This is a genomic window from Microvirga flavescens (assembly GCF_003290125.1).
Taxonomy (GTDB): Bacteria; Pseudomonadota; Alphaproteobacteria; order Rhizobiales; family Beijerinckiaceae; genus Microvirga; species Microvirga flavescens.
Genome location: NZ_QMKH01000003.1, coordinates 228,638 through 284,742, shown reverse-complemented (window position 1 = coordinate 284,742; position 56,105 = coordinate 228,638). Strand labels below are relative to the sequence as shown.

53 protein-coding genes and 2 tRNA genes (2 of these 55 running past the window's edge) are annotated in these 56,105 nt (G+C 61.7%); 27 read left to right on the top strand and 28 right to left on the bottom strand.

The window, feature by feature from the left end; translation table 11 throughout:
- Together ribB and DQW91_RS08660 are read left to right on the top strand one after the other, a co-directional pair.
- A protein-coding gene (gene ribB, locus DQW91_RS08665) for a 3,4-dihydroxy-2-butanone-4-phosphate synthase (RefSeq protein ID WP_112663335.1) crosses the window boundary here: on the top strand, positions 1 to 854 show its 3' portion. It extends 229 nt beyond the left edge of the window; only the last 854 of its 1,083 coding nucleotides appear in the window; the start codon falls outside the window, past its left edge; it ends in the stop codon at positions 852 to 854.
- Between the two features lie 51 nt (positions 855 to 905).
- On the top strand, positions 906 to 2,321 hold the full coding sequence (locus tag DQW91_RS08660) for a lipopolysaccharide biosynthesis protein (protein ID WP_112663194.1): 1,416 nt from the start codon (positions 906 to 908) through the stop codon (positions 2,319 to 2,321).
- Positions 2,322 to 2,365: 44 nt separating this feature from the next.
- Here the strand turns inward: DQW91_RS08660 and DQW91_RS08655 are convergent, their stop codons facing one another.
- Positions 2,366 to 3,295, bottom strand: a complete 930-nt coding sequence (locus DQW91_RS08655; RefSeq protein WP_112663193.1) for a histone deacetylase family protein — start codon at positions 3,293 to 3,295, stop codon at positions 2,366 to 2,368.
- A 192-nt stretch (positions 3,296 to 3,487) separates the two neighbouring features.
- Here DQW91_RS08655 and DQW91_RS08650 point away from each other — a divergent pair, with 192 nt between their 5' ends.
- Positions 3,488 to 4,075 (top strand): L,D-transpeptidase, encoded by a 588-nt coding sequence (locus DQW91_RS08650; RefSeq protein ID WP_112663192.1) that lies wholly within the window; start codon positions 3,488 to 3,490, stop codon positions 4,073 to 4,075.
- A 45-nt stretch (positions 4,076 to 4,120) separates the two neighbouring features.
- Here DQW91_RS08650 and DQW91_RS08645 read toward each other — a convergent pair whose 3' ends face one another.
- The 3 genes from DQW91_RS08645 to DQW91_RS08635 form a co-directional block, all read right to left on the bottom strand.
- Positions 4,121 to 4,315, bottom strand: coding sequence for a hypothetical protein (locus DQW91_RS08645; protein ID WP_112663191.1), 195 nt, complete (start codon positions 4,313 to 4,315; stop codon positions 4,121 to 4,123).
- 179 nt (positions 4,316 to 4,494) lie between these two features.
- On the bottom strand, positions 4,495 to 4,908 hold the full coding sequence (locus DQW91_RS08640; RefSeq protein ID WP_112663190.1) for a DoxX family protein: 414 nt from the start codon (positions 4,906 to 4,908) through the stop codon (positions 4,495 to 4,497).
- Positions 4,909 to 5,082: 174 nt separating this feature from the next.
- A complete protein-coding gene (locus tag DQW91_RS08635; RefSeq protein ID WP_112663189.1) occupies positions 5,083 to 5,565 on the bottom strand; it encodes a MarR family winged helix-turn-helix transcriptional regulator in 483 nt (160 codons plus the stop codon).
- Between the two features lie 151 nt (positions 5,566 to 5,716).
- On the opposite strand from DQW91_RS08635, the gene DQW91_RS08630 reads away from it, so the two are divergent.
- Entirely contained in the window at positions 5,717 to 6,496 is a 780-nt protein-coding gene (locus DQW91_RS08630) for a DUF1499 domain-containing protein (protein ID WP_112663188.1), read from the top strand.
- Positions 6,497 to 6,504: 8 nt separating this feature from the next.
- Here the strand turns inward: DQW91_RS08630 and DQW91_RS08625 are convergent, their stop codons facing one another.
- On the bottom strand, positions 6,505 to 7,416 hold the full coding sequence (locus DQW91_RS08625) for an MBL fold metallo-hydrolase (protein WP_245410957.1): 912 nt from the start codon (positions 7,414 to 7,416) through the stop codon (positions 6,505 to 6,507).
- 147 nt (positions 7,417 to 7,563) lie between these two features.
- Between DQW91_RS08625 and DQW91_RS08620 the strand changes: the two genes are divergently transcribed.
- Entirely contained in the window at positions 7,564 to 8,175 is a 612-nt protein-coding gene (locus DQW91_RS08620) for a biotin transporter BioY (RefSeq protein WP_112663186.1), read from the top strand.
- A 90-nt stretch (positions 8,176 to 8,265) separates the two neighbouring features.
- On the opposite strand, the gene DQW91_RS08615 is transcribed toward DQW91_RS08620, so the two are convergent.
- A complete protein-coding gene (locus DQW91_RS08615; protein ID WP_198411818.1) occupies positions 8,266 to 8,709 on the bottom strand; it encodes a hypothetical protein in 444 nt (147 codons plus the stop codon).
- 491 nt (positions 8,710 to 9,200) lie between these two features.
- A tRNA-Pro gene (locus DQW91_RS08610) sits at positions 9,201 to 9,277 on the bottom strand.
- A gap of 153 nt (positions 9,278 to 9,430) precedes the next feature.
- On the opposite strand from DQW91_RS08610, the gene DQW91_RS08605 reads away from it, so the two are divergent.
- Positions 9,431 to 9,505 (top strand) — tRNA-Gln (locus tag DQW91_RS08605).
- 147 nt (positions 9,506 to 9,652) lie between these two features.
- Here the strand turns inward: DQW91_RS08605 and DQW91_RS08600 are convergent.
- Positions 9,653 to 10,060, bottom strand: coding sequence for a protein tyrosine phosphatase family protein (locus DQW91_RS08600; protein WP_112663334.1), 408 nt, complete (start codon positions 10,058 to 10,060; stop codon positions 9,653 to 9,655).
- A gap of 32 nt (positions 10,061 to 10,092) precedes the next feature.
- Positions 10,093 to 10,407 (bottom strand): ArsR/SmtB family transcription factor, encoded by a 315-nt coding sequence (locus DQW91_RS08595; protein ID WP_112663185.1) that lies wholly within the window; start codon positions 10,405 to 10,407, stop codon positions 10,093 to 10,095.
- Positions 10,408 to 10,572: 165 nt separating this feature from the next.
- Here DQW91_RS08595 and DQW91_RS08590 point away from each other — a divergent pair, with 165 nt between their 5' ends.
- From DQW91_RS08590 to DQW91_RS08580, 3 genes are read left to right on the top strand one after another with little or no spacing between them, the layout of a single operon-like run.
- The gene (locus tag DQW91_RS08590; RefSeq protein WP_112663184.1) at positions 10,573 to 10,776 is read left to right on the top strand and encodes a YgaP family membrane protein; all 204 of its coding nucleotides are present in this window, start codon (positions 10,573 to 10,575) and stop codon (positions 10,774 to 10,776) included.
- Between the two features lie 44 nt (positions 10,777 to 10,820).
- Positions 10,821 to 11,834, top strand: a complete 1,014-nt coding sequence (locus DQW91_RS08585) for an efflux RND transporter periplasmic adaptor subunit (RefSeq protein WP_112663183.1) — start codon at positions 10,821 to 10,823, stop codon at positions 11,832 to 11,834.
- Positions 11,831 to 15,031, top strand: coding sequence for an efflux RND transporter permease subunit (locus DQW91_RS08580; RefSeq protein ID WP_112663182.1), 3,201 nt, complete (start codon positions 11,831 to 11,833; stop codon positions 15,029 to 15,031). Before DQW91_RS08585 ends, DQW91_RS08580 begins: the two co-directional genes overlap by 4 nt.
- Before the next feature lie 2 nt (positions 15,032 to 15,033).
- Here the strand turns inward: DQW91_RS08580 and DQW91_RS08575 are convergent, their stop codons facing one another.
- On the bottom strand, positions 15,034 to 16,149 hold the full coding sequence (locus DQW91_RS08575; protein ID WP_112663333.1) for a PLP-dependent cysteine synthase family protein: 1,116 nt from the start codon (positions 16,147 to 16,149) through the stop codon (positions 15,034 to 15,036).
- A 251-nt stretch (positions 16,150 to 16,400) separates the two neighbouring features.
- Here DQW91_RS08575 and DQW91_RS08570 point away from each other — a divergent pair, with 251 nt between their 5' ends.
- Together DQW91_RS08570 and DQW91_RS08565 are read left to right on the top strand one after the other, a co-directional pair.
- Positions 16,401 to 16,871 (top strand): Lrp/AsnC family transcriptional regulator, encoded by a 471-nt coding sequence (locus tag DQW91_RS08570; RefSeq protein WP_198411825.1) that lies wholly within the window; start codon positions 16,401 to 16,403, stop codon positions 16,869 to 16,871.
- Between the two features lie 58 nt (positions 16,872 to 16,929).
- On the top strand, positions 16,930 to 18,231 hold the full coding sequence (locus DQW91_RS08565) for an amidase (protein ID WP_112663180.1): 1,302 nt from the start codon (positions 16,930 to 16,932) through the stop codon (positions 18,229 to 18,231).
- Here DQW91_RS08565 and DQW91_RS08560 read toward each other — a convergent pair.
- A complete protein-coding gene (locus DQW91_RS08560) occupies positions 18,228 to 20,615 on the bottom strand; it encodes a PIG-L family deacetylase (protein ID WP_112663179.1) in 2,388 nt (795 codons plus the stop codon). The genes DQW91_RS08565 and DQW91_RS08560 overlap by 4 nt on opposite strands.
- Positions 20,616 to 20,634: 19 nt before the next feature.
- The gene (locus tag DQW91_RS08555; protein ID WP_112663332.1) at positions 20,635 to 21,867 is read right to left on the bottom strand and encodes an ROK family protein; all 1,233 of its coding nucleotides are present in this window, start codon (positions 21,865 to 21,867) and stop codon (positions 20,635 to 20,637) included.
- 185 nt (positions 21,868 to 22,052) lie between these two features.
- Here DQW91_RS08555 and DQW91_RS08550 point away from each other — a divergent pair, with 185 nt between their 5' ends.
- Genes DQW91_RS08550 through DQW91_RS08525 form a run of 6 tightly spaced genes read left to right on the top strand, consistent with a single transcriptional unit; the run spans position 22,053 to position 28,605 of the window.
- Positions 22,053 to 23,303 carry a sugar ABC transporter substrate-binding protein gene (locus DQW91_RS08550; RefSeq protein WP_112663178.1) on the top strand — a complete coding sequence of 417 codons (1,251 nt, stop codon included), beginning with the start codon at positions 22,053 to 22,055 and terminating at the stop codon, positions 23,301 to 23,303.
- A gap of 7 nt (positions 23,304 to 23,310) precedes the next feature.
- On the top strand, positions 23,311 to 24,231 hold the full coding sequence (locus tag DQW91_RS08545) for a carbohydrate ABC transporter permease (protein ID WP_112663177.1): 921 nt from the start codon (positions 23,311 to 23,313) through the stop codon (positions 24,229 to 24,231).
- A 3-nt stretch (positions 24,232 to 24,234) separates the two neighbouring features.
- Complete coding sequence (locus DQW91_RS08540) at positions 24,235 to 25,092, top strand: carbohydrate ABC transporter permease (RefSeq protein ID WP_112663176.1); 858 nt, start codon at positions 24,235 to 24,237, stop codon at positions 25,090 to 25,092.
- Between the two features lie 2 nt (positions 25,093 to 25,094).
- Entirely contained in the window at positions 25,095 to 26,612 is a 1,518-nt protein-coding gene (argH, locus tag DQW91_RS08535; RefSeq protein ID WP_112663175.1) for an argininosuccinate lyase, read from the top strand.
- Positions 26,612 to 27,709 carry an ABC transporter ATP-binding protein gene (locus tag DQW91_RS08530; RefSeq protein ID WP_112663174.1) on the top strand — a complete coding sequence of 366 codons (1,098 nt, stop codon included), beginning with the start codon at positions 26,612 to 26,614 and terminating at the stop codon, positions 27,707 to 27,709. The genes argH and DQW91_RS08530 overlap by 1 nt, the downstream gene beginning before the upstream one ends.
- Complete coding sequence (locus DQW91_RS08525; protein WP_112663173.1) at positions 27,697 to 28,605, top strand: carbohydrate kinase family protein; 909 nt, start codon at positions 27,697 to 27,699, stop codon at positions 28,603 to 28,605. Before DQW91_RS08530 ends, DQW91_RS08525 begins: the two co-directional genes overlap by 13 nt.
- A gap of 5 nt (positions 28,606 to 28,610) precedes the next feature.
- On the opposite strand, the gene DQW91_RS08520 is transcribed toward DQW91_RS08525, so the two are convergent.
- On the bottom strand, positions 28,611 to 29,630 hold the full coding sequence (locus DQW91_RS08520; RefSeq protein ID WP_112663172.1) for an alpha/beta hydrolase: 1,020 nt from the start codon (positions 29,628 to 29,630) through the stop codon (positions 28,611 to 28,613).
- A gap of 161 nt (positions 29,631 to 29,791) precedes the next feature.
- Here DQW91_RS08520 and DQW91_RS08515 point away from each other — a divergent pair, with 161 nt between their 5' ends.
- Complete coding sequence (locus tag DQW91_RS08515; protein WP_112663171.1) at positions 29,792 to 31,117, top strand: solute carrier family 23 protein; 1,326 nt, start codon at positions 29,792 to 29,794, stop codon at positions 31,115 to 31,117.
- A 108-nt stretch (positions 31,118 to 31,225) separates the two neighbouring features.
- Here DQW91_RS08515 and DQW91_RS08510 read toward each other — a convergent pair whose 3' ends face one another.
- The gene (locus tag DQW91_RS08510; RefSeq protein ID WP_112663170.1) at positions 31,226 to 31,429 is read right to left on the bottom strand and encodes a hypothetical protein; all 204 of its coding nucleotides are present in this window, start codon (positions 31,427 to 31,429) and stop codon (positions 31,226 to 31,228) included.
- Positions 31,430 to 31,622: 193 nt separating this feature from the next.
- Between DQW91_RS08510 and DQW91_RS08505 the strand changes: the two genes are divergently transcribed.
- Positions 31,623 to 31,796 carry a DUF1328 domain-containing protein gene (locus DQW91_RS08505; protein WP_109596226.1) on the top strand — a complete coding sequence of 58 codons (174 nt, stop codon included), beginning with the start codon at positions 31,623 to 31,625 and terminating at the stop codon, positions 31,794 to 31,796.
- Positions 31,797 to 31,881: 85 nt separating this feature from the next.
- Here DQW91_RS08505 and DQW91_RS08500 read toward each other — a convergent pair whose 3' ends face one another.
- Together DQW91_RS08500 and DQW91_RS08495 are read right to left on the bottom strand one after the other, a co-directional pair.
- Positions 31,882 to 32,427 (bottom strand): sigma-70 family RNA polymerase sigma factor, encoded by a 546-nt coding sequence (locus DQW91_RS08500; RefSeq protein WP_112663331.1) that lies wholly within the window; start codon positions 32,425 to 32,427, stop codon positions 31,882 to 31,884.
- Entirely contained in the window at positions 32,427 to 32,654 is a 228-nt protein-coding gene (locus DQW91_RS08495; protein ID WP_112663169.1) for a NepR family anti-sigma factor, read from the bottom strand. Before DQW91_RS08495 ends, DQW91_RS08500 begins: the two co-directional genes overlap by 1 nt.
- Before the next feature lie 173 nt (positions 32,655 to 32,827).
- On the opposite strand from DQW91_RS08495, the gene DQW91_RS08490 reads away from it, so the two are divergent.
- The 4 genes from DQW91_RS08490 (at position 32,828) to DQW91_RS08470 (ending at position 37,210) form a co-directional block, all read left to right on the top strand.
- Complete coding sequence (locus DQW91_RS08490; RefSeq protein WP_112663168.1) at positions 32,828 to 33,631, top strand: response regulator; 804 nt, start codon at positions 32,828 to 32,830, stop codon at positions 33,629 to 33,631.
- 286 nt (positions 33,632 to 33,917) lie between these two features.
- Positions 33,918 to 34,442, top strand: coding sequence for a hypothetical protein (locus tag DQW91_RS16560; protein ID WP_157961382.1), 525 nt, complete (start codon positions 33,918 to 33,920; stop codon positions 34,440 to 34,442).
- A gap of 106 nt (positions 34,443 to 34,548) precedes the next feature.
- Positions 34,549 to 36,318, top strand: a complete 1,770-nt coding sequence (locus tag DQW91_RS08480; protein WP_198411816.1) for an ABC transporter ATP-binding protein/permease — start codon at positions 34,549 to 34,551, stop codon at positions 36,316 to 36,318.
- Positions 36,319 to 36,679: 361 nt separating this feature from the next.
- Positions 36,680 to 37,210 carry a hypothetical protein gene (locus tag DQW91_RS08470; RefSeq protein ID WP_157961381.1) on the top strand — a complete coding sequence of 177 codons (531 nt, stop codon included), beginning with the start codon at positions 36,680 to 36,682 and terminating at the stop codon, positions 37,208 to 37,210.
- Positions 37,211 to 37,276: 66 nt separating this feature from the next.
- On the opposite strand, the gene DQW91_RS08465 is transcribed toward DQW91_RS08470, so the two are convergent.
- Positions 37,277 to 37,468, bottom strand: coding sequence for a con-10 family general stress protein (locus DQW91_RS08465; protein WP_112663163.1), 192 nt, complete (start codon positions 37,466 to 37,468; stop codon positions 37,277 to 37,279).
- Between the two features lie 260 nt (positions 37,469 to 37,728).
- Between DQW91_RS08465 and DQW91_RS08460 the strand changes: the two genes are divergently transcribed.
- Positions 37,729 to 38,160 carry an HIT family protein gene (locus tag DQW91_RS08460; RefSeq protein ID WP_112663162.1) on the top strand — a complete coding sequence of 144 codons (432 nt, stop codon included), beginning with the start codon at positions 37,729 to 37,731 and terminating at the stop codon, positions 38,158 to 38,160.
- Between the two features lie 43 nt (positions 38,161 to 38,203).
- Here DQW91_RS08460 and DQW91_RS08455 read toward each other — a convergent pair whose 3' ends face one another.
- Complete coding sequence (locus DQW91_RS08455; protein ID WP_112663161.1) at positions 38,204 to 39,718, bottom strand: glycerol-3-phosphate dehydrogenase; 1,515 nt, start codon at positions 39,716 to 39,718, stop codon at positions 38,204 to 38,206.
- Positions 39,719 to 39,799: 81 nt separating this feature from the next.
- Complete coding sequence (locus DQW91_RS08450; protein ID WP_112663160.1) at positions 39,800 to 41,017, bottom strand: MFS transporter; 1,218 nt, start codon at positions 41,015 to 41,017, stop codon at positions 39,800 to 39,802.
- A gap of 260 nt (positions 41,018 to 41,277) precedes the next feature.
- On the opposite strand from DQW91_RS08450, the gene DQW91_RS08445 reads away from it, so the two are divergent.
- A complete protein-coding gene (locus tag DQW91_RS08445; RefSeq protein WP_157961380.1) occupies positions 41,278 to 41,445 on the top strand; it encodes a hypothetical protein in 168 nt (55 codons plus the stop codon).
- 279 nt (positions 41,446 to 41,724) lie between these two features.
- Positions 41,725 to 43,161 carry a DEAD/DEAH box helicase gene (locus DQW91_RS08440; protein WP_112663158.1) on the top strand — a complete coding sequence of 479 codons (1,437 nt, stop codon included), beginning with the start codon at positions 41,725 to 41,727 and terminating at the stop codon, positions 43,159 to 43,161.
- 184 nt (positions 43,162 to 43,345) lie between these two features.
- Here DQW91_RS08440 and DQW91_RS08435 read toward each other — a convergent pair whose 3' ends face one another.
- The 9 genes from DQW91_RS08435 to DQW91_RS08395 form a co-directional block, all read right to left on the bottom strand.
- Positions 43,346 to 43,792 carry a GNAT family N-acetyltransferase gene (locus tag DQW91_RS08435; RefSeq protein WP_112663157.1) on the bottom strand — a complete coding sequence of 149 codons (447 nt, stop codon included), beginning with the start codon at positions 43,790 to 43,792 and terminating at the stop codon, positions 43,346 to 43,348.
- Between the two features lie 13 nt (positions 43,793 to 43,805).
- Positions 43,806 to 44,969 carry an ABC transporter permease gene (locus DQW91_RS08430; RefSeq protein WP_112663156.1) on the bottom strand — a complete coding sequence of 388 codons (1,164 nt, stop codon included), beginning with the start codon at positions 44,967 to 44,969 and terminating at the stop codon, positions 43,806 to 43,808.
- Positions 44,966 to 45,985, bottom strand: a complete 1,020-nt coding sequence (locus DQW91_RS08425; RefSeq protein ID WP_112663155.1) for an ABC transporter permease — start codon at positions 45,983 to 45,985, stop codon at positions 44,966 to 44,968. Before DQW91_RS08425 ends, DQW91_RS08430 begins: the two co-directional genes overlap by 4 nt.
- Positions 45,982 to 47,919, bottom strand: a complete 1,938-nt coding sequence (locus tag DQW91_RS08420) for an ABC transporter substrate-binding protein (RefSeq protein ID WP_198411824.1) — start codon at positions 47,917 to 47,919, stop codon at positions 45,982 to 45,984. Before DQW91_RS08420 ends, DQW91_RS08425 begins: the two co-directional genes overlap by 4 nt.
- On the bottom strand, positions 47,919 to 49,784 hold the full coding sequence (locus tag DQW91_RS08415; protein ID WP_112663330.1) for an ABC transporter ATP-binding protein: 1,866 nt from the start codon (positions 49,782 to 49,784) through the stop codon (positions 47,919 to 47,921). The genes DQW91_RS08420 and DQW91_RS08415 overlap by 1 nt, the downstream gene beginning before the upstream one ends.
- 32 nt (positions 49,785 to 49,816) lie before the next feature.
- Complete coding sequence (locus DQW91_RS08410) at positions 49,817 to 51,751, bottom strand: glycosyltransferase (RefSeq protein ID WP_112663153.1); 1,935 nt, start codon at positions 51,749 to 51,751, stop codon at positions 49,817 to 49,819.
- The gene (locus DQW91_RS08405) at positions 51,739 to 52,806 is read right to left on the bottom strand and encodes a glycosyltransferase family 4 protein (RefSeq protein ID WP_112663152.1); all 1,068 of its coding nucleotides are present in this window, start codon (positions 52,804 to 52,806) and stop codon (positions 51,739 to 51,741) included. The genes DQW91_RS08410 and DQW91_RS08405 overlap by 13 nt, the downstream gene beginning before the upstream one ends.
- Before the next feature lie 71 nt (positions 52,807 to 52,877).
- Positions 52,878 to 54,146: a glycosyltransferase family 4 protein gene (locus DQW91_RS08400; RefSeq protein WP_112663151.1), complete on the bottom strand. Its 1,269-nt coding sequence runs from the start codon at positions 54,144 to 54,146 to the stop codon at positions 52,878 to 52,880.
- Between the two features lie 8 nt (positions 54,147 to 54,154).
- Complete coding sequence (locus DQW91_RS08395) at positions 54,155 to 55,414, bottom strand: glycosyltransferase family protein (protein ID WP_112663150.1); 1,260 nt, start codon at positions 55,412 to 55,414, stop codon at positions 54,155 to 54,157.
- A 170-nt stretch (positions 55,415 to 55,584) separates the two neighbouring features.
- Here DQW91_RS08395 and DQW91_RS08390 point away from each other — a divergent pair, with 170 nt between their 5' ends.
- Positions 55,585 to 56,105, top strand: the beginning of a protein-coding gene (locus DQW91_RS08390) for an ABC transporter transmembrane domain-containing protein (RefSeq protein WP_245410955.1). The gene runs 2,170 nt beyond the window's last position; the window shows 521 of its 2,691 coding nt (coding positions 1–521); its start codon is at positions 55,585 to 55,587; its stop codon lies off the right edge, out of view.

The window sequence follows — 56,105 nt, the reverse complement described above, 5'->3', positions numbered from 1 at the left end:
ATGCGCCGCTCGGCACGGCCTTCACGGTCACTGTCGATGTGCGCCACGGCCTCACCACGGGCATTTCCGCCGAGCAGCGCACCAACACGGTCCGGGCGCTCGCCAACCACAACATGGGCGCGACGGATTTCGTCCGCCCTGGCCACGTCTTCCCCTTGATCGCCAAGGACGGCGGCGTGCTCATGCGCTCCGGCCACACCGAAGCCGCCGTGGATCTCTGCAAGCTCGCTGGCCTTCCCCCGGTCGGTGTCATCTGCGAGCTCGCCAACGACGACGGCACGGTGATGAAGGGCGAGCAGATCGCCGCCTTCGCCAAGAAACACGATCTCAAGCGCATTTCGGTGGCCGACCTGATTGCTTATCGACAGGCACGCGAAAAGCTTGTCGAGCGCATCGCGACCTTCCCGGTTTCGACCGAGTGGGGCGACTTCACGGGCTATGCCTATTCGACGCCCTTCGATCCGGTTCAGCATGTGGCGCTTGTTCACGGACGCATCGGCGATGGAACGGATGTTCCAGCGCGCCTGCACCGCGCCAATGCCGTCGCCGACGTCTTCGGGGGCGGCAAGGCCATCGCGGCCGCGATGCAGCGGTTTGCGAAGGAGGGCCGGGGCGTGCTGGTCTACCTGCGCGATGGAACGGCCGGCGTTCCGACGACCCATTTCAACGAGGCCGACACGACGGGCTCTGAAGACGCCCGCATGAACCAGTGGCGGGAAATCGGCGTCGGCGCGCAGATCCTGAAGGATCTCGGTGTGGTTTCCATCCGCAATCTCGCCACATCTTCGCGGTCTTACGTGGGATTGAGCGGATTCGGAATCTCCCTTGTCGGCGAGGAGACGCTGGAGTGCTGAGTTCCGCGCCGCAACGATCCCACGCAATCGAATGATGAAGCAGTCGCCTCTTTGAACCAGATCCCTTTGAAGCCGAACGACGGCACGCCCCTGGGGGCAGCGTCCGAGACCACGGCCTCATCGACGACATCGGCCGATATGTCATCGCAGGGCGGGACCCGGTTCCGTCGCCTGGGAGAGCGCTTGCGCGGGTTTACGGCAGGGCTCATCACCGGCGAACCTGGCCGCGCGGCTGCATCGCTCGCCTTCCGCCTCTTCGGCGCAAGAGCGATGTCGATCGTCACGCTGATCGTCGCGGCGTGGTTCGTCAGCATCGAGGCTTTCGCGGAGTTCGGCGTCTACCAATCCGCCGCCACCCTGATCTGGATTGCCGTCTTCCTCCGGTACGACACGGCCATTGTCGCTTCCGCGACCGATCAGGAAGCGGCCAAGGCCCTCCGTTTGTGCATCGTGGTCGGCGGGGTTCTCTGGGGCGTGACGTCGCTTCTCGCTCTCGGCGCCGGCGAGATCGGCCTGATGCGCTTCAAGCTGATCGTGTTCCTGCCCCTGGCCATTCTCGCGCGCGCACTGCTGCGGCTCGCTTTCTCCGTGACCACGCGGGAAGGGGATTTCCAGGCCCTCGGGCGGGCCTCGATGGTGCAGTCGATCTTTCAGCCTGTGGCGCTCGTTCTCTTCGTCGCCTCACCACTCGACGATGATGCGCTCTGTTTCGTTCTCGCTGACATCGTCGGCCACACGAGCGGGGTGATTTATCTGCTGTGGCGCAACAGGCGGCACCTGCCCGCATTGCGTTATGGCTGGTCCATCAACGATCTCTTCACGACCGCCGCGCGCTGGAGAGGGCTGCCGCTTTACAACCTTCCCGGCGCGTTCCTGTCGCTCGCCTTCGTCATCTCGCCGCTCATGATAACGCCGATGGCGGGTGACGCGTTGATCGCCGGTCTCGTAGCCTTCGCCTACCGCATCTTCGATGTGCCGACGCAGATCATCACCGCGGCTTCGACACCGATCTTCCTGCATCGCCTGCGTCCGTCTGCGGACAGGGCAGGGGCCGTGTTCGGACGGCACATGATGCTCGCCCTCGTTGCTTTCATCGGTCTGGCCTATGCCTGCGTCGCGGGCCTGATCGTCGCCGTCGATCCCTGGCTCAATTCGACGGAGCTTGCCGACTTGCCGAAGGTTGTTCCGGTCGTCGCGTTCTTCCAGCTGTTCGTCGCTCTGGCGGCCCCCTTGAGCGAGTCCTGTGCCATGTATCCGCAGCAGAAGCGGCTCGTCTCGATTCATGGTGCCGCGCTTCTTGCGAGCGTTCTCGCGGTGTTTCTTGCAAACAAGGGGGGCGCCGAAGCGGCTTTGCTCGTGCTGGCTGCAATCTCCGCGTTCCGTGCACTGGCGCTCGGCGAGCTTCTGCGTCAGCTCTCGACGCTCAGCAATCTCGCTTTCCGCCCACGCCCTGTCGCGGAAGCATAGAGCCTGATCCGATAAATTCAGATCTTGCGTGCTTTGCTCGTGTGCTAATGCCCGAGCAAAGCGTCGACATGCAGCGCCGTCGACTTGGCGAGCCCCTCGAGGTCGTATCCTCCTTCGAGCACTGAAACGATCCGCTTGTTGCAATGGGTGGCCGCGAGGCTCATCAGCATTTTCGTGGCCCAGGCAAAATCGCCCTCAGTCAATTGCAGGCCTCCCAGCGGGTCGCGCCAATGAGCATCGAACCCTGCCGAGATGACAATGAGGTCGGGCTTGAAGGTGTCGATGCGTGGGAGAATGCGCCCTTCAAGCGCTTCACGAAAAACCTGGCTGCCATCGCCGGCATGAAGAGGCACGTTGACGATGTTGTCGTAGGCCCCCACCTCGTCGGCCGCGCCCGTGCCAGGATAGAGAGGAAACTCGTGCGTCGAGCAATAGAGAACGCTCGCGTCGTTCCAGAAGATGTCCTGCGTCCCGTTGCCGTGGTGGACGTCCCAATCGAGGATCGCGACGCGCTTCGCGCCGTGTCGATGCTGCGCGTGGCGTGCGGCGATAGCGGCGTTGTTGAAGAAACAGAATCCCATTGCGCGCGCTCGCTCGGCATGGTGGCCGGGCGGCCGCATGGCGACGAAGGCGTTTCTCATCTGGCCGGTCATCACCTCGTCGACAGCGCGCACCGCGCCGCCCGCGCTCCGCAGGGCCGCCTCGAACGTGCCGGGTGACATCACGGTATCGTCGTCGAGTCTTACGAGTCCTTCGCGAGGGCAGATGTCGCGAAGTCCCTCCACATAATGCGCAGGGTGGACCAGCGCGATGGTGTCGAGTTCGGCCATCGGCGCCTGCTCGCGCACGAGAGCAGAAAACCGCTCCTGCTCCAGGGCGGCTTCGATGGCGCGAATCCGGTCCGCTCGTTCGGGGTGCCCGAGCGGGGTCTGGTGGTCCAGGGCGGCGGGGTGGCTGAGATAAAGGGTGCTCATGACGCCTCGAAAGGGAACATCTAGTTTCGCAATGCTTTGTGCGTCTGTCCATGTTGTTGCAAAGCAACACTATTGGACGCTATTTCGTGTCAAGGTACTGTTGATTCGGCCAGGGCTTCCCTGCCGGGATCTCCATCTTCCGCATGTTCTTAAAACAATGCTGCTTTTTGCAGTGTAGCGAGGCTTTGTCTCATGAGGTTTTCGGGCCTGTCACTTCTCCTGGCTACGTCGGTTGCCGTTGCCGGGTGTACCTTCAAGGGGGTTCCCGAGCCCGAGTTGTCGGCCCGCGACGCGGAATTCATGGCGCTCGTTCCCAAGGCGCAGGACGATCTGCGGTACGGACGCTATCTGATGGACGATTCGACCGGCGAAGCGCCCGGCACCATCGTCGTCGATACGAAGGAGCGTTTCCTCTACTATGTGCTGCCCGGCAAGAAGGTGATCCGTTACGGCGTCGCTGTCGGCGATGAGGCCTATGGCTGGACGGGCACGGCTCGTGTCGCCCGCAAGGCGGAATGGCCGGATTGGAACCCGCCGGCGGAAATGAAGGTGCGCTGGCCGCATGTGCGCTTCACCAAGGGCGGACCGGAAAATCCGCTCGGCGCGCGCGCTCTCTACCTTTACGAGGGCGACAAGGACACTCTCTATCGCATTCACGGCACCAACGAGCCGGAGAAGATCGGCCTTGCCGTGTCGTCAGGCTGCATCCGCATGAAGAACATCGACGTGGTGGATCTCTACAACCGCGTCGGCGCGAACGCGAAAGTCATTGTGCGATAACGAAAAAGGGCGCCTTCGCGGCGCCCTTTTCATAGTCTATCCGGATCAATCGGTCAGAGCTTCCTGGCGTAAAATCGCGGGAAGCTCTTTTCGTTCGGCAGCCACCGTCTGAGGCTTCGCCACTTGCATCGCTGCCACGAGGGCCGGCAGCGCGACGGGCTTGAAGGCCTTTGCCAGCTCACCCGAAGCCGAAGTCTTCTGATGGCCAGGTTGCTTCGGCGGGGTGCTTTTCAAAAGCATTACGCTCATCCTTGACGTTTAGCGAAGTCGTTCCTCAGAACAACGGGCCTTCATGATCCCGATGGTCGTGACAACTTCGAGGCAAGACCACGATCAATGCGGGTTTGATCGTTATTGTCTTGCGGATGCTTAACCGTGGATTAACGGTCAAGCTTGCGCGAAGGAACGCGCCCTTTGCATCATGACTTCTTCTTGGAACGCTCGGAATAGATCGCGACCAGCATCAGTGCGCCAATCACGGAGAGGTGCTCCGTGGCGGTATGCAGCGCCACGACGCCCGCTTGGCCTTCCAGGGCCCAGAAGCGATGGACGATGAGAATGGTGAGGAACGTGAAGACGCCCAAAGCGCCCGCAGCGAGCCACGTCACCTTGTCGAGGATGATCAGCACCGCGCCAACCAGGAGGACTAAGGCCGTCAGCACGTTGAAGAAAACTGCCGGCTCAAGGTTGAAATGGCGCATTTCTGCGAGGCCGCCTTGAAAATCCAGAACCTTCGAGAGGCCGCCGGCAAGAAAAACGAACATGAATAAGACGCGCGCGAAAATCTCGAAGCCCTTGTTCGACAAGATGGTCTGGACCCAACGTGGTGTCATGGAAAATTCTTTCTAAGATCTACTTGGATTGCGGAGGCGATATATCATGCCGCTTCCGCTGTGGAAGTTGTGCGAAAACTTGCGGGGAAAGAGTGTGCTTGATCGCACATCCCGGACGGAAGGCCTTGCAGAGAGGGAAAATTTCTTAGTGAGGATGCTGCGGCATCCGCCGCTCTAAGCTTTCTTCTTCGCGGATTTCTTGCCTTCGAAATCGCGAGCCCTCTCGCGCCAAGTCAGCACGATTCGCTCCAATTCCGTGAGATCGCTACTTTCGAGCGTTCCGAGAGTGTCGAACACGTAAGCGCGCTGCGCGGCGATTCCTTTCTCCGCGAGCTCACGCCCCTTTGCGGTCAGGTAAAGCGCGTTCGAGCGGCGATCCCCGGGGATCGAGCGGCGCTCGACGAGCCCGGCTTCCACCATTCTGTCGAGAAGGCCGGAGACGTTGCCTTTTGTGACATACAGCTTTTCCGCGAGTTCCTGCTGGCTCAAACCTTCCTGCTCGGTGAGCGTCGACAGAAGGTCGAATTGCGGGATCGAAAGGCCGATTTCCTTGAGCCGCATCGAGACGGTGTTGAGGGCGCGCCGGTGCAGGCGCACGAAGCGGAACCAGATACGAAGCGGATCGGCCTGCTGATCCGTTGCGGCAAGTGAACTCAAAGCGGGAAATCCTCGAAAGCGGCAACAGTTTATATCGGAACGTTCAAACGGCCAAACGACGACGATGCCGGGGGCGAGGTGCGGTGCCGGGGCGCTGAGGGTGTGGGCGCAACATCCACTTTTCCGAAAAGCGCTCTAGGTTCTGAGCGTCATGCGTCATCTCATCATCGAGGAACCGGTTACCCGTCCCGCGAAATGGTCGCCCATGATCGCGTGGTTCGCCATTGCGGTCGCGGCTCTCGCGGCTTTGTTGATCCGGTTCGAGCGGATCGATTATGAGGCCGGATTCATCGCGCTGGGGGCGGGGGGCGTTCTCGCACTTCTTGCCATCCTCCTCTCGGGCATCGCGTTCGTGCGCATCTGGCAAGAAGGGAGGCAAGGGTTCGGCAGCGCGGTATTCGGGATCTTCCTCGCGGCTTTGCTGCTCGCCTATCCGGCGTGGCTCGCTCTTCAGGGCGTCCGGTTGCCGCCGGTGAACGACATCAGCACGGATATCGAATCCCCGCCCGGATTCTCCCGCTCCCGCGCCGTTCTTGCCGCACGGGGCGGCTGGGTTCCGCCGGAGGTGCCTTTGGAGAAGCGCGAGGCGCAGCGCGCGGCCTATCGGGAGGTCGCTCCGCTCTCCCTCGACATGGGGCCGGTGGAGGCTTTCGCGCTGGTGCGCAAGGCCGCCGCCAATCTCGGCTGGCAGGTGATCGAGACGCGGCCTCCCGGCGGGCGCACGGGAAGCGGCTATCTGGAGGCTGTCGACAGAACTCTGCTTCTCAGGCTGCCCGGCGATGTGACCGTGCGTGTGCGTCCCCGCGCGGATGGCGCGCGCATCGACATCCGCTCCGCATCGCGCTTCGGTACGCGCGATTTCGGCACGAACGCCAAGCGCATCCGCGCTTTTCTCGACGAGGTTTCCAACCTCGCGATTGCCGCCAAATAAGGCTGTGCTCAGGCCAGGCGATATTCGCTCGTCAGCGTCGGCTCGCCGTCTGTCCGCACGATTCCGCGCGCCACGAGATCTTCCAGATGGGCGAAAACGGAAAGGCCCGCCGCTCCAATCAGAGCAGGCTTCAGGCCCTGATAGATCGCAGCGACAATCGCCGGAATCGCGCGGTCGCCCTCTCTCAGACGGTTGAGAATGGATGCTTCCCGCTGGCGGCGGTGAAGGGCGAGGGCGCGCAGGAAACGTTGCGGCTCGCGCACCGGCCCGCCGTGACCGGGCCAGTAGATCTCATCCTCCCGCGCGCGCAGCTTCTCGAGGGATGCCATGTAGTCGCTCATCGCCCCGTCCGGCGGCGCGACGACGGTGGTGGACCAGGCCATGACATGGTCCGCGGAAAACAGCGTGCGCTCTTCGGGCAGGGCGAAAGCCAGGTGATTGGCCATATGCCCCGGCGTCGCGACAGCCGAGAGCCGCCAGCCCGGCCCCTCGACCGTATCGCCCTCGAAAAGCTCCTGCTCGGGCGCGTAATCCTTGTCCGAGCTCGCCTCCAGCATGTTGGCCTCGCCAAGGGCGAGGGGGCGCGCGCTGCGGTGGGCGCTGCATCCGACGATGAGCGCACCCGTCGCCTCCTTGATGGCGCGGGCGGCGGGGGAGTGGTCCCTATGGGTGTGCGATACGAGAATATGCGTGACCGTCTCGCCTCGCACTGCGTTCAGCAGCGCCTCGACATGGTCGGCCAAGTCCGGGCCGGGATCGATGATCGCGACGCGTCCGTTGCCGACGATGTAGCTGCAGGTGCCGGTGAAGGTGATCGGCCCCGGATTGCCGGCGACGATCCGGCGAACGAGGGGGCTGAGGCGGGCGCATTCGCCCGAAGGGGTCGTAAAGCCCGTATCGAAGACAAGGTCGTCGGACATCGGCCTATCCTGCATGAATGGAGCGCTGCCGCTCTATCGGTTCGTTTCCGGTGGGTCGCCAGAGGCCATCGCCTTGAGACATCCGCCCGACCCTCCTATAAGGCGTTGTGAGCCGCCGTCGAAGCGGCGTAAGTTCTGGAGACTGAAATGTCGATTGGCGCATCGTCGCTGGCTTCGCCCACCCTTGCCGGCCTGTTCTGGCCCTCCAAGGATGATGTCCGTTTCGCCGCCCTGCGCGCCGTCGTTCTGGCGGTTGTCGGCTCGGCGCTGTTGACCCTGTCCGCCAAGGTGCAGGTTCCCTTCTATCCCGTCCCCATGACGATGCAGACGCTCGTCGTCCTCGTCATCGGCGCAACCTATGGCTCGCGGCTCGGCGTGGCGACCGTCGCGCTTTATCTGGCGCAGGGCGCTGCGGGCCTGCCGGTTTTCGCCAACACCCCCCCGCTGCCGGCTGGCCTCGGCTACTTTGCAGGTCCGACGGGCGGCTTCCTTCTGGGCTTCCTCGCCTCGGCTCTCGTCATGGGCGTCATGGCAGAGAAGGGCTGGGATCGCTCGCTCGCCCGCGTCATCGTCATGATGACGATCGGGCATGCCGTCATCTTCGCCTTCGGCCTTGGCTGGCTGTCCATGTGGATGCCCGTCCTCAAGGCTTGGGCAGTCGGTGCCGCCCCGTTCATCGCCGCGACTGTCGTCAAGACGGCTCTTGCCGTCGCCCTGATGCAGGCCGGTTGGACCGTTGCCCGCCGCAGCGCGCGATAATCCGCCTCTCAATCCCATAAACGAGAAAAGCCGCCTGAAAGGGCGGCTTTTTTCATGTTCGCATCGGGAAGCGTGAACCGCTGTTGCTGCTCAGGCCTTGGAAGCCTGATCATTCTCTGCCGATTCGTGATCCGCGGCGACCCGCAGAAGCTCGGGAAGAGGAACCCAGCCGACATTCTCGCGGCGATTGAGAACGAGATAGGCCTCACCCTCACGCACGGCGTCGACCGTGCAGGAGTAGGCGCGGCGATCTGCCGGGGGGCGGTAGACGACGGTATCGCCGACCGCGATGCTGTCATCCGCGCGGGGGGAGGCAGGCGACTTCGCCTGTGGAGCGGCGCTCGAGGGATCATCGCTGGGGGTGCCGTTCTGCGCCCGATAACGATCCAGAGCCGCAATCGCGGCCCGGGCCCGGTCGCGGTACCGGTCCGAGATCACGCGGAGGATGCTGCTGCTCTCCCGGCCGGGATACCAGGATGTCCCGCCGATCTTGGCAAGTTCTTCCGCTACGATCTCAACTTCTTCATCCGTCATATCAAATCCTCCCGCCGATCCGAACGCTATATACTTCATGAGGCGAACTTAACCGGGCGGTCTGTGCTCTACGCCAAGAGCCAGAATGCTACGCCCGCGACTCAGACTTTGAAAGAGTGAAGGGGTAAAAGAAGGGGTGCCTCAGGATTGCTTTGTTGTTGCATTTCTTCCTTTAGGGAATGCGTGCAGGCGCACGCAATAGGACTTTTTGGCTCTCATGACAAATGAGAAGCGACAACCCGCGAGAAAAGTTTCCAATGTCGGATGAATTTTTTTGCCTTGGGACAGGGAAGGCGACAGCACGCGCAAGACAGACGCGCTCTGTCTCACTCGGTGACCATGTGGGATTTAGGCGGTCCCGTTCAAAACTCTGAGTTAAAAGGTCGGTGTGCCGACGGCCGGCATGCTCATTCGGTACATGAAGCGGTACACGATCCCGCTAAGCGGGAAGTTTCTTCTTTTGAAAGACGTTGTGATTTCAGCGGAAATAATGGTCGGAGTGGCAGGATTTGAACCTGCGACCCCTACGTCCCGAACGTAGTGCGCTACCAGACTGCGCTACACTCCGCCGCCGAAATCGTCGGGAGGCCGCCTTATAGCGGCGGGATGGGGGTCCTGCAAGCGCCAAGGCGACAAAAAATTCATCTCTTTCCAACTGCGACAAACACGGTTGCCAGCGACGCTCATGCCGACTATGTAAACCGCGCTTCACGAAGCGCATTGGGGCGTCGCCAAGCGGTAAGGCAGCGGTTTTTGGTACCGCCATTCCCAGGTTCGAATCCTGGCGCCCCAGCCAAATCCAACGAACATCGTCGTTTATCGAGAGCCATGAGACGGTTGGCGCTTTCATGCGCGCTGAGGTGGCACAAGTTGTCGGCCAAGCGGAGCGGCGACCGCCCCGCCCGTCGTTGCGTTCTCGTGGTGACGTGGCGCCGTTCAGCTCTCAGAGCTGCGACCGCAAATGCTCGAGATTGTATCCGGCAGCAGCGGCGGCACGAAGGATATCCTCCGGCTCCTGTTGGCCCGCTGAGGCGAGGGCCCAGAGCGTGGCCGAGCGCGTTCCCGAGCGACAGAAGGCGAGGATGGGATGCTTCATCTCGCCAAGGGCAGCTTTGAAGGCTGCGACATGGGCGGCGGTCAACTGGCCGGGAACGAGCGGAATGTGCCGGTAGTCGAGACCGAGTTGCGCCGCGAGGGCAGCGAGTGTGGTGTTCAAAGGCTGGTCTGGGCTCTCTCCATCGGGGCGATTGTTGATGACGGATTTGAAGCCCTGCGTTGCGGCCTGCTTCAGATCGTCTTCCGTCAGCTGAGGAGAGACGGAGATGTCTTGTGAGAGTTTGGCGGCTTGCATGAGAGCTCCTTTCATTTCGTGGAATGCACCGCTCACGGGCGGCAATAAAGCTTGTGCAGCGTGGCGAGGAGTTCTTCGATGCGCGGATCGGCGACGCGGTACCAGAGGGTCTGACTCTCGCGTCGGAAGGTGACGATGCCCTCGTCCCGCATCTTCGCCAGATGCTGCGAGAGGGCCGATTGCGACAGCGAAACCGCGTCCGCCAAGGCAGTCCCGTTGGCCTCGCCCCATTCCACCAGCTTGCAGACGATCATCAGCCGGCGTTCGTTGGCGAGCGCACGAAGAATATCGGCGACCTCCGTGGCCTTCTTTTCGAAAACCTCCGGATCGAAGCCAGGATCGATCACTTGCGGGCTCCTGTAAATTAGATATTGCTTAATTAGCAATTTCTTATATATGATGTCAAGAACGATGGCGCGGGCCTACCCGCGGCAGGATGGCAACCTACCTGCAAGTGGCAGCAATGGAAAATTCCATACGCATCGCTCCGCCGTCGCAAAGGGAGACTTAAAATGACGATCGATCGTGCTGTGATGTTCTTTGCGGGCTTTATGGTGCTGCTGTCCCTGGGGCTCGGCCTTTACGTGTCGCCGTATTGGTTCTGGCTGACGGCCTTCGTTGGCGTGAACCTGATGCAGTCGTCCGTAACCGGTTTCTGTCCTGCGGCGATGGCTTTCAAGAAGCTCGGCTTCAAGCCCGGCGTGGCGTTCCGCTGAAGCTCACACGCATCCGCATTTTCTTCATTGGACCGAGGCGTCTCATGGCGGCTGTGAAAACGTTCGCGCGGGCTTTACTCTTCGTTGCGGCGGGAACGACATGGTCCTGCGCGCAGGCAGGGGAGTTCACGGTTCGGGCCGTAACGATCCCTGAAACGAAAGCGGTCTTCGCTCGCGTGGAGAGCCGCACAGTCGTGCCGGCACGCGCGCGCATCGGCGGAACGATCAGGGAAGTGAAGGTTTCCGAAGGCAGCCAGGTTGAGGAAGGGCAGGTCATCGCCGTCGTCGTCGATGACAAGATCGCCCTTGAGCTAAATGCCGCAGAAGCCAGGATCAATCAGCTCAAGTCGCAGCTAGAGAATGCACGCACCGAGCTCGACCGCGCGCAGATGCTTTTTTCGCGTGGCGTCGGCACGCAGAGCCGCGTCGATCAGGCAAAGACGCAGTTCGACGTGACCGTCAATCAGGTCGCTGCGGCGGAGGCCGACAAGGCCGTCGTCATGCAAAGGGCGCGCGAGGGCGATGTGCTCGCGCCCGCGACGGGACGCGTGCTCACGGTGCCGGTGACGTTGGGTTCCGTCGTCCTGCCAGGAGATCAGATCTCGCGCATTGCGAGCGGTCAGTATTATCTGCGCCTCTCGATCCCGGAGCGGCATGCTGCCGAGATCGTTGAGGGAAGCAGCGTTATCATCGGCGAGCGCGGCCTTGCGCCCGTGCGCAACGATAGCAAGGCGAGCGTGCGTCAGGGACGCATCGTCAAGGTCTATCCTGAAATCGAAAATGGCCGCGTCATCGCCGATGTCGATGTTGCGGGTCTCGGCGATTATTTCGTGAATGAGCGCACGCTGGTGTGGATTCCCGTCGGCAAGCGTTCGGCGATTGTCGTCCCGCCGCAGGCGCTCACGACGCGCCACGGTGTCGACTACGTGCGTGTGACGACGGCCGAGGGTCCGCGCGATGTGGCTGTCATCACGGGCGAGACGTTCGAGGATCAGGGCCAGAAACGCATCGAGATTTTGACGGGCCTGCGTGACGGCGACAAGGTTGTGCTGCCGTGAATCTCGGAATTGCAGGCCATCTCACCCGCTTCTTCATCAACTCGCCGCTCACGCCACTCTTCCTCGTCGCCTCTTTCGCGCTCGGGCTTGTTGCTCTCGTCACGCTGCCGCGCGAGGAGGAGCCGCAGATTTCCGTGCCGATGGTGGACATCCGCGTTTCCGCGAACGGGTTGAAAGCGGAAGATGCTGCCAAGCTCGTGACCGAGCCGTTGGAGACCATCATCAAGGGTATCGCCGGTGTCGAGCATGTCTATTCGCAGACACAGGACGACGGCGTTCTCGTCACGGCCCGCTTCCTCGTCGGTACAAGTTCGGACGCCGCCATCCTGCGCGTGCACGAGAAGGTGCGCGCCAATATGGACCGCATTCCGGTCGGTATTCCGGAACCCTTGATCGTTGGACGAGGGATCGACGATATCGCCATCGTCGTCGTGACATTGACGCCGAAGGCGGATGCCACCTCGCGCTGGACGCAGAACGATCTCACGCGCCTTGCACGCGAGTTGCAGGTGGAGGTGGCGAAGCTGCCGGATATCGGCCTCACCTATATCGTGGGTGAGCAGCCGGAAGAGATCCGGGTCGAGCCCGATCCTGAAAAGCTCTCGCTTTACGGTATCACGCTGCAGCAGCTCACCGCCAAGATCGAAGGCGCGAACCGCTCTTTCCAGATGGGGCAGCTTCGGCAGAACGGGCAGCAGCTTCCTCTTGTCGCCGGACAGACCCTGCAGAGCGTGCCCGAAATCGGAAACATTCTGCTGACGGCGCGGGACGGGCGTCCTGTCTATGTCAGGGACGTGGCCAAGGTGGTGCTGGAGACCGAGACGAGCGAAGCCCGCGTTACGAACATCAGCAAGGTTGGCGGCGGTCTCGAGCGTGTGCCTGCGGTATCGCTCGCCTTCGCGAAACGGCCCGGCACCAACGCGGTCGTCATTTCGGAGTCTATCGTCAAGCGCCTTGAGCAGGTGCACGGTCAGATCTTCCCCGCCGATGTGGAAATGACCGTCACGCGCAACTACGGTGAGACCGCGAACGAGAAGGCGAACGAGCTTCTGTTCCATCTGGGTCTCGCAACGATTTCCATCGTCGTTCTCGTTGCCCTGTCGATCGGCTGGCGCGAGTCGCTGGTGGTCGCGTTGGTCATTCCGACGACAATCCTGCTCACGCTCTTCGCGTCACGCCTGATGGGTTACACGCTCAATCGGGTCAGCCTCTTCGCACTCATCTTCTCCATCGGTATTCTGGTGGACGACGCCATCGTCGTGATCGAGAACATCGCACGCCACTGGGCGATGAAGGGCGGGCGCAACCGAGCGGCTTCCGCCATCGATGCGGTCGCCGAGGTGGGCAACCCCACCATCGTCGCGACATTGACCGTTGTGGTGGCGCTTTTGCCGATGCTGTTCGTCTCAGGGATGATGGGCCCTTACATGAGTCCCATTCCGGCGAATGCTTCCGCCGCGATGGTGTTCTCGTTCTTCGTCGCCGTCATCGTCACGCCCTGGCTCATGCTGCGGCTGGGCAAGGCGCACGTCCAAGATCATGAGAAAACGGGAGATCGCGAAGCGGGTTGGCTTGGCCGCCTTTATGTGGCAGTTGCCGAGCCGGTTCTGCGCACACGCGGGCGCGCCTGGACGTTCCTTGCCGTGGTGGGGATCGCCACCATTGCCTCGCTTGGTCTCATCTACACGAAGCACGTCACCGTGAAATTGCTGCCTTTCGACAACAAGGCGGAACTCGACGTCGTGATCGACCTGCCGGAGGGCTCTTCGGTTGAGGACACGAACCGCGCACTTCAGGCAATTGTCGACAGGCTCGCCGCGATTCCGGAAACCGTGTCGTTCCAGGCTTACGCGGGCACGGCTTCGCCGTTCAACTTCAACGGGCTCGTGCGGCACTATTACTTGCGCAACCTGCCACATCAGGGCGACGTGCAGGTGAACCTTCTGCCGAAGGGAGAGCGGAGCCGTGAGAGCCATGACATCGCGCTTGAAATTCGCGAACGGCTGAAGGGGCTCGATCTTCCGGCACGAACGACCGTGAAGGTAGTCGAACCGCCTCCGGGGCCGCCGGTGCTCGGAACGCTGCTCGCCGAGATCTATGGACCTGATGCTCAGACACGCCGGGCCGTCGCCGCGAAAGTTCGCAAGGCCTTCGAGAGCGTGCCGTTCATCGTGGACGTAGGCGATTCATACGGCGCGCCTGCGGACCGCGTGCGGATCGCTATCGATCAGGACAATCTGGAATATTACCGGGTTGAGCAATCCGACGTTTATGACGCGATCCGCGCCTTTTACGGCGGTACGACCGTGGGCTATTCGCACAGGAGCGGCGGCCGCCAGCCCATCCCGATCCGCCTTGCTCTCCCTAAGGACGAGAAGGTGATGAGCGAGCGCAACCTGACGCTGCCCGTTCCTGCCAATACGCTTCCCGGCGACAGGAGCGTGGTGGAGCTCGGCGATGTCGTGCGGGTGACGCGCGAGCCTGCCTCGTTCCCGATCTTCCGACACAACGGGCGCGCGGCGGAAATGATTACCGCCGAACTTGCCGGCGAGTTCGAGGCACCCGTTTACGGTATGATCGCCGTGGCCGATGCCATTAAACAAATCGACTGGGGCGATTTGCCGAAACCCGAGATCGCCTTGCACGGCCAGCCTGACGACGAATCCCGCCCGACCCTTTTGTGGGACGGGGAGTGGGAGGTGACGTGGGTCACGTTCCGCGACATGGGAGCCGCGTTCGCGGTGGCGATCCTCGGCATCTACATTCTCGTCGTCGCGCAGTTCGGCTCATTCAAGCTGCCGCTTGTCATTCTCACGCCGATTCCACTGACCTTCATCGGGATCATGCTCGGGCACTGGCTGTTCGCAGCGCCGTTCTCGGCAACGTCGATGATCGGCTTCATCGCGCTTGCGGGCATCATCGTCCGCAACTCGATCCTGCTCGTGGACTTCATCCGTCACGCGCGACGGCCCGACCGTCCGCTGATCGATGTAGTGCTCGAAGCGGGAGCCATCCGGTTCAAGCCAATCCTCCTGACCGCGATTGCGGCGATGATCGGCGCGGCTGTCATTTTGACCGACCCCATCTTCCAGGGGCTTGCCATTTCGCTTCTGTTCGGATTGGCCTCGTCCACGGCGCTGACGGTGCTCGTCATCCCCGCGATCTATATCGCGCTGCGCGGGCGCGGCGATGCGTGAGGTCAGCTCGTCGGCAAGGGTGTGCCGTTGGCGATGAAATCCTCCAGCAGCTTTGTTGGCTGGGAGATGTCGATACCCTTTTCGCTAAGCCATGCGTCGTTCAGCGTGGTGGAGCGGTAGCGGTCGCCGTGGTCGCAAAGCAGCGTCACGACGGAGCCCTTCTGGCCTGAGCGGATCATCTCCGACATGAGCTGCAGGCAGGCCCAGATATTGGTTCCCGTGGAGCCGCCGCAGCTCTTGCCGATGATGCGGCTGATGACGCGTTGCGCGGCAAGGCTTGCCGCATCCGGAACCACGACCATGCGGTCGATCACCTCGGGAACGAAGGACGGCTCGACGCGGGGCCGCCCGATGCCTTCGATCACGGATGTGCAGCGCTCGATGCGCTTGATGCTGCGGTCCACATAGTGGCGATGGAACACGGAGCCTTCCGGGTCCGCCACGCAAAGGCGGGTCGCATGTCTTTTGTAGCGCACATAGCGGCCAAGCGTGGCGGAAGTTCCGCCCGTTCCCGCGCCTGAAACGATCCAGGTCGGAATGGGATCGGGTTCCTGCGCCATCTGCGAGAAGATCGATTCCGCGATGTTGTTGTTGCCGCGCCAATCGGTGGCGCGTTCGGCGTAGGTGAACTGATCGATGTAGAAGCCGCCCGTTTCATCGGCGAGCCGCTGAGCCTCGTCATAGACGCTGGCGGGATTGTCGACGAGATGGCACTCGCCGCCATAAAACTCGATGGCCGCAATTTTTTCGCGCGACGTCGATTTCGGCATGACGGCGACGAAACGCAGTTTGAGCAGACGGGCGAAGTAAGCTTCCGAAACGGCGGTCGACCCGCTCGAAGCTTCGACGATCGTCGTGCTGGGGCCGACCTTGCCGTTGCACAGGGCATAGAGAAACAGCGACCGCGCTAGCCTATGCTTCAGGCTTCCCGTCGGATGACTCGACTCGTCCTTGAGATAGAGCGTGATGCCGGGCGTCTTCGGCAAGTCGATGCGGATGAGATGCGTATCCGCCGAGCGGTTGAAATCGGCCTCGATGATCCCGATGGCCTCATGCAGCCAGGCCTGGGAACAACATCCGGAGACCTCTTTTCCAACGAGGCGAGAGCTTTCGGGCATCATGAGGCGCATCTTTCCGGAGCCGGGGCTTAAAGAGATGGAACCATCATGCGCAGCAGCCCCGGTAATTATTCTTCTATTTTGCCCGCAAGGGACCGAGTAAGATAAAAAATATATCAAAAAATCCAGAAATTCCGGAATATTTTATCGTAAATTGCACTCACGCCTGTGATCATTGTTCTCAATCGATCCATAAACTGATAAATCCTTTCGGAAAAGAGAGAGGCAGCCGGGAATACAGGATGAGCACGATTGACGATTTCGACCGCCGCATCCTCGCTGCCCTGCAGGCCGATGCGACCTTGACCGTCGGCGAGCTCGCGGAGCGGGTCGGGATCTCGTCCGGGCCCTGCTGGCGGCGTATCCAGAAACTGGAAAAGGCTGGCATCATCAAGAAACGGGTCGCCATTCTGGATCGTGACCTGCTCAATGTCGGCGTCACCGTGTTCATCGCCGTCAAGACGAGCCAGCACAATGCGGCCTGGCTGGAGAAGTTTCAGAAGGCGTTGAAGGACATTCCGGAGATTCTGGATTTCTACCGGATGAGCGGCGACGTCGATTATCTCATCCGCGCGGTGGTTCCCGACATCAAGGCTTATGACGATCTCTATAAGGAGCTTATCTCCCGTGTGGACTTCACCGACATCACCTCCATGTTCGCGATGCAGGAGATCAAGTCGACCACCGAGATCCCATTGAGCTACGCGATGCTCCGGCGCTGATTGCGCCTCTGGCGGCCCACGCTAGTCTGACGCTCGAAGAGTGATCGGACGATTCGCCATGAAAGCCACAGCCAGCCAGCGCCTCGAACAAGCCCTTGCCCGCATCGACGACACGAATGGGCAAGGCAAGATCGTTTTCACGAAGGTCTACAAAGACGAGGCGCGTCGCGCCGCCGAGGCGGCCGATCATCGCGCCCGCACCGGGACGCCGCTCGGCCCGCTCGATGGCGCCATCGTCTCCGTCAAGGATCTGCTCGATGTCGCCGGCGAGCCGACGGCGGCAGGATCAAAGATCAGCCGTGATGCGCCACCGGCGGAGCGCGATGCCGACGTGGTTCGCCGCCTGCGGGCAGCAGGCGCGGTCATCATCGGCAAGACCAACATGACCGAATATGCCTTTTCGGGCATCGGCCTGAACCCGCATTACGGAACGCCGGGCAACGCCCATGACACCAGCCGCATTCCGGGTGGTTCGTCCTCCGGCGCAGGCGTTTCCGTCGCCAGCGGCATGGCGGAGATCGCCATCGGTTCAGATACCGGCGGCTCCATCCGCATTCCCTCGGCCCTCAACGGCCTCGTCGGCTTCAAGCCGACACAGCATCGTGTTTCGCGCGACGGCGCTTTTCCGCTCTCCTTCCTGCTCGACACGCTCGGGCCATTGGCTCCTTCCGTCGCGGCGGCTGCGGCGACGGATGCAGTTCTTGCGGGTGAGGAGACCGATACGCTCGCGCAACGAACCGTGCCAGGTCTGCGCATCGGCATTCCACGTGGGTTTCTGTTCTCGGACACGCAGGACGACGTCGCGAATGCTTTCGAGCGCGCGATTTCGCATCTTGCAGCGGTGGGGGCGCGAGTCAGCGACGAAGCGCTTGACGATCTTCTCCTCGCGCCCAGCCGCGTTCAGACGCCGGTGAGTTTTGCCGCGATCGAGGCGCATTGTGTTCACAAGGATGCGCTGACGAGCCGGGCTGGCGATTTCGATCCCTTCGTTCACAAGCGCATCATGCGCGGCCGCGAACTCGATGCGCCGAGCTATGTCGGCATGGTGCAGGAGCGCGCGCGTCTGATGCCGGTAATGGATCAGCGCCTTGCCGATTTCGACGTGCTGGCGCTGCCGACGGTGCCGTTTGTTGCGCCGAAAATCGCGGATGTTCAGAGCGAGGAAGACTTCGTGCGCACGAACGTTCTGATCCTGCGCAACCCGTCCGTCTTCAATTTCTACGATCTGCCAGCCTTGTCCCTGCCGATCCCGCATGGCGGCCCGCTGCCCATCGGCCTGATGCTCGTTGGCCAGCGTGGACGCGACCGCGAGTTGCTCGCGGTCGGCGCGGCAATCGAAACTGAACTCAGCCGGATCTAGGCCGGCTGAACCAGGTTGGCGAGAAGCCGGAATGCGCCGGGAACGAGCTTGTCGAGCTGGTGGTGCAGCACGAGGCTGACATGGGTGTGCCGGCCTTTTCCGATTTGGCCTGAGACCAGTGCTCCGTGAAGCGGGTTCTCACCCTGATCGTTCATCGCGAGTAGCGGCTTGTAGGCGCCGTCCCACGATGAGGCGAAGTAGAGCCCGCGCTCCTTGTCCCAGCCACTCCAATCGCCCGCATCGATCTTGTTGGGGCCAGTAAGCAGCGGGTGGCCCGGCTCCAGAGTGGTAACGGGCGCATTCGGATCGGTCACCCGCCAACGCAGGGAAGGGGAGCCGATGATAAGGGGGCGCGGCGGCGTCTTCTGCGGGTCCCATCCATCCGACGGGCGATGATAAAGCGTCACGAGATGGCCGCCATCCTCGACGAAGCGATGCAACCGCGCTGTTGCTGCCGCAAGATCCGGGCGGGTGCCGAAGGCGAAGATGCCGATGACGATGGTGGTGAAACGCGACAGATCCTTGTTCAGCGCCTCGCCATCGAGCTCCGTGACATCGAAGCCCAGTCGTGAAAGCCAGACACCAACGCGATCATTGCCGCCGCCGACATAACCAATGCGCGTCTCAGGAGAGCGCCGCACATCGAGCGCCAGCACCTTGAGAACTTCACGATTCACAAGCGCAGTGCGTCCGATATGCGGATAAGCGATGGGCGTGGACCGATAGGCTTCCTGGCCTTCCACCAAGGGTGCAAGGGTGTAGAGCCCTGCCGCCAGACTGTCCGGCGGCGTGATGCGTGCACCACCGCTCTCGCCGACGATGTCCCAACCCTGCGGAGCCTTGAAGGCGACGTTGCCCGTTTCATCGCAATCAAGCCGCACCTTCACAGCGAGAGTGGCGAGCTTTTCCTGAAGGTTGATGATGATGGCTTCCGGTTCGAGCACCAGGGAGTGCGCCGGTGCAATGCGGAAGCCTTCCTCCAGATCTATGATGCTCTCGACTTCGCGCCCGCTGATCGTGGTGCGGATTGCGACAGTAACGTCGCCGTTTCCGCCGAGAGTGCGGTAGGCAGGAGGATAAGCCTTGGTGAATGAAGCATCCTGCGAGACTGAAAGATCGAAAAGGATTTCGCTTTCATTCTTGCGGCGCGAAGCTGCGATGGCGGGAGACAAAACCGGTTCTGCCGAGGCTTGAAGCTCCGGTGCATGCAGGGCCACGTGCAGAACACTTTTCCCACCGGGCGATACGACGCATGGTTCCGCCCATGCGCGCGCCTGTACGCCGCTCGCCTCCAGAATGACCGAATCGAGTTCGCGCAGCTTGCGCGTGAGACGATGGCCGATCTCGTTACACGTCGTCTCCGGGCACGCAGCCAAGGCCTTTTCGAGATGATCTGCGGCTTTCAAAGCGGCTTCGACAATGCGTTCGCGATGCGGGAAGGCGAGGATGGTGCCGTCGATGGCTTTCTGTGCTGCCGACAAGTGAGAAGCCACCTCAGCCGGGATATTCGCGCCACCGGCCAGCGCGCCGACCGTCGCGAAACCATCGCGTATGTCGCTCTCGTCCACCTCCTGGTCGAGACGATGGAGCGACCAGGATTGCGGCGGATTCTCGCGCCAGATCCCCATGCCCTGCGTTTGATGTTGCATACGCGACCACTCGCCGATGCGCGCGAAAGGCGCGCCTGTCGCGGTATCGACGCCGGGAGCCGTGACGTGCAGCGTGGCACGCGGAGGGGGGACTTCGTCATCATACGTGCCGCCGCCGCCGGACCAGGCGGGGAGGTAGAACTTCGAGACGCGCCACGGAGAAAGCCCCTCGGAGAAATGGTGCGGGTAGGCGCTTGGGTCCGCCGCGCGATCTATGGCAACTCTCGCGGCGCGAGTCATGGCGCGGTGGTGGCCGTGCTGGCCCGGTACGTCGAGGAACGTTGGGATCACGACATCAGGCCGCTCCTGCCGATAGGCGCGCACCAGACGTTCGATGATGCGATCCTCGCCCCAGCGGGCGAGCGTGTCCTCGCCGCTCTTGGAGAAGCCGAAATCGTGGACCGGATCGTCCGGCCCATGCCCGAGCCAATGAATATCGGCATCGATCACGCGCGCCGACGCTTCCATCTCGAGCGTTCTGACGATGCCGAGCGCTGCGCCGCGTTCCGGCCCGATGGCGTTCTGCCCGCCTTCTCCGCGCGTGGAGCAGGCGACGACGATGCGCATGCCGTAGCCGAAGCGCAAGGCGGCGAACATGCCGTTGGCTTCGTCATCCGGGTGTGCGCCCGTGTTCATGACGGTGAGGACAGAGGATAAACGTTCGAGCTTGCGGTGCAGGCGAACGAGGGCGGGGTCGGCCATTTCCTTCGCGATACGTTCGTGCGCGCGCAGCATCGGTTTGTCCTTTGGCGTTCTAAAGTTTTTCTTCACTTGCAGGCTCTGTTGCCGTGTCGAGCCTTGGCGTGACCGTTTCGAGAAGGGGCAGGGCAGCCGCGCCCAAGGCCGCTGTGAGTTGTCCCGTCGCCCCACGCATCACACGCGGAACGGATCGTTGATGTCGGCTCGCAATGGAGCGCGGCAGCGGGTCGAGCGCAGCGATCAAATCGTCGAGAAGCGCATCCGGCAATCCGCCGCCGAAGACGATGCTCTCGGGATCGAAGAGGTTTTCCAGCATGCCGACGACAGGCGAAAGATAGAATGCTGCTTCCGCGATCCATTCCCGCACGATGGGGTGCGCCTGACGGTGAAGGGCTTCAAGCTCCAGCGGGTCATCGCATGCAATGCCGCCGGCACTCAGACGCTCCTTCAACGCGTGCGGGGATGCATAGCGCTCAAGGCAACCGCGATTGCCGCACGGGCACGGTTTTCCACCAGGGGCGACGATGATGTGGCCGATTTCGCCCGCATTGCCGAAAGCGCCGCGCAAGGGGCGTCCTTCCGTGACGATGCCGAGACCGAGGCCAACACCGAAATAGAGCAGGCAGAAATTCTTGAGGTTACGCGCGACGCCATGCAGCCTCTCGCCGACAGCGGCGGCGGTCGCGTCGTTCTCGACCAAGGTCGTCTTTCCGGTCGTCTCGCTCAGGACGGCGCTTGCATCGAGACCGGACCAGCCGGGAAGGGTCGTCGGACCGACGGAGCTCATGCCTTCGATCTCGAATGGTCCGGGCATCACAACGCCGACGCCGAGCAATCTTTCGCTCGCGCCGGGAACTTTTTCGCACGCCTTGTCGATCTCTGCCTTCAACCGCTGCTTGATGTGACGCGGAGCGGTATCTCCCAGCGGGATCGTGTGATGCGCGCGCACCTGTCCCAGAAGATCGACGAGGACCGTGACGAGATGATCGGCTGCGATTTCGACGCCGACCGTCATGCCACCGTCAGGATTGACCATGACCTGCACGGGCGGCAGGCCGCGCCCTGCGCGCAGGCGGCCGCATTCGAGCAACAGACCTTCCTCGAGAAGCTCGCCGACGATGTTGGAAACGGCCTGGGAACTCAAATGCGCCAGGCGCGCGATGGCGGTGCGGCCGAGCGGCCCGTGCAGACGCACGGCATCGAGCACGACGCGCCGGTTATGGGTGCGGCTGCGTTCCGGGTTGTTGCCGATGGCAACTTTCGAGGGTGCATTCTTTGGGCGTGGCATCCCAGCCTCGTGCTCTGCGAAAGGAACGATGGCAAGCGTTCCTGAATAACTCAAGTAAATTATTTTATTGACAGGAGGCGTTCTTCCAAGCGAGCCTGTTCGAATGAGCGGGCTTTCTCACGCTCGGAACTGGGAACAAACGCCACGCCGATATGAAATCTCGGCTGGCCCATGTGGAGGGTCGAATGCGCTTTAAAAAGATGATCGCCGGTCTCGCCTTCGGCGTCAGTGTCCTCGCCGCCAATGCCGCGAGCGCTGTCGAGATCGAATATTGGCAATATGTTTTCGACTCCCGCGTGAAGGCGATGGATCAGCTGATCCAGAAGTTTCAGGCGGCCAACCCCGGCATCACGGTGAAGCACACCACCTTCCCGTACGCTGAGTATCAGACGAAAGTCGCAGCCACCGTCTCGGCCGGGCAGGGACCGGATGTGGTGCAGCTCTTCTACGGCTGGGTCGATGGCTTCATCGCCGGCAAGCTCATTCAGCCGCTACCGAAGGATGCGTTCCCGCATGACAAGATCGAGGCGGAATTCTTCCCGATCGTGACCGCCATGAAGCGCAACGGCGAGTATTACGGTCTGCCGACCGCGGTTCGCTCGCTCGCGCTGTTCTACAACAAGAAGGCGTTCCAGGCTGCGGGCCTCGACCCGAACAAGCCGCCGCAGACGATTGAGGAATTCGTCGCTGCCGCCGAAAAGACCGTGAAGCGCGATGGCTCGGGCAACATCGTTTCCGAAGGCTTCGCGATGGACATGGCGGGCCAGGATCACCAGTGGTGGCGCGAGGTTCTCGTTCGCCAGAACGGCGGCGTGCCTTACACCGATAACGACCGCAAGGTCGCCTACAACAACGAGGCCGGCCTCAAGGCGCTGCAATTCTATGTGGATCTGCAGAACAAGCAGAAGGTCGGCCAGCTCGGCTTCATGGACGAGGCGCAGGCGGCCTTCAAGGGCGGCCTTGCGGCGATGACCATCGATGGCACCTTCCGCCTTGGCGCGTTCAACGCCATCAAGTCCTTTGAGTGGGGCGTTGCGGAGCTTCCCGCCGCCAATGGCGTGCGCAGCAACTACGCGAGCTACTTCGCCAACGCCATCACCGGCAAGGCGCAGGGCGAGAAGCTCGATGCCGCCAAGAAGTTCCTGGCTTATGTCAGCTCTCCGGAAGCAATGGAGATCTGGTTGAAGGCGGTGGGCGAATTGCCTGCGCGTCGTTCCGCGGCGCTGACGCAGGAAAATCTCTCCAACCCGATCTACGGTCCCTTCCTCAAGGGTCTGGAATACGCGCACACCACCCTGTTCGTGGATGAAGCCGCTCAGCGGCAGGTCGCCATCGACATGGTCAACCGCGTTCTGATCCAGAAGCAGGATCCGAAGGAATCGCTCGCAGAGGCTGCCAAGGCCGAGCAGGCGATCATCGACCGCGCCGCGAAGTGAGGACGTGATGGTGACGGCATCGCCTGCGAAATCCAGCCGCTTATGGGATGGGATGAGTCTGCGTCAAAAGCGGGTGCTTTGGGCGTGGTCCTTCCTGGCGGTGCCGATCCTCTTCTATAGCGTCATCCGCTTCTGGCCCACGCTGGAAGCCTTCTGGCTGTCCTTCACGGACTGGAACCTGTTGAGGCCGGCGTCTTTCGTCGGCCTCGCCAACTACATCCGCCTCGTGAACGATCCGCTGTTCTGGCAGGTCTTCCGCAACACGGCGGCCTACCTTGTGATCGGAACGCCGCTGAGCCTTCTGATCTCGTTCGCGGTTGCATATTATCTCGACCGCGTCACCTTTATGCACGGCTTCATCCGCGCGCTCTATTTTCTGCCGTTTCTCACCACTGCCGCCGCGATGGCCTGGGTGTGGCGCTGGTTCTATCAGCCTGTGCCGATCGGTGTGATCAACGGATTTTTGAGCTCGATCGGAATTCCGCAGCAGCCGTTCCTGCGCTCCGTCACGCAGGCTCTTCCGGCGATCCTCGCCCCCGCCGTATGGGCCGGGCTCGGCTTCCAGGTCATCATCTTCATGGCGGGTTTGCGCGCCATTCCTTCATCCTACTACGAGGCCGCGCGCATCGACGGATTGTCAGAATTCACGATCCTGCGGAAGATCACTATTCCGCTTTTGAAGCCGACCATCGTCTTCCTCGTCGTGTTCTCGTCCATCGGCTTCCTGCGGATCTTCGATCAGGTCTACAACATGACCTTCAACGATCCGGGTGGGCCGCTCAACACGACGAAGCCGATTGTTCTGATGATTTATCAGACCGCCTTCAAATCGATGGAGATGGGTTACGCCGCGGCGCAGACGGTGGTTCTGTTCCTGATCCTTCTCGTCGTTTCCCTCATCCAGCTTCGTGTGCTCAAGGACCGCTGACCCATGACGACAGCTCCTCTTTCCGCGCATGGGGCGAGGCGGGGTTTCCCCGTTCGCCCGGGCCGCATCATCACCTGGACGTTGCTCTTCCTCGGCGGCCTTGTGATGGTGACGCCGATCCTGTTCATGCTGTCGACGTCACTGAAGGACGCTTCGCAGGTCTACGATCTGCGCCTTATCCCGGAAGCGCCGTCTCTCGATAACTATGTCACGGTGCTGTCAGACGGGCGCTTCCTGCGCTGGTTCATCAACTCGCTCATCGTGGCGGTGTGCGTGACACTGTCGAACGTCTTCTTCGATTCCCTCGTTGGGTACACGCTGGCGAAATTCAACTTCCGGGGCCGCTACCTCGTCTTTATCGCCATTCTCTCAACATTGATGATTCCCACCGAGATGCTCGTCATCCCGTGGTATCTCATGGCGAGCAATTTCGGCTGGATCGACACCTACTGGGGCATCATGTTCCCCGGCATGATGACGGCCTTCGGCACCTTCCTGATGAAGCAGTTCTTCGAGACGGTCCCGGATGAGTTTTTGGAGGCGGCGCGGGTCGATGGTCTCAACGAGTTCACCATCTGGTGGCGGGTGGCGATGCCGCTGGTGACGCCGGCGCTCTCCGCGCTCGCGATCTTCACCTTCCTCGGTAACTGGACAGCCTTCTTCTGGCCGCTCATCGTCACCAACAGCCGTGATCTCTACACGCTGCCCGTCGGGCTCTCGAGCTTTGCGGTGGAGCAGGCGATCCAGTGGGAAATGATCATGACGGGCGCGAGCCTTGCCACCATCCCGACCTTGATCGTGTTCCTGCTCCTTCAGCGTTACATCGTGCGCGGCGTCATGCTCGCCGGTCTTAAAGGTTGAAGATGTCCAACGATCAAGATCCCCGCCGCGACGACAAAAGCGTCTTTCCTGATCCTGTCTACAAGGAGACGGTTTTGCGTCCGCTCTTCGATGGGGCCAAGGCGCATCATGTGGAAGGCTTTCGCCGCATCGACCGGGCGCATCTGGTGATGCTGACCGAGACCGGCATTCTCGACGCCAAGCAGGCCGGGGCTATCGCCCGCGCGCTCGAGGCTATCGATGCGGAGGTCGATGTGCCTGCGCTCACCTATACCGGCGAGGTGGAAGACTTCTTCTTTCTTATCGAGAAGGAACTGAAGCGCAGGCTCGGCCCCGATCTCGCCGGCCGCCTGCACACGGCGCGCTCGCGCAACGATATCGACCACACGCTGTTCAAGCTGGGTCTGAAGGAGCGCATCGATGTTCTGCTCGCCAAGGCGCGCCACCTCGCCGATACGCTGATCAAGATGGCGGCGCGGGAGGAGGGGACGCTGATCGTCGCCTATACCCACGGCCAGCCCGCGCAGCCGACGACCTTCGGCCATTATCTCGGCGCGATGATCGAGGTTCTCCTGCGCGACATCGAGCGCCTTGCCGAGGCGCGCAATATCGTGGACCGTTCTCCGATGGGTGCGGCGGCGATCACGACGTCTGGCTTTCCCATTGATCGCGAGCGCATGGCGGCGCTGCTCGGCTTCTCGCAGCCCTTGCAGAATTCCTATAGCTGCATCGCGGCGGTCGATTACATTACCGCGACCTATGGCGCCATCGAACTGATGTTCCTGCATCTCGGGCGACCCATTCAGGATCTGCAATTCTGGACGAGTTTCGAGGTCGGTCAGGTCTATGTGCCGAACGCCTTCGTTCAGATCTCCTCGATCATGCCGCAAAAGCGCAATCCGGTTCCCATCGAACATCTGCGCCATCTGGCTTCGCAAACCTTCGGGCGCGCACGGACCATGCTCGATGTGATGCATAACACACCCTTCACCGACATGAATGACAGCGAAGGCGAGACGCAGGGCATGGGCTATGAGGTCTTCGCCTCTGCCGCACGTGTGCTCGATCTCCTCGCGGCGCTCATGGCTGAAGTGAAAATCGACGCCGCAAGGGTGCGCGACAACATCCGTCGCAGTTGCATCACCGTAACGGAGCTCGCCGACAGTCTCGTGCGCCGGGAAGGCCTTTCTTTCCGCGAGGCGCACGAAATCGCGGCAGCGGTCGCCAAGGCGGTGGTTGCGGTGCAGGGCGATCTCGCCAAGGACGGCTACGCCGCGTTCCTGCAAGCCTTCGCGAAGGCCACCGGGCGCAACACATCCATCGATGAGGCAACGTTCGCGGAACTCGTTTCGCCCGAACATTTCGTCGCGGTTCGCGACCGCTTCGGCGGGCCTGCCCCCCGCGCCCTGCGCGCGGCTTTGCAGAGCTATCGCGACAAGCTCGACGCTCTTGCGGCACAGGCTCGCGCCATTGGTGAGCGCGAAACCGCCACTGCTGCTGAACTGAACAACAAATTCAAAGCGCTTCTGGGAGAAGCCTGATGGCCAATATCGCTCTCAATGGTCTCGTGAAGAAATACGGCAGCACGACCGCCGTTCACGGCATCGACCTTCAGGTGAAGGACGGTGAGTTCGTCGTTCTCGTCGGTCCTTCGGGCTGCGGCAAGTCCACGACGCTGCGCATGATCGCAGGGTTGGAGGACATCTCCGGCGGCACGATCACCATCGACGGGCGCGTCGTCAACGAGGCCGAACCGAAGGACCGGAACATCGCGATGGTGTTCCAGAACTATGCCATCTATCCGCATATGTCGGTGGCGCAGAATATCGGCTTTGGTCTTTATACATCGAAGCTGCCTGAGCATGAAAAGAAGAAGCGGATCGAGGAGACCGCGAAGATCCTTGGCCTTGAAAAGCTTCTCGACCGCAGGCCCTCGCAGCTTTCCGGCGGTCAGCGCCAGCGTGTCGCCATTGGCCGCGCGATGGTGCGCAATCCTGCCGCGTTCCTCTTCGACGAGCCGCTCTCGAACCTCGACGCGCAGTTGCGCACGCAGATGCGGCTTGAAATCAAGAAGCTGCACCAAAGGCTCGGCACGACCATCGTGTTCGTGACGCACGATCAGGTGGAAGCGATGACGATGGCTGACCGCATTGTCGTCATGCGTGACGGACACATTCTGCAGGTCGGCACGCCAATGGAGCTTTACGAAAATCCGCAGGATATCTTCACCGCGCGTTTCATCGGCAGTCCGACCATGAACCTTCTGCCGGCGCATCTTGCCGAAAAGGCCGGACGGACCGTCGCAGAAATCGATGGCCTTGAAGCGTCTGTCGCCGTTCCTGCCGATTATGCGAAAGCCGCAAGCGGCAGCGAGGTATTCGTGGGCGTGCGCCCGCACGACCTTGTTGTCGGCGCTGAGGCAGGTGAGGGGTCATTCGCTCTTTCCGGCGCTGTCTCCGTCGTCGAGCCTCTCGGCCCCGAGACGCTGGTGCATCTCGATGTCGGAGGAACCTCCATCATCGCGAGCGCTCCCGGAAAAGTCATTCCTCAAGCAGGTCAGCGCGTGACGGTTCATGCCACGCCGGGCTCGCTTTATCTCTTCGACAAGAAGACCGAACGCGCCCTATGCCGCCTGTGAAACCTTTATCCGAAGCACGGCACGGTGTGTTGTGCCTCGGCCGAACCTATTGCGATCTGGTCTTCACCGGGCTTGCCGGCTTGCCGGTGCTCGGGCGCGAACTGTTTGCCGAGGATGTAGCGGTTGTACCGGGAGGTGGGGCGTTCATCACGGCGGCTCACCTTATCAATCTCGGACGTGAGGCTTTTCTTGTCTCTCGCCTTGGTACCGACCCACTCTCCGCCGGGCTTGAGGCGGCGTTGGGCGAAAGCGGTGTCGATCTTCGTTTCGTCGAACGCGCGGCGGATGCGGGGCCGCAGCTGACCGTCGCCATCGTGCAGCCGCAGGATCGCGCTTTCCTCTCGCGCCGCGCCGGGCACGGCCGGCCCGCGACGCTTCGCGATGCGCTTGCCGCGCCTGGCGTGAAGCATCTTCATATCGCCGAGTATGCAACCCTTCACGAGCTGCCGGATGTCGTCGAACAGGCAAAGAGCAAGGGGCTTACGGTCTCACTCGATCCGAGCTGGGACGAAACCCTGATTCATGACCCGGCCTTTCTGGAAAGATGCCGGGGCGTCGATGTGTTTCTCCCCAATGTGGAGGAAGCCGCGGCTCTTACTGGAACGGCGAACGAGAGCGATGCGCTGGATCTGCTCGCCAGCCGCTTTCCTCTCGTTGTGCTGAAGAAGGGGGCCGAGGGGGCATCGCTTGCGGCGGCGGGCGAGAGGCTTTCTCTCTCAGCGCCGCCTGTGAGGGTTGTCGATACGACCGGGGCAGGTGATGCGTTCAACGCGGGCTTTCTGCACCGCTGGCTCGATGGCGCCGATCATCGCTCCGCGCTCACGGCGGCCATCGCTGCCGGGAGCCTCTCCGTGCAGGCTGCCGGGGGCGCTACCGTCCTCAAGCAGAGCGCCTGATCGCCTCAGGACAACGCACGCGCCAGAAGAGGCAGGCTGCGGTCCATGCGGTAATCGACCGACGAGTGGTTGTCGTGAAACTCCTCATAGACATGAGGAACCTTCGCGGCCTCGAGCTTGCGGTGGAGAATGCGCGCGCCGTGGATCAGGTTGTATTGGTCGATGGTGCCGCAATCGATGAAGATGAGCTTCATCTTGCGTAACGAGTCGACATGGTGCGGCTCATCCGCCATCCGCACGGGATCCCAACGAAGCCAATTCCCCCAGCGTTCGGGGATGAATTCGCACGTCTCGGAATCCACGGGGGTTCGAATGCCGTAAAATTGCTGCGGATCGGGATCGAAGGTGGCGCATTGCGCCAGAATCATCAACGCGTGCCAATCTGCGTCCTTGGCCTTCGGACCTGTCTCGAATTTGCGGATGAAGGCCTCGACCGACATGTCGTGTTCGGCAAGGTGACGCAGCAGGCCAGCGAACTCGCCGAGATGATAGATGAACTCGAAACCCATATCGCCCGAATGGCAGGCGGCAGCCGACCAGACGTCACCGCCATGCCGCAGAGCGTGAACGATGGCCCCGTAACCGCCCGAGCTTTTTCCGAACACGCCGCGTCGCCCCGCGCCGCCGCAGCCGATTTGCCCTTCGATGAAGGGAAGCATCTCGCGAACGAGAAACGTCTCCCATGAACCCATCGCCGCACTGTCGATATACTGGTTCCCGCCAAGACGCGTGAAGCAATCGGGAAAAGCGACGACGACGGGCGGCATGGCGCCGGAGCCGATGAGCCTGTCCAGCCGCTCCGGGACATTCTCGCCGTAATTCTTCCAGTTCGTGTGGGCCGGTCCTCCGGCCGTGTAGCCGACAAGATCCACGAGAAGCGGCAGCCCGCGTCCGTTATGTCCGGCGGGGATGTAAACATCGACCCGGCGGCGACTCGGATCGCCAAGGAGGTTGCCCCTCAGAGCCTGGCTGTCGACCCACAGGCTCCGCACAGTGCCTTCTGGAAGAGAGTGATCTTTGCGCATTGCCATCGTCCCAGGAAAAGATTTGCGAACAAGGTTGCTCATGCGCGTGGCGCTCTGTCCAGAAGATCCCCTCGCGGCGGTTAAAAAGTCAAATTCGAGCTAGCCGCGCGCCCGGCACGGCGCTAACCGGAACTGCCAAGCATTCATGGGGGTAATGCACGATGAGTAACGGTTTCCTGCCACGCTGGACCCTGAAGACCGAAGGGGTCATTTTGCCCGACGAGAGGCTGCCGACAGGCCAGACCATCGTCGCTGGCATCCAGCACGTCGTCGCCATGTTCGGCTCGACGGCTCTCGCCCCGATCCTGATGGGCTTTGATCCGAACGTTTCGATCTTCTTCTCCGGCGTCGCGACGCTGATCTTCTTCATCATCGTCGGCGGCCGGGTGCCGAGCTATCTTGGCTCGAGCTTCGCGTTCATCGGGCCGGTTCTCGTCGCGACGGGGGCGACGGTGGGGAGCCCCAACCCCAACATTCCGGTGGCCCTCGGCGGCATCGTCGCGGCCGGCGTGCTCTATACGCTGATCGGCGTCATCGTGCAGATGGTCGGCTACCGCTGGGTGGAGCGGTTGATGCCGCCGGTGGTCACCGGCGCCATCGTCGCCGCCATCGGCCTCGTGCTGGCCCCCATTGCCATCGGCAGTGCATCCGGCGTCACCCCCGACAACGCGGCGGGCACGTCGTTTGCGCGCTGGGTTTCGATCATCACCGTGCTCGCCGTCGGTTTTGTCGCGGTTTACGCCCCGGGCATCTGGCGGCGCTTGCCTGTGCTCCTCGGCGGTGCCGTGGGCTATTTCGCCTATTACATCGGCGCGAACGTTCTCGGTTACGGCCAAGCCATCGACTTCGCGAGGATCGGACAGGCGGCCTGGTTCGGCCTGCCGCACTTCCAGGGGCCGGTGTTCACGGTGCAGGGCGTGAGCCTCATCGCTCCCGTCGCCATCATCCTGGTCGCCGAAAACCTCGGGCACATCAAAGCCATCAGCGCGATGACGGGCCGCAATCTCGACCCCTATCTCGGGCGCGCCTTCATGGGCGACGGCATCGCGACGATCGTCTCCGGCGCGAGTGGCGGCACGGGCGTCACGACTTATGCGGAAAACATGGGCGTCATGTCCGTCACCCGCATCTACTCGACGCTGATCTTCATCGTCGCGGCGGTCATCGCGCTGCTGCTCGGCCTGTCTCCGAAGTTCGGGGCCTTCATCGGCACGATCCCGGTCCCCGTGCTCGGTGGCTTGTCCATCGTGGTGTTCGGCCTGATTGCCGCCACCGCCGGGCGGATCTGGGTGGAGAACAAGGTCGATTTCTCAAACCCCCGCAACCTCATCACCGTCGCCGTCGCCCTCGTGCTCGGGGCGGGCAACTTCAAGCTGACGCTTGCCGGGTTCACCCTGGACGGCATCGGCACGGCGACCTTCGGGGCCATCCTGCTCTACCACCTGCTGCGCGGAAACGGCGGCTCGGGTGAAGCCGAAAAGGCCTGAGCCGCCTAACAGTCCTGTTATCTTAAGGAGCCCGCGTCGGTAAAACCCGATGCGGGCTTCTCTTTGTGAGGCTTGATGGAAAGCACCCTTGCAGGGGTGGGGAGGAGATCAATCGCGCAGGCGGATGCGGATAGGCACCGGACGCTGCGTCGGTGCGGCGAAGACGAAAAACAGCATCATGACGAAGAGGGCGCCGCTAATCGCAAGCAACGCCTCTGCAATCGCCACTTGGCTCGACAGAGTTGCCGCAGCGGCAATAAACATCACGATAAGGAAGGTGATCGAAGAGCGAAGAGCAACGGCACGGTTCATCTTGTTTTTCTCCCTGTATGGAGAAGAACGTGTCGCTAAATGTTGAGTTCCAGAAATTCAGCTCAAGTCCCGATTCAGAGCTTTTCGTGAGATTTGAGAAGGAATGCTCAAGTTTAATCGGAACCGTAGCGCTCTGCTTGGAGTTGTCTCTCATCATCGGCTTTGGCCGAGGCAAATCTTACGAGGTAACGCCATGCTCGGTTGGGCTGTCACATTCCTGATTATCGCGCTGGTCGCCGCTCTCTTCGGCTTCGGCGGCATTGCCGGTACCGCGGTGGAGATTGCGAAGCTGATCTTCTTCGTCGCGATCGTGCTTTTTGCGATTTCCGCCGTCATCGGCCTGCTGAGGGGACGTAATCCTCTCTAGCTCCGGCCTTGCGCGATTGAATTGGACTTGAAGCGCCCCCGCGTCAGTGGGAGGCGCTTTTGTTTGAGGGCGGCTAGCCGATCCCTTAGCCGATACCCTGAAGGGCGGCGCGGGTCATGCGGTCGGGCCCAAGGTCCTCGACATCGTCCACGTTGAGAAGAGAGGCAAGGCGGGATCGCGCCCGGTTGACGCGGCTCTTGATCGTTCCCACCGCACAGCCGCAGATGCCGGCGGCTTCCTCGTAGGAGAAGCCCGATGCTCCGACCAGGAGCAGCGCTTCCCGCTGGTCCGGGGGCAACAGGGCCAGGGCATGGCGGAAGTCCTCGAAGTCGAGCCGTGCGCCCTGCTCAGGCTGCACTTTCAGGCGGCCGGCATAGGAGCCTTCCGGGTCCTCGACCTCCCTGCGGCGCTTGCGGTACTCGGAATGAAAGAGATTGCGAAGGATGGTGAAGAGCCAGGCGTTGAGGTTGGTTCCGCGCTCGAACCGGTGCAGGTTCGAAAGGGCTCTCAAAAGGGTGTCCTGAACCAGATCATCGGCCCTGTCGACCTGCCCCGAAAGGGAGATCGCAAAGGCACGTAAGCTTGGGACGGCTGCGAGAAGGGCGTCCCGGATGGCCGGTTCAGGCTCGATCAAGGCTTCTCCTCCTCGGAAGGCGGGCTGCCTTGATCGAGTTTCGCGAGAAGCTCGCTGAATCGTTCCGGAATGGGCTGCTGCATCAGGTCGTCGTACATCGCGCGAAGCTGTTCGCCGATGCGAGATTGACTGATCCCGTCAAGCCGTGGTTCGGCTTCAAGCTGCTCATTCAGGGATGCCTCCGGGATGACCCGGGCCAGCTTATTCCCTTTTTCACTCGTCATAATTATCCCCTACGCCTGCCGCCGGAGACAAGCCGGCCGGGCAGGGTGCGCGCTTATATATATTTTTGAACCATAACGCGGGCAGTTGCCTTCGGTTCCCAATAGTGGAACTTTTATAGGGATGCAGAATTAAACGTTCAGGTACCAACGCTAAAAACACCAAGGGGAGACGAATGTCGACAGCACAGCTGGTTGTCCAGCATCTGCCGTATCTTCGCCGTTACGCCCGCGCCTTGACCGGCAGTCAAGTTGCCGGGGACGCTTATGTTGCGGCCACCCTCGAAACCCTCGTCAGCGACCCCGCGACCATCGGCTCCGAAGGCAGCGTCAAGGTCGACCTGTTCCAGGTCTTTACACGGATCTGGAACTCGCTCTCGGTCAACGGCCGTGGCGAGCAGATCCAGCGGGACCTGCCCGCAGAGGTCCGCATCGGACAGATCACCCCCCTCCCGAGGCAGGCTTTCCTGCTCTCCAGCCTTGAAGGCTTCTCGGAAGAGGAGGTCGGCAAGATCCTCGACGTCGATACCCGGACAGTCGAGAAGCTCGTCGATGAGGCCGGGCGGGAACTCGCGGCGGACATGGCGACCGAGATCCTCATCATTGAGGACGAGCCGCTGATCGCGATGGATCTGGAAGCGCTCGTGGAAAGTCTCGGGCACAATGTCACGGGCATCGCCCGCACGCGCACCGAAGCGGTGAAGCTCGCATCCGCCAAGCGGCCCGGCTTGATCCTCGCCGATATTCAGCTCGCGGACGGAAGCTCCGGCCTCGATGCTGTGAACGACCTTTTGAAGACGTTCGAAGTTCCGGTGATCTTCATTACCGCCTACCCCGAACGTTTCTTGACGGGTGAGCGACCCGAGCCGGCCTTCCTCATCGCCAAACCATTCCAGCCGGCCAACGTTTCGGCGGTCATCAGCCAGGCCCTGTTCTTCCAGCAGAGCGCGCGCCGTCCCGAAATGCGCGCATCCGCCTGACAGCGCGGTTCCAGAGTAAAAACGCCCGGTCTTCAGCCGGGCGTTTTTTATTGCGAAGCTTAAAAGTGAAAAAAGACGGGCCGAAATCGACCCGTCCTGAAGGTGCCGGCCAATGCACAAGGGGAATGCGGGGAGGACCAGAAGGCCGGTATTGAACTAACGCCTTGAAAACACCGAAGTTCCACCGTTTTTCCATATATTCCCTTATGGATTGCCTAGGAACATCCAGCGATACCGTGGCGTTGACTTGCCGAACTCAGCCAAGCTGCCAAGGCAGGAGGTCCCGATGCTCGGCACATCAGGAACGTTCGTTGCAATCGCGGGGATCGCAGTCGTCGCCAGCTTTGCGCATGCGTCTCTCCCCAAACAGCGAGCTATGACGCCGGCAAGGGCTCCTGAACTGTCGCTTGGGCAAACCGTCGCCGCTGAACGCAAGGGCGACCGGATAGCCATCCCGTCAACTTCGGCGGCGCGATCTTCCGTCATGGAAGTGGAATGGGTCGGCAGCGAGCCGATGAGCGTCTTGTTGCGCGGCGGCACAGGAGAGGTGCTCTATCTCTCGGACCAAGGAACCGCGACAACAATTTTTGCGAAGAACACCGATCTGCCGATCCTTACCGTGAAGCCGAGAGGATCGCCGCCTCCCGTGCTGCAGCAGCCTGTCGAGCAGCAGGAAAGCAAGGATGCTCCCAAGCGCAAGGGCAGCCCGATCGGTTGCACCAATCCGCTCAGCCCGCTCGTAAAATCCGATGTCACCCTGCCGCCTGGGCTTTGTGTGGTGATGCATGAGCCCGGGGAGGTCTTCTCATAAACATCTTGCTGGAGGAGAAATTGGAGTGCGTAAGCCAGACGGGAGAGTTGAGCGTCGACGTCTCTTCGCCCGTTTCTGGCACGCAGCCTCAGGTTTCTGGACAGGGGTGTCGAGACGCGAGGCATGGTTCCTCACGCTGACGCTTTTCGCGATCATTCTGTGCCAACTCTACATTCAGCTCAGGCTGAACATCTGGAATCGCGATCTCTTCAACGCTCTCGAGAAAAAGGACATCGCGCTCGTCGGGCGCATGGCGCTGATCTTCGTTCCTCTTGCGCTTGCCGCTGTCGCTTTCAATGTCGCTTCGGTGTGGGGGCGCTTGACGACGCAGCGCGCCTGGCGTGCCTGGCTCACCGATTACCAGATCGACCGCTGGCTCAAGAACGGGCGATATTATCAGTTGAACCTGGTGCAGGGTGAGCACCAGAACCCGGAATTCAGAATCGCTGATGACACACGCATCGCGACGGAGTCGCCTGTCGACTTCGCATTCGGCGCGACCACGGCGGTTTTGACCGCCATTACGTTCATCAGCGTCCTGTGGGTCGTCGGCGGTTCGATCTCTTTCGGCGTGTACGGGCAACAGATCGAGATCCCCGGTTATCTCGTCTTTATCGCCGTCGTCTATTCCATCATCACCACAACGGCGATGCTGTTCATCGGACGCCGTTTCGTGGAGATCGCCGAGAACAAGAACCAGTCCGAAGCCGAGTTTCGTTATGCCGCGACACGGCTGCGCGAAAATGGGGAGAGTATCGCATTGCTCGGCGGCGAACCCGAGGAACGGAGCGCGCTCGGTGAAGCGCTCGGGCGCGTGATCGTGCAATGGCGTGCCATGTGCGGGCAGTACTTGCGAACGACGGTGGTGTCCTACGGCAATTTCATTCTCGCGCCCGTCGTCCCGATCATTCTTTGCGCACCGAAATATCTGGCCGGTACGATGTCGCTCGGTGAGGTGATGCAGGCAGCCACCGCCTTCGTGACGGTGCAGCAGTCGTTCAACTGGCTCATGGAGAATTATCCGCGTATGGCGGATTGGACGGCGTCGGCCAACCGTGTCGCAGGCTTGATCGTCTCCCTCGACCGATTGGAGGGGGCGGAGAAATCCGGCTGGGGGCACATCGTGCATTCAGAGGTGGACGATATCGCCGCGCTCCAATTGCGTGATGTCGCCGTCAATCTCGATGACGGGACGGCGGTCGTCGGCGAGACGAAAGTGACGATCTCGCCGGGCGAGAGGGTGCTTGTCGTCGGTGAATCGGGTGTGGGGAAGAGCACCTTGATCCGCGCGATAGCGGGTCTTTGGCCCTGGGGGCACGGCGAGATAACGACGCGGCGCGGCGCGAGACTCTTCTTTATGCCGCAGCGACCTTACGTCCCCATCGGCTCCTTGCGGCGTGCGGTCGCTTATCCCAACCCGGCGACATCCGTTTCCGACAAAGCCATCAAGAATGCCCTCGTGGACGCCGGTCTGCCGCACCTTGCGGACAAGATCGATGAAAAGGATGTGCCTTGGGACAGGGCGCTATCGGGAGGCGAACAGCAGCGCTTGGCTTTCGCGCAACTGTTCATTCAAAAGCCGGACATCATCGTCATGGATGAGGCGACCTCCGCCCTCGACACATCGACGCAGGAGATCCTTCTTCATCGAATGTCGGAGCGACTGCCGAACGCAGCTGTCATCAGCGTGGGGCATCGCCCCGAGCTGGAGGCTTTTCACAACCGGCGCCTTGTCCTGGCGCGCCGCAAGGAAGGGGCCAAGCTCGTGGCGGACGAAGTTCTCTCCCCGCAGACATTCGCACTCAGGCGAGCTTTCGCGCTTCTCTTCCGCCGGGGCGGCGGCCGCAAGAGCGAAGAGCACTCGGCTGTGCAATAGCGGGGCACTGACCTGCCTGCGCGCTATCGCGCATCCCCTTGGCCGGAACAAGCGCCGATCCGGCACGTTCCCAACAGAACGGCGGCGTTTGCCGCACAGGGAGGTTAAAAAGCATGATCGTGACCAGAGACACCGAGACCATTCTTTCCGTCCAGGATCTTCCGCCCGAATTCCTGCGCTCCATGTCGAGTGCGCATTCGAGCGACGAGCCGAGAGTGGCGTCGATGGTGAGCGGGATGGTCGTTGAACATCAGGAAGATGAGGTGATTTGCCCCCTCATGTTGCAGCGACATTTAGTCCTTCCGTACAAGGCTGGTGGAGCAGGGCCGTCCGCAGCACATAGTATCTGATGTTCATGGAGATGCAAAAATCGAACCCCGACCGGTCGGTCCTGATTCTTTTCTCACCCAAAGTCCTGCCTGTCATCGATCTGTTTCGCGGACTAGCGGAACTCGAAGAAAATTATTCTTCGCCCCTCCTCGAAGAACAGGAGGGGCAGCTTGCTGCGCTCATCGGATCGCAGCAGGCGCGCGCGGCGTTGTCGGATGCGCTTCTTCTTTCCTTCGAACTCAAGCGTCAAAGACGAAGCCTTCTCGCATTCAGCGCAGTCGGATCACGCCAAGGATCGGTCGAGGAGTTTTGTCTTCTCGCGCTGATCGCCGCGGCAGGGTTTGCCTCTCAGCCTCTGTTCGTTCGCGCCGCGACCGTTCTTAACATCGAGCCCACGGAAACGCTGAGGCGGCTATCGCTCGATTTGTCGAAAAGGCTGTCGCAACTCTTTCTCGAAGGCGACTTTACCGACATCAACCGCTTCGAGGCTGTCGTCGGCGGTGGCCCGCAGATGGCACGCGACATCGTCCCAGACGATTCAAGCATCAAGTTCTATTTCTAAAAACTTTCGTCTGCGGGCAAAGAAAAGGGGTCGCAAGCGACCCCCTGCATGTGCTCCTTTGTGGAGCTAGTCGTGAGAGCCTCTGCTGCTGCCGGAGGCCTGTCCGCCCTTCCTTCCAGCTTCAGACGCCAATTCCCGATCCTGTGAGAAGGATCTCTTTTCAGCGGGCACGCTCTTGCCGCCCTTGCTCGCGATTTCGCGTTGACGCTCACCGTCCATGGATGCGAAACCTCGCTTCGAAGTCGAGCCGGTTGTCATAGTACGCCTCCTTGGCAATTAACCACTCGTTTGGACAACCGCGTTGAATTTCGATGGTTCCCCGTGACATTTGCTCCCAAGCTCGCAAAAGCGTCGCGGTTGATGCTTCGAAAGGGGCGGCCCTTCGGGATGATCCCTCCTCACGCCGCCGTTGGCAGGCTCGCCCGCAGCGGGCTTCTCGGGTATAGCGAAAAGGAGGGGGGCGCTGACGGGGACTTCCTCGCCGCGCGCGATCCTCTGCCCTTTTAGAGGCCTTCGGAGTGACCATGACCTACGACGACAACAACGTGTTCGCCAAAATCCTGCGCGGCGAGTTGCCGGCGCAGAAGATCTACGAAACCGAGCATGTTCTTGCGTTTATGGACATAATGCCGCGCGGGCCGGGGCACAGCCTCGTCATCCCGAAGGCGAAGGCGCGCAACATCCTCGATGCAAGGCCTCAGGACCTCACGCATCTCGCTCAGGCGGTGCAGGTTGTCGCAAGGGCCTCAAAGGTCGCCTTCGAGGCGGATGGCGTTACCATCCATCAGTTCAACGAAAGCGCCGGCGGGCAGGTGGTGTTCCACCTGCATTTCCATGTGATCCCGCGTTTCGATGGAATGGCGCTGAAGCCGCATAGCGGCAACATGGAAAAGCCGGAGGTTCTGGCGGAACACGCCGACAAGCTGCGTCAGGCGCTGCAGGCGCTCTGACGTCAAAGAAAGATCCGGCCGATCGATATCGGCCGGACAATCGTTACTGAGCGGCCTGGACCGCCTTTGCAGCCAGATAGGCGTCGATCTTCTGTGCGGCGCCCGCCGGGACGTGGAGGCCGAGCTTGGAGCGGCGCCACAGGATATCCTCGGCGCTGCGCGCCCATTCCGAACGCACGAGGTAATCCACCTCAGCAGCCGTCAGGCCCGCGCCGAAATCCTCGCCGAGATCGGCCATCGATTTGGCCGCGCCGATAAGCTTTTCGATCCGCGTGCCGTAGGCCCGCGCGAGGCGGTAGGCGACGGCCTCCGGCAGGAAGGGCCAACGGGTCTTCACAGTGGCGAGGAACCGGTCGAAATCCGCATCCGGCATGTCGCCGCCGGGGAGCTTGGCCTTTTCCGTCCAGCTCGCCTTCATGGCCGGGAAGTACTTCCTGAGTTCGTCAAGGGCATGTTCGGCAAGCTTGCGGAACGTCGTGATCTTGCCGCCGAAGATCGACAGGACCGGGGCCTGGCCGGGCTCGCCGTCGAGATCGAACACGTAATCGCGGGTCACCGCGGAAGCGTTGATCGAGCCATCATCGAAGAGGGGGCGAACGCCGGAATAGGACCACACCACATCCGCAGGGGTGACCTGATGGTTGAAGTGGTGGTTCACCACGTTGCAGAGATACTTGATCTCGTCTTCGCTGATCGTGACCTTCTTGTCGGGCACTGCCTCGACCGGGATGTCCGTGGTGCCGACGAGGGTGAACTTGCCCTGATAGGGGATGGCGAACACGATCCGCTTGTCGGTGTTCTGCAGAATGAAGGCCTTATCGCCCTCGAAGAGCTTGGGCACCACGATGTGGCTGCCCTTCACGAGGCGCACGCTCTTTTGCGTGTTGAGACCGAGCTTGGTGTTGAGAACGTCCGCCACGAACGGGCCGCCGGCATTCACCAGCACCCGGGCGCGGACTTCCGAGGTCGCGCCCGTTTCGGCGTTCTGAAGCTGCGCTACCCAGGTATCGCCTTCGCGGCGGGCGGAGACGAGCTTGGTCCGCACGCGAATGTCCGCCCCACGCTCTGAGGCGTCGAGGGCGTTCAGGGCGACCATGCGGCTGTCCTCGACCCAGCAATCCGAATACACGAAGGCCGTGTCGAAGCCGGGCTTGAGGGCCTGGCCGGCTGGATGGCGGGTCAGGTGGATCGTCTCGGTGCCCGGCAGGCGCTTGCGCGGGGCGAGGTGATCGTAAAGGAACAGGCCGAGGCGCACGAACCACGCCGGGCGGATGCCCTTCTCATGGGGCAGGATGAAGCGTAGCGGCCAGATGATGTGAGGGGCGGCCTCCAGAAGGCGCTCACGCTCGAACAGGGCCTCGCGGACGAGCCGGAACTCGTAATATTCCAGATAGCGCAGGCCGCCGTGGATCAGCTTTGTGCTGGCCGAGGAAGTATACCCGGCAAGATCGCCCTGTTCGCAAAGAACAACCGAGAGGCCGCGGCCCACCGCATCGCGCGCAATGCCCGCGCCGTTGATGCCACCGCCTACAATCAGAAGATCAGTTACTGTCGTCACGAAATGCGTCTTTCCTTCAAAATCCGGGCGACCCCGAACTTTGTCTCATGATTCTATTAGCCGACTAAAGCAAGCGGATTTTTAATCCCTCACGCCGCTGCCCACTGCCGGCGCGACCATTAGCATGAAAGCCCCGAGCGCGCCGAGGGACATCAGGAGGAAAATCGTCAGCAGGGCACCGTAGCTGCCCTCGAGCGCCCATAGGGCGCCGATGGCGAAGGGCGCGGCGGCCATCGCGAGGCGCACCGGGGTCGCGATCATGCCCTGGATCGCCCCGTAATCCTCGCGCCCGAACAACTCACGCGGGAGAAGGGAGCGGACGATGGTCATCAGCCCGTTCCCGGCTCCGTAAAGCGCGGCGAAGACGAAGATCAGCCATGAGCCCGCCGGGATGAAGGAGATGAGCGCGAAGGACAGGACGATGGCGACGAGGGTCGAAAACCCCATGACCTTGAGGCTAAGCCCCCGCTCCCCGAAGCCCGCCACAAAGCGCGCCGCGACCTGAGCCGGCCCGATGATGGAATAGGCCGCGACGGCCATCTCGAGGGAGAAGCCCCGTTCGGTGAGGAAGGGGATCAGGTGGATAGGCAGGCCTGTCGAGATGATGCCTTGCAGAACGAGCGTCACTATGAAGCCCCAGAAGGAAAACTCCTTCAGCACCCAGCGGGGATGCGGGCGGCTCTCTGTCGTGGTGGCGAGCGCCGCCTGCGCAGGCTGCCGGGGCGGGGCCTTGGGTAGACTGATGAGGCTGAGGCCGGCGCAGAAAACGAGGTTCAGAATAGCAAGCGAGACGAGTGCGCCGCGCCAGCCCTGCGCCTCGATGAGCCAGTGGGTGAGGGGAATGAAGACCGTGCTGGCGAAGCCGCCGATCAGCGTCATCACCGTAATGCCGCGCCGGAGCAGGAGGCCGACGCGACGGGCGAGCACGGCGAAGCCGACATCATAGAACACGCCGCTCATGGCGACCCCGATCCCGGCCCAGATCAGGAGAAAGACGGCATAGCTTTCCACCCGCGACCACAGGAGAAGCAGAACCGTGGCGAGAAGCGCGCCGCCGACCATGACCATCCGCCCGTGCCCCCTGTCCACGAGTCGTCCGACCGGATAGCCGAGAAAGGCGGAGGTGCCGAGCGCGAGCGAGTAGGCTCCCGCGAGGGCCGATTTCGACCAGCCGAGCTCCTGCCCCATCGGCTCGATGAAGAGCGCGAAGGCGTAAAACAGCACCCCATAGGCCACGAGCTGCGCCCATGAGAGAGCCATAACGAAGCCCCAGGGCATGCGGGCCGGAGTGGAGGACATGGAGCGTTCGCCGCCAATTCTGAAGGAGCTCGCGAGCCTTTATGACAGGGCTTTCATCTGCCGAACAGAGTCTCGTGAATCCTATGCACAGCAGGCGTCAGCGCTCACTCCCTGAGTGTCGCTTGAGGGACTGGCCAGCTTGTTGAAGTAACGTTGTTACGCTAGTGCTATCCACCACCACGGTGGATTGGTCATTCGAAAATAGGCGGAGGTAAGGAGTGTTCATCAACTCTGAAGCAATCGTTCCAATGTTGATAACGATGAATATCCTCATCCTGCTGGTCTGCCTTGTGGTCACGAGCCTCGTCATCTGGGGCTTCCGAAAACTCTACAAGAGGATGACGGGCCGCGACGTGAGTCTTCCAACTCTGTCGGCTGGCGCTTTGTTCATTCTGCTCGCCACCATCATTGTGGTCTTCCTTTTGTAACGGCGCGCAGGCCTATGTGTTTGCGACATGGCTCGCGGTTGACGAATAGTGTCTCATGCCTCATATGTATGACATGGCGTCAGCGCTCTTCGTGAGCCGCTTGAGTGGGCTGCGTGACGGATATTTGCTGTGAAACGGCAAAGACCCCGGCCCACTTCTTCAATCGCTCGACCGTACGACCGCCCACACGCAGGTTGTCGCTCTTGAGCCCGGCAGGGCCGGACGTTCCGGCTTTTCATGCCTTGCGGCTCTCCGCATCTGTTTTGAAAGACAAAAGCTTTGACTCTTTTTTCCGAATTCGGATTGGCCGAGCCGATCCTGAAGGCGCTGGCGTCCGAGGGCTATGAGAAGCCCACGCCGATCCAGGCCCAGTCCATCCCCTACGTTCTGGAAGGCCGCGACCTGTGCGGCATCGCCCAGACCGGCACCGGCAAGACGGCGGCGTTCGCGCTGCCGATCCTGCATCGCCTTGAAACCAACCGTCGTCCGCCCATCCGTAAAGGTTGCCGCACACTTGTCCTGAGCCCGACGCGCGAGCTTTCCGGCCAGATCGCCGACAGCTTCCGCGCCTATGGGCGCAACCTGCGTCTGTCTGTTTCCGTCGTGTTCGGCGGCGTGAACATCGGCAAGCAGGAGCGTGAGCTCGTCAACGGCGTCGATGTGCTCGTCGCAACGCCCGGTCGCTTGCTCGATCTGATCGACCGCAACTCGCTCTCCTTGCGCGACGTGGAGATCCTCGTCCTCGACGAGGCAGACCAGATGCTCGACCTCGGCTTCATCCATGCGCTCAAGCGCATCGTGAAGTTGCTGCCGAGGGAACGCCAGAGCTTGTTCTTCTCGGCCACCATGCCGAAGTCGATCTCCTCGCTGGCTGATGAATATCTGCGCAACAACCCGGCCAAGGTCGCGGTGACGCCCGTCGCCACCACTGCCGAGCGCGTGGAGCAGAGCGTCATCTTCGTGCAGACGAACCAGAAGTCGCCGTTGCTCGAGGCGGTGCTTCGCGACGACACTATCGACCGCGTTCTCGTGTTCAGCCGCACCAAGCATGGGGCTGACAAGATCGTGCGCTATCTCGAGAAGGTCGGCATCAGCGCCGCCGCGATCCACGGCAACAAATCGCAGCCGCAGCGCGAGCGTGCTCTCTCGGCATTCCGCGCAGGCACCTGCCGCGTTCTCGTCGCCACCGACATTGCTGCGCGCGGTATCGACGTGGAAGGCGTGACGCATGTGGTGAACTACGATCTGCCCAACGTGCCGGAATCCTATGTCCACCGCATCGGCCGCACGGCGCGGGCGGGCGCGACAGGCGTCGCGATCTCGTTCTGCAACGACGAGGAGCGCGCCTATCTCAAGGACATCGAGAAACTGACGCGCCTTAAAGTTCCAGTGATGCCGCTGCCGAGCGATCTGCCGGCTCCGGTTCCGGCCTCCGAGCTTCGTCGCGAGCAGCCGCAACGCGGACGCCCCGCGCCGCATGCGCGCGGTAATCAGGGCCACGGTGCGCCGCGGCAGGCTGAGCCGAATGCGGAGAACGGCCCCAAGCGCCGCCGCCGTCGTGGTGGGCAGAAGCCGAATGGGCAAAAGCCCGGTGGTCAGCAGACGCAGACTCAAGGCCACAAGCCCGCACAGCATCACGGCGCGCCGCGCCGCAGCGAGGGGCGTGGTGATGGTGCTCAGGTCGCGTGGCTCGACAAGGGCCCGCGTCGCGGCTGATCGAAAATTTCTGAAAATGAAAAAGGCGCCTTCGGGCGCCTTTTTTTGTTGGCCGCTAGAACTTGATCAGCAGCCTCTGGGGTCCGGACCTATAACGGACAGAGACGGCGACGACCGCTTCTTCCGATAGTGGACGTTTGTCGGAACCGGGATAACGACGGCAGCTTTGACCAAGCGCCCGTGGTTAGGTGAGAGATTTTTCGAAGTAAACGCGATTGAAACCGTTTTCCGTGCGGCGCGTCACCTCGACATATCCGAGTTTGGGATAGATCGAGAGGTTATCGGTCATCTTCTCGTTGGTATAGAGACACACGGCGTTCATGCCGCGCTGCCGCGCGGCATTTTCGCAAAAGCCGATCAGCGTCCTGCCTACACCGCGTCCGGCGGCACGAGGAAGGACAGCCACGTTTTCCAGCAGGATGTGCCCCTCTTCGGCATAGAACACGATGAAGCCCTGAAAGGTATCTTGGTCATCCGTCGCAACGTAGACCTCTCCTGCAGCGATCTGCGCGGCAAAATCGGCGAGCATCGGGGCGGGCTTCCGCCCGATTAACGGCACATAGCGAGCATAGGCCTGCTCGGCGCAATCTCTGATCTCAGGTTCATCGCTTGTTTTGGCTTGCCGGATCATGTCGCTCCTGACCCTAGTGATATGGGTCCGCCGCATCCCGTAATCCATCGCCCATGAAGTTGAAGGCGAGGACCACGATGATCACCGGAATGATCGGGAACAACAGCCACGGGTGCAGCTGCACGGCGACGAGGTTCTGCGCCTCGTTGAGCAGAACGCCCCAACTCGTTATCGGAGGGCGAAGGCCGAGACCTAAGAAGGAGAGGGCGGTTTCACCGAGGATCATGGAGGGGATCGCAAGGGTTGCTGAGGCGATCAGATGGCTCATGAAGTTCGGGATGAGATGGCGCGCGATAACGCGTTTCTTGGAAGCGCCCATCAGCTCCGCCGCCTTCACGAAATCTTCCTCACGCAAGGCCAGTAGTTTCGACCTTACGGCGCGGGCAAGGCCCGGCCAGTCGAGCAGGCCAAGAATGATTGTGATGCCGAAGAAAACGAGGATCGGGCTCCAGTTCGCAGGCAATGCCGCCGAGAGGGCGAGCCAGAGCGGCAGTTCCGGCAGCGAGCGCAGGATCTCGATCATGCGCTGGATGACATGATCGACCCAGCCGCCGATGTAACCGGCGAGCCCGCCGAACAAAAGTCCGAGCGCAAAGGACACAGCAATGCCGAAGATGCCGACGGTGAGCGAGATGCGCGCGCCATAGATGATGCGCGAGAGAAGATCACGCCCGAGCCTGTCCGTGCCGAGGAGAAACATGGTTCCCTCCTTCGGTGGACAGACAAGATGGAAATCCATCGTCTTCAGGCCCCAGAATTCATACGCGTTGCCACGGCAGAAAAACCGCAGCTGCTGCGGCTGTGACCGATCCACCGTGTAGTCGCGCCGGAACGTCTCGAGATTGAACGAGAATTTGTAAGGGTAGACGAAGGGGCCGACGAAGCGCCCCTCGTGCATGAGGTGCACGGCTTGCGGCGGCGCATAGATGAAATCGCCATGCCGCTTCGTCTGATTATAGGGCGCGATAATCTCGACGAACGGGATCATCAGATAGAACGCCAGAAGGATCAGCGCCGAGGCGACAGCCACTTTGTGGCGGCGGAACTTCCACCACATGAGCTTCCACGAGGAAGCGCGATAAAAGCTTTCGCTTTCGCTCCCCACGGGTTCTCCCGCGCCGGGATCGAACGGCATCGGGTCGACATAATGCTTGTTGAGTGAGACCGCTCCGTTCATCGACGAGCCCCCGCCCGAATGCGCGGATCGAGCCACGCCAGAAGAAGATCGGAAATCAACATGCCGATCACCGTGAGCACGGCGACGAACATGAGGATGAAACCGGCCAGAAACTGGTCCTGACCTTTGAGTGCCGAAAGAAGGATCGGGCCGACAGTCGGCAGGCTCAACACGAGCGAGACGAGCACCGAGCCGGAGACGAGATGCGGCAGAAGGTTACCAATATCCGCAATGAACGGATTGAGCGACATGCGGAAGGGATATTTCAGAAGAGCCTTGCGCGGCTCCAACCCCTTGGCTTTCGCGGTCACATAATACTGCTTGCCGAGTTCATCGAGGAGGTTCGCGCGCATGCGGCGGATCATGGCGGCGGTGCCGCCGAGGCCGATCACTAGCGTCGGCACCACAAGGTGCGAGAGCAGCGAGCGGATCTTCTCCCACGTCCACGGTTCGCCCGCGAACTTCGCATCGTACAAGCCGCCGATGGAAACATCGAACCAGCGGTTCATGTAGTAGAGCAGGATCAGCGCGAGGAGAAAGCTCGGGGTCGCAAGGCCGATATAACCGATGAAGGTCGCGATGTAGTCGCCGAGCGAATATTGCCGCGTCGCCGAGTAGATCGCGATGGGGATCGACACGAGGTGAATGAAGATCACCACCGCGAGGTTGACCACGAGGGTCAGCCAGAGCGCGTCTCCCACCACGGCCATCACCGGCTTGTCATATTCGAACGACCAGCCCCAATCACCCTGCAGGAGGCCGGAGAAACCGTTGGGCCCGGGCATGACGCCGAGCCACATCAGGTATTGCTGCCACGCAGGCTTGTCGAGGCCGTATTGCTTGATGAGAAATTCCGCCTTGGCGATGGCGTCCGCCTCGCCTTGCGCCCGCAGCTCCGCGATCTGGTTGGAGAGGAAGTCTCCGGGCGGAAGCTTGATGATGAAGAACACGAGCGCCGAGATGATGAGAAGCGTCACGATCATCGTGGCGAGACGGCGCAGGAAAAACAGGATCATCGGCGCGCCTCTTTGTTCTCGGCCTTGTTCCAGTAAATCTCATCGGTCCGGTAAATGCCGATGAGCGCTGTCGGCTCCCAGCTGTAGAGCGCCTTCTCAGGGATATTCTTCAGGCCGTTGCGTGCCACAATGGGTTGGAGCGCGCCCGATATCGTGCCGATGCTCCATTGGTTCTCGGCGTTGTTGCGCAACATTTCGCGCCACGCCTGCGCCTGGATCTCCGGATCGGCAGTGTTCATCCAGATTGCGTAGAGATCGAGAAGGCGCTTGGCGTCGGCAAGGTCGACGGCTTCGCCGCGGTCGCCTTTCGTCTCCACATACTGCCCCCACTTGGGCCACGAGTAATTATCCTGGCGCATGGGGGCGATCTCCGTCGGCGGCATGATGGCGGTGGGGATCGCGTTGTCGATTCCTTGCGCGGCAACCATGACCGTGAGACCCGCGAAGGAGCGGTTGCGCAGCACCGTGCGGTCCTGCGGCTTCGCGAAGAGCCGCACGCCGATCTCACGCCAGAATTCACCGATAAGGGTCAACCCGTCGACGATGAGGCTGCTCTCCCCGTCCGTTTCGACAACGATTTCGAGTTCACGCCCATCGGGCAAAAGGCGATAGCCCGCACCGTTGCGCTTGGTGAGCCCGATTTCGTCGAGCAGACGCGAGGCCTCGGCGGGATTGTACTGGGCGTTGAGCGTGCGAAGTTCGGGTGAGAAAAGCGGGCTTTCCTCCACCACGGTGTTGTTGCCCTCCGTTCCGAGTCCGAACAGGAGCGCGTTGTTCAATGTCTTGCGGTCGATGCTGAGCGAGAGCGCGCGGCGGAAACGCACATCCCGGTTGAGCTCGCGCCACACGGGATCGACCGTGTTGAGGTTGGGATAAAGCGCGATTTCGCTGCCGCGTGCATAGGGCCACAACAGGGTTCTGTAGTTGTGCGACTTCTCGCCTTCCTTCAGCACCGGCACGTCGCCCATCGAAAGGCCGCGAAAGAGAAGGTCGGTTTCGCCGGCATTGGCCTTGGCCGCAAACAGGCCGCCGGCAGACACATCCATCACCAGGCGGTCGAGATAGGGCAGTTGCTGCCCCTTCGTATCCACGCGATGGTAATAAGGATTGCGCTCGAAGATGAAACGCGTCGCGGGAGCGGTATTGGTAACGCGCCATGCCTGCAGGGTCGGCAGGTCGGGGTTCGTCTGCTCCTTCATGTCATCGAGGCGGTTGTGAAGCGCCGCCCATGATTTGAGCTTTTGCTTCTTGGCCAGCTCTTCGAGCTTCGCCTTGTCGGTATACTTTGCGTGAAACCGCTTGAGGTAGCGCGATGCGCGGAAGATGCCAGGGTCCTGCGGCCCCGCGAGTTGCGGCAGGAAGCGGGGGTTGGGACGCTCCCAGCTGTAACGGACGGTTCGCTCGTCGATGACTTCGAAACGCGGCGGCTTGCCGTTGACCAGCATGAACTCCGGCACGCCGGCGGGCGACAGCTCTTTGTTCTGCGCCACGTCCTCCCAGTAATAGCGGAAGTCCTCCGCCGTGAAGGGCGAGCCGTCCGACCAGCGATGGCCTTCGCGAAGTGTGAAGGTGAAAACGCGCTCATCGGTGACGTCGATCTTCTCCAGAAGATCGGGCTTCAGTTCAAGTTTGCGGTCATAGCCGACAAGGCGCGTGTAGGCGTAGGTCGAGAGGTAACGGATATCGCGGGCACGCGCGATCAACGTCACGATCTCACCGCCGTAACGGCCGATGGTGTCGCCGTGGGTCGTGGGATCGACAACCAGCGGCGTGCGCGGCACGCGCTGGTCCAGGGGCGGCAATTCCTTCTTCGCGATTTTTTCCGCGAAGAAGGGTGGCTCGAGGGACGACTGTGCGAGGGCGGGAAGCGCCGCGAGCATCAGCATTGCGGCAAGGCCGCCGCGACAGGACTGTCCGAGACGATGTGCACTCATCATGCTGCCTCCCGATCCGATTTTGCGCTCACGCGCACCCGATGGCCGGGCTCGACCTCCTTCATCTCGCCGAACTCCGCGCCGGCGAGCCGATAAGGCTCAGGCCATTCGCTGGGATGAGAGAAACGGTCGGTGCGGAGTTTCTCAAAGTCGAGCGGATGATCGAGCTCCGGACTCGGCACGGCGGCGAGCAGCGCCTGCGTGTAAGGATGGACGGGATTGCGGAAGAGCAACGCCTTCGGCGCTTCTTCCACGATATAGCCCCGGCACATCACGGCGATGGTGTCGGCGATGTAATCGACCACCGCGAGATTGTGCGATACGAAAAGGTAGGACAATCCGAGCGCCGATTGCAGATCTTTCAGAAGGTTCAGGATCTGCGCCTGCACAGAGACATCGAGCGCGGAAACGGGCTCGTCGCAGATCAGGACGCGCGGCTCCAGCGCGAGGGCGCGCGCGATGCCAAGTCTCTGCCGCTGGCCGCCGGAGAAGGAATGCGGATAGCGCCGCAAGGCGCGCTGATCGAGGCCGACCATTTCCAGAAGCTGCTTCGCGCGGGCATAGCGCTCGTCCGGCGTGCCGACATTGTGAATGGTCAGCGGCTCCGTCAGAGTCTCATAGACCGTCATGCGCGGGTTGAGGGATGAGAACGGGTCCTGAAAGACGAATTGCACCGAGCGGCGATAGTCGGTGAGCGCACCGCCTTCGAGCTGGTGCACATCGCGCGGGCCGGTGCCGTCATCATAAAGAACGCGCCCGCTATCGGGCTGAAACGCGCGCATGATGATTTTGGAAACGGTTGTCTTTCCGCAGCCGGATTCGCCGACAAGCCCTAAGGTCTTGCCGACAGGCAAGGCGAGGTTCACCCCTTTGACTGCGTGGATTGTGCGTGTACGACCCGAAAACCAGCCTGAGCGCATGGTGAAGGATTTAGTCAGGCCTTCCGCCTGCAAAATCGGCCCGGCTTGCGGAGTGCGCTTAGGCGTTGCCGTCGCAAGAGTTGCGCTCTTGATCTCGCGGATCGGTGTCAGCCTCTCGTTCTCCTTCATGTCGAAGCGCGGAACAGCGCGCATCAATGCCTGGAGATAAGGATGCTGGGCACGACGGAAGATGTCCTCCCGCGAGCCTGCCTCCATCACCCGCCCGCGATACATCACCACCACCTCGTCCGCGACGTTTGCCACGACACCGAGATCGTGCGTGATGAGGAGAACGGACATGCCGGTTTCGGCCTGCAGTTCCTTGATGAGTTCGAGAATCTGCGCCTGCGTCGTCACGTCGAGCGCGGTCGTCGGCTCATCGGCGATGAGAAGGGCGGGCTTGGTAATCAGCGCCATCGCGATCATCGCGCGCTGGCGCAGGCCGCCAGAGAGCTCGAACGGATAGGTGCGCAGCGCCCGGCGCGGATCGGGAAAGCCGACGCGCGCGAAAACTTCCATCGCCCGCTTGTCGGCCTCAGCCTGCGAAACCTTGGCATGGACGATGAGAGCCTCCGTCACCTGGTCGCCGATGGTGTGCAGCGGCGATAGGGAGGTCATGGGCTCCTGAAAGATCATCGCGATCCGCCCGCCGCGCAGGCGGTGCATGGCGGCGCTCTCGGCGCCGAAGGCTGTAATGTCGAGGGGAGGCAACCCGTCGGTCGGATCGTCGAACAGGATTTCGCCGCCGACAATGCGGGCGGCTTTCGGCAGGATCTGGAGGATGGCCTGAGCCGTCACGGACTTGCCGGAGCCGGATTCGCCGACGAGGGCAACTGTCTTGCCCTTCGGGATGTCGAAGGCCAGCCCGTCCACCGCGCGGAACGTGCCGGAATCGAGGTTGAAGTCGACCTTCAACTGGCGAATGGAGAGAAGCGGTGCGTCCATGGACTCCCCCGACAGACCGGTGCCATCACCAATCATAGCGTACCATTCCTCAACGTTGAGCCATTTTCATCCCAAAATGCTGTGCTCGCAAACACAAAGCCAACATTGTTGCGCGACAGATGGTCCAGAAGGCGCTCGCAGAAGGTCCAGACCGCCTCGTCATGCACAAGGTGATGGGTCAAAAGTCCTATCGGCTCTTCCGCATCTGCAGCGCCCTGGCTGCGGCGCATGATGGCCGCGGCCAGGGTGGCGATGAGAGCGTCCGGTTCGATCAGGCTACGGGTGCCGTGCCAGTCGATCGGGTCGATGTGGGTGTTGATCTGAAGAAGGCCGGGTGCGGGTTCCGGGCGAGTGCGGTCACGGAACGTGGAAAGGCCGCGAAAGCCGAGCTGGCCGAGGCTTTGGACGAGACTGGGCGAGATCCGGTTCCACGGTGGAACGAACACCGGAAGAGCCTTCGCGCCGAAAGCCTGACGTGTCAGGCGCAATCCTTCCAACACGTCACGCTTCATGAATTCGAGGGGGCGATGCTCCCCGAACTCCGCCTTCTTCTCGCCCGCCGGGGCATGGCTGCGATGGGTCAGGCCGTGGACGAGGATGTCCACTCCCTGCTCACCTTTCACGCGCTCGACGAACGAAGGTTCGATCTTTCCGGGGATCGAGGCGAGGGCGATGCCGGTTGCATAGCGGGTTGATAAAGACAGAAGCCGGTCGAGCTGGGACGTATGCGCCACCGCATCGTCATCACGCCACCAGAATAATGGTTCGATGTTGCTGGCTCGCGTGTGTCGCAAGGCGTTTTCCACCGGAGACCAGTTCCAGCGCAGATGCGTTGCGGAGGCGCGGGGAATTAGTTTTTCGATCTGGGCGACGCTCTCTCTTGCACCGTCGAGCGCGACAGTGAGAGGAGCGACCTTAGCTTTTTGCAAAACAGAGCGGATGGCGGTTGCGAGAGTCTGAGGCGTCAGATCGTCCTCACTGACAATCTCGGCCTGGCCGCGCTCCTTCAATTGCTCAGCGCGTAGTCTCTGTTCCGTCTCGTGTCCGGCCTCGAAGGGCACGAAGACAGGGGAGGGGCCGGTGCGCAAGATATCGACAACGGTGTTGTAGCCGGCCTGGCTAACGGAGATTTCGGCCCCGGCAAGAAGCGCGCGAAAGTCGGGCCGCGCGCGTTCCACGCTGACATGCGGCGGCGCCGATGCGCGGATGTCATTGAATGTGGTCTCGTCGAGCCCGTGGCCGATCAGAATGCGCCACGGTCGATCCGCAATGCTCTTGGCTGCTTCGACAGCGGCGCGATAAAGCGGCAGGCTTGCGGCGCTCGATCCGCCGGAGACGATAATTCCATGCCGTTGTGCGCCCGCTGCAACCTCGCCACCGTCATCCACATAGCCGGTGTAGCGCAGAAGCGGATGTAACGTGTCATCCACGGGCCAGGAGGCATCGAGGGAGATCAGGCTTTCATCCCCGTGCACGAGAACGGCATCGTAGAAGCGCGCCAGTCGCTCCTGAAATTCGGCAAGTTTATCCGGCTTCGCCGGTGCGACGAGAATGTCGCGTATCGAAGAGGCGATCAGCGGGCGAGGCTTCATCGCCCTTGCTTCTTCCAGAATGGTCAGAAATTCGCCCGCCAGAACGCGCCGCCCGAATGGGAAGAGTTCGGTGATGACGCAATCCGGTTTTGCTGAGTGCAGCGTTTCGAGAAGGAGAGCCTTACGCGCGGCTATGCGCTCTTCTCCGACAGGGCGGCCTTCCTCGTCGAGCAGGGTCCTGAAGTCCGCGCCCTTTGTGCGTACGGGCGGCAATTGCACGAAGGTCACGCCCTCGCGCGGGATCAAGGTCGAAGGCATGCCGCCCGAGACAAGGGTTGTGTCATGCCCATGCGCCGCGAAGGCGCGCGCCAGAGCCGCCGCGCGCGTCAGGTGCCCGGCTCCGAGAAGATGCGTGACGGCGATCAGGACACGCAAGTTCGCGCTCCCTCCATCGACAGAAGAGGCATGAGCCCCGCTTCAAGTCGCGCCGCTGCCTGCTGCAAGCTGCGGCTTTCGAGAACGAACCGTCGCGCGGCTTTGCCGAGGCTCATCCGTCTCCCGTTGTCGTGGAGAAGTGCGGAGACCGCCTGTGCAAAGGCGTCCACGTCTCCGGGAGGAGTCAAAAGACCGGTCGTTCCATCCTCCACGACGTTCGCGACGCCGCCATAGGCTCCTGCCACGACAGGGCATCCGAAAAGCTGCGCCTCCAGTAGAACCATGCCGTAAGCCTCGTTCACCGCAGGCCAGAGAAAGAGGTCGGCGCTTTCATAGAGCGACCTGAGAAAACCTCGATCCTCAACAGCGCCATGGAAATGCACACGATCCCCAAAGTCCGAGAAGAGGTTCTTCACGGTATCGCGCGCCTCGCCATCTCCGACAATGTCGAGCCGCCACGGTGGCGAAACACGCGTCAAAGCATCCGCGAGAATGCGGTAGGAGGCGAGCTTGTCACCTTCCCGCATCATGGCGACAGTCAGGAGCCTTGCTTCCGCACGCTCGTGCCGAGCGGGGTGAGATGGCGCGTCCCACTCCTGCGCATCGAGGAAGGGCGGAAGGCTGATGAGCTTTTGCCCTTCGGGTCTCGCGCGCTCGAGCGCGACGCGGTCTGCATCCGTCATGACGAAGATCGCATCGGCCCTGTCGAGTGCCGATTCCGCTCCGTGATGCGCGAGAGCCCACGGCCCCTGCGCGCGCTTTGCGGCGCGCGATCCTTCCGCGACGACATAAGGAATGTCGAGCGCGTCCGCGACACGCGGGCCGATCCAGTCGGGAGCCTTGTAGTAGACGTGATAGGTAAACCAGAGGCGCGGCCTCTCACGCGCGGGCAGAGCCTTGTATTGCGCGATCAGGCTATCTGCCTCTTGCTCCGACGCATCACGGATCGCCGCTTGCTTGGGTGGGTCGCCGTCCTTGTCGAGTGTCCGTAGCTCGCTTGCAAGAAACGGAGAGAAACCTGCCCGGTCGAGCGCTTTCATGAAAAGGCGGGCCATCGTCCGGTCTCCCGAGGGAGAGGGATGATCGGGGCTCTTCAAGGGAGCATAGAAAGCAACCCGCAAAGCACTCACGCCGCAACCAGATCCTTTGGCGCATCGGCGAGAGAGAGGAACCGCCGCTCAAGCTCGTCGATGCCGCCTTCCATTGAAAAATCTCGCCGCAGCCGCTCGTATGCCGCAGCGGCGAGCATGGTGCGTCGCGCCGGGTCGCGCGCCATGAGATTGAGTGCGTTTGAAAGCGCCTCCCAATCTCCCGATGGGACGAGCGTCGCCTCCTGACCGTCGCGGACGAATTCGGGAATGCCGGCGAAGTCGGTTGCGGCGATGGCGAGCTTTTGGCTGGCGGCTTCCATCAGCACATTCGGTAAGCCATCACGATCGCCGGATGACGCGCTTTTCGACGGCAGGACGAAGAGATCCGCTTCGCGCAGCAGCGCGATCACGTCGGGCTGCGCCTTGGGGCCGAGGAACGCGACCTTGTCGGCAACGCCGTTCTTCTGCGCGAGGACTTTCAGGTGGTTCAGCAATTCGCCGCCGCCCACATGGGCAAACCGCCAGTGGAGATCGGGCGGCAGGGCGGCGAGGGCCTGGATGAGATCGCCGAAGCCTTTCTTGGCGACCGCACGGCCGACGCTGACGATACGGATCGGGTCGGCTGGATTGCTGCCATCGCGAGGCGGTCTTGCTTCGGGCGGTGCAGGAAAGCGTGATAGATCGAGCCCGTGATAGACCAACGACACGCTGTTGTCGGTGGGTGCGAGATCGCGCAGATGCTGCGCGCCCTGAGCGGTGCAGGTGACGCCCCACAATGCGGCGGAAAGCTTCTCGCGCTTTTCCCAATCCGGCGTCGTCCAGATGTCCTTGGCGTGGGCGGAATAGGTCCAGGTGCGGCCCGACAAAAGCGCGGCGTACCGGACGACGGACGCGGGCGTGTGAAGATAGTGAACATGCAGGTGCCGGATGTCCTCCGGCATTTCCCGCGCCATCACGAAAGCCTGCCCCAACCGGCGGACGCGGTTGGCGGTCATGTCTCGCTTCAGGTCGCGGAAAAATGTCGCCATGAGTTCCCCGAAGCGCGGGCTGCGCAAGGCCGCGAGGAAGCCGCGAAAAACGCGGATGGGATCTTCATAGAGATATTCTGGCAGATAGCGGACCTTGGCCCGGATCTTCCTGTTCATCGGATGGACGGCTCTCTCCGTCGGGTGCCGCAGCGACCAGATTTCGAGATCGACGCCACGCTCTTCGAGCGCGAGAATTTCCTGTGCGATGAAAGTTTCCGAAAGGCGTGGGTAGCCTTTGACGACAACGGCGATGCGTCGGGACGCTTGGGGAGACATGATGAACGCTACTCGGCCGCCTGCTGTGCGGCGACGAATGTTCTTTGGGTGTTGAGAGGCGCGCTCAACCGCTCGGTGATCCTGTCCAACCCATCGAGAAGGCCAGGGATGATGACTTCGGACGGGCGTGGCTGGCTTGAGAGGTCCCGCAGGGCCTGCACCATCCGCTCCGGCGTCCGGGGGGCATTGTAATCGCTCAACATGCGCACCAATCCAAGCCGCTCCGCCTCGACCGCGCGAATGTATTGCTCGAGGCGCGGCCTCGTGCGCGGGACGATCAGGGCACGCTTATCAAAAGAGAGGATCTCGCAGAAGGTGTTGTAGCCGCCCATCGCGACGATGGCGTCGGCTTTTTTCATCAGGCGCTCGATCTTGTTGTCGAAGGCGATGGCATCGAGATTGTCGTGCCGGGAGATGCGCTCCATGAAGGAGCGCCGGATGTCCCGGTTGATGAAGGGGCCGAAGAGGATGACGGCGGGCATCTCCAGCCCGGGGTCGTTCTCGTAAGCCGAGATCACCCAGTCGATCATGTCGTCGCCATCACCGCCGCCGCCCGCTGTCACCAGGATGAAGGGGCGTTTCGTGATTCTGGGGTAGCGTGTGAGGGAAGGCGTCGACGGCACCTCCCGGCGCAGGTAGCCGGTATAGATGATGCGATCCTGCGCCTCTCGCGGCAGATCGAGAGCCGCCAGCGGCTGGTACACGTCCTTGAGGCCATAGACCCAGATCTCGTCGTAATAGGCGATGAGCGCCTCCTTGGCGTCCTTGCGCTCCCATTCCGGCACCAGAAGCGCCGGCTCGTCCATGACATCACGGATGCCGAGCACGAGGCGGCAATCGGTGTTCTTCAGATACTCGAGGGCGGGCATCACCTCGCCACGAAAGCCGGTGGGCTCCTTGTCGACGATGAAGACGTCGGGCTGAAAGGACTTGGCTGCCTGCAGGATGAGTGCCTGCCGAAGAGTAACGGCCTCATCCAGAGGAGTATTCAGGTTCAGGCTGCGATAGTCACCATTGGGTAACTTGGTTACTCCAGGGATCCGAATGTAATCGACGCCGCTGCCGAACTCGAAGTTGCCGATGACCGGCGACCCGGAAATGATAACGACGGACGCGTCCGGCCACTTCTCCACAATCGCATTCGCGATGGCGCGGGAGCGACGCAAATGGCCCAACCCAAAGGTATCGTGGCTGTAGATGAGGACTTTCGTGCCTTCCGGCCTGCGGGGTGAGGTCTTTACCAAGGGTGAGCCCTTCTCCAAGTCCATGATCGAGGCTACCATCTGGAGGAAACCAGACGATACTGCACCTCACGATATCGTTACTTAGTAACGCTGCGTGATGCCCTAACAGTATGGAGCTAACGCGCCACTCAAAACTGGAAAGAGGGAACGCGCAAGAGGCTATCGATGGTATTGGCGACCTAATGGAAAAAAGCTTGTTCCGTTATATCTGGCAGCACTCGCGGCGCGAGCAACTGCTCGTGTGCGCCGTCGTGCTCGTCTCGCAGCCGTTTTATTTCTTCTCGCTCGATCTGCCCCGGCGGATCGTGAACGAGGCGATCCAGGGCCAGGCCTTCCGGGATGGGCAGACGACGGCCACGTTCCTGAGACTCACCCTCGATTGGCCTGCGTGGCTCGGAGGCGGTTCCATCGAGCTCTTCCAGGGCTTTCAGGTTGGCCGTGTCGGATTATTGTTCGGCCTTTCGACGCTGTTCCTCGTGTTCGTCCTCATCAACGGCGCCTTCAAATACTGGATCAATGTCGCCAAGGGAGCCTTGGGTGAGCGCATGCTGCGCCGCATGCGGTTTCAGCTTTTTTCGATGGTTCTTCGTTTTACGCCCGATGCCCTGCGCACGGTCAAATCGTCCGAGACCGCGACGATCATCAAGGACGAGGTCGAGCCCATCGGGGGGTTCATTGGCGATGCCTTCATCACGCCCGCCTTCCTCGGCTTTCA

Bases quoted from the DNA above. Each gene is read 5' to 3' on its own strand.
- DQW91_RS08505 (WP_109596226.1), top strand. From the start codon at position 31,623: ATGCTCGGTTGGGCTGTCACATTCCTGATTATCGCGCTGGTCGCCGCT.
- DQW91_RS08515 (WP_112663171.1), top strand. From the start codon at position 29,792: ATGAGTAACGGTTTCCTGCCACGCTGGACCCTGAAGACCGAAGGGGTC.
- DQW91_RS08435 (WP_112663157.1), bottom strand. From the start codon at position 43,792: ATGATCCGGCAAGCCAAAACAAGCGATGAACCTGAGATCAGAGATTGC.
- DQW91_RS08530 (WP_112663174.1), top strand. From the start codon at position 26,612: ATGGCCAATATCGCTCTCAATGGTCTCGTGAAGAAATACGGCAGCACG.
- DQW91_RS08430 (WP_112663156.1), bottom strand. From the start codon at position 44,969: ATGAACGGAGCGGTCTCACTCAACAAGCATTATGTCGACCCGATGCCG.
- DQW91_RS08490 (WP_112663168.1), top strand. From the start codon at position 32,828: ATGTCGACAGCACAGCTGGTTGTCCAGCATCTGCCGTATCTTCGCCGT.
- DQW91_RS08445 (WP_157961380.1), top strand. From the start codon at position 41,278: ATGAATATCCTCATCCTGCTGGTCTGCCTTGTGGTCACGAGCCTCGTC.
- DQW91_RS08470 (WP_157961381.1), top strand. From the start codon at position 36,680: ATGCAAAAATCGAACCCCGACCGGTCGGTCCTGATTCTTTTCTCACCC.
- DQW91_RS08450 (WP_112663160.1), bottom strand. From the start codon at position 41,017: ATGTCCTCCACTCCGGCCCGCATGCCCTGGGGCTTCGTTATGGCTCTC.
- DQW91_RS08495 (WP_112663169.1), bottom strand. From the start codon at position 32,654: ATGACGAGTGAAAAAGGGAATAAGCTGGCCCGGGTCATCCCGGAGGCA.
- DQW91_RS08540 (WP_112663176.1), top strand. From the start codon at position 24,235: ATGACGACAGCTCCTCTTTCCGCGCATGGGGCGAGGCGGGGTTTCCCC.
- DQW91_RS08520 (WP_112663172.1), bottom strand. From the start codon at position 29,630: ATGCGCAAAGATCACTCTCTTCCAGAAGGCACTGTGCGGAGCCTGTGG.
- DQW91_RS08585 (WP_112663183.1), top strand. From the start codon at position 10,821: ATGGCGGCTGTGAAAACGTTCGCGCGGGCTTTACTCTTCGTTGCGGCG.
- DQW91_RS08465 (WP_112663163.1), bottom strand. From the start codon at position 37,468: ATGACAACCGGCTCGACTTCGAAGCGAGGTTTCGCATCCATGGACGGT.
- DQW91_RS08525 (WP_112663173.1), top strand. From the start codon at position 27,697: ATGCCGCCTGTGAAACCTTTATCCGAAGCACGGCACGGTGTGTTGTGC.
- DQW91_RS08645 (WP_112663191.1), bottom strand. From the start codon at position 4,315: ATGCTTTTGAAAAGCACCCCGCCGAAGCAACCTGGCCATCAGAAGACT.
- DQW91_RS08630 (WP_112663188.1), top strand. From the start codon at position 5,717: ATGCGTCATCTCATCATCGAGGAACCGGTTACCCGTCCCGCGAAATGG.
- DQW91_RS08600 (WP_112663334.1), bottom strand. From the start codon at position 10,060: ATGCAAGCCGCCAAACTCTCACAAGACATCTCCGTCTCTCCTCAGCTG.
- DQW91_RS08650 (WP_112663192.1), top strand. From the start codon at position 3,488: ATGAGGTTTTCGGGCCTGTCACTTCTCCTGGCTACGTCGGTTGCCGTT.
- DQW91_RS08425 (WP_112663155.1), bottom strand. From the start codon at position 45,985: ATGATCCTGTTTTTCCTGCGCCGTCTCGCCACGATGATCGTGACGCTT.
- DQW91_RS08625 (WP_245410957.1), bottom strand. From the start codon at position 7,416: ATGTCCGACGACCTTGTCTTCGATACGGGCTTTACGACCCCTTCGGGC.
- DQW91_RS08640 (WP_112663190.1), bottom strand. From the start codon at position 4,908: ATGACACCACGTTGGGTCCAGACCATCTTGTCGAACAAGGGCTTCGAG.
- DQW91_RS08405 (WP_112663152.1), bottom strand. From the start codon at position 52,806: ATGGCCCGCCTTTTCATGAAAGCGCTCGACCGGGCAGGTTTCTCTCCG.
- DQW91_RS08590 (WP_112663184.1), top strand. From the start codon at position 10,573: ATGACGATCGATCGTGCTGTGATGTTCTTTGCGGGCTTTATGGTGCTG.
- DQW91_RS08415 (WP_112663330.1), bottom strand. From the start codon at position 49,784: ATGGACGCACCGCTTCTCTCCATTCGCCAGTTGAAGGTCGACTTCAAC.
- DQW91_RS08545 (WP_112663177.1), top strand. From the start codon at position 23,311: ATGGTGACGGCATCGCCTGCGAAATCCAGCCGCTTATGGGATGGGATG.
- DQW91_RS08655 (WP_112663193.1), bottom strand. From the start codon at position 3,295: ATGAGCACCCTTTATCTCAGCCACCCCGCCGCCCTGGACCACCAGACC.
- DQW91_RS08620 (WP_112663186.1), top strand. From the start codon at position 7,564: ATGTCGATTGGCGCATCGTCGCTGGCTTCGCCCACCCTTGCCGGCCTG.
- DQW91_RS08420 (WP_198411824.1), bottom strand. From the start codon at position 47,919: ATGAGTGCACATCGTCTCGGACAGTCCTGTCGCGGCGGCCTTGCCGCA.
- DQW91_RS08550 (WP_112663178.1), top strand. From the start codon at position 22,053: ATGCGCTTTAAAAAGATGATCGCCGGTCTCGCCTTCGGCGTCAGTGTC.
- DQW91_RS08395 (WP_112663150.1), bottom strand. From the start codon at position 55,414: ATGGACTTGGAGAAGGGCTCACCCTTGGTAAAGACCTCACCCCGCAGG.
- DQW91_RS08400 (WP_112663151.1), bottom strand. From the start codon at position 54,146: ATGTCTCCCCAAGCGTCCCGACGCATCGCCGTTGTCGTCAAAGGCTAC.
- argH (WP_112663175.1), top strand. From the start codon at position 25,095: ATGTCCAACGATCAAGATCCCCGCCGCGACGACAAAAGCGTCTTTCCT.
- DQW91_RS08560 (WP_112663179.1), bottom strand. From the start codon at position 20,615: ATGCTGCGCGCGCACGAACGTATCGCGAAGGAAATGGCCGACCCCGCC.
- DQW91_RS08565 (WP_112663180.1), top strand. From the start codon at position 16,930: ATGAAAGCCACAGCCAGCCAGCGCCTCGAACAAGCCCTTGCCCGCATC.
- DQW91_RS08615 (WP_198411818.1), bottom strand. From the start codon at position 8,709: ATGACGGATGAAGAAGTTGAGATCGTAGCGGAAGAACTTGCCAAGATC.
- DQW91_RS08510 (WP_112663170.1), bottom strand. From the start codon at position 31,429: ATGAACCGTGCCGTTGCTCTTCGCTCTTCGATCACCTTCCTTATCGTG.
- DQW91_RS16560 (WP_157961382.1), top strand. From the start codon at position 33,918: ATGCTCGGCACATCAGGAACGTTCGTTGCAATCGCGGGGATCGCAGTC.
- DQW91_RS08575 (WP_112663333.1), bottom strand. From the start codon at position 16,149: ATGCCCGAAAGCTCTCGCCTCGTTGGAAAAGAGGTCTCCGGATGTTGT.
- DQW91_RS08555 (WP_112663332.1), bottom strand. From the start codon at position 21,867: ATGCCACGCCCAAAGAATGCACCCTCGAAAGTTGCCATCGGCAACAAC.